At 36.1% G+C, this 57,671-nt stretch carries 59 protein-coding genes, 1 tRNA gene, 3 rRNA genes and 1 other annotated feature (1 of these 64 cut by a window edge); of the genes, 4 read left to right on the top strand and 59 right to left on the bottom strand.

Annotation, left to right across the window (positions count from 1 at the left end; all coding sequences use genetic code 11):
• The 32 genes from A9CBEGH2_RS02640 to A9CBEGH2_RS02490 all read right to left on the bottom strand — a co-directional run.
• On the bottom strand, window positions 1–232 hold the 5' portion of the coding sequence (locus tag A9CBEGH2_RS02640; protein ID WP_163104220.1) for a hypothetical protein. It extends 143 nt beyond the left edge of the window; only the first 232 of its 375 coding nucleotides appear in the window; the start codon lies at window positions 230–232; its stop codon lies beyond the left edge, outside the window.
• On the bottom strand, window positions 225–839 hold the full coding sequence (locus tag A9CBEGH2_RS02635) for a major tail protein (protein ID WP_163104219.1): 615 nt from the start codon (window positions 837–839) through the stop codon (window positions 225–227). The genes A9CBEGH2_RS02640 and A9CBEGH2_RS02635 overlap by 8 nt, the downstream gene beginning before the upstream one ends.
• A gap of 5 nt (window positions 840–844) precedes the next feature.
• Complete coding sequence (locus A9CBEGH2_RS02630) at window positions 845–1,162, bottom strand: hypothetical protein (RefSeq protein ID WP_163104218.1); 318 nt, start codon at window positions 1,160–1,162, stop codon at window positions 845–847.
• Window positions 1,162–1,539 carry an HK97 gp10 family phage protein gene (locus A9CBEGH2_RS02625; RefSeq protein ID WP_163104217.1) on the bottom strand — a complete coding sequence of 126 codons (378 nt, stop codon included), beginning with the start codon at window positions 1,537–1,539 and terminating at the stop codon, window positions 1,162–1,164. The genes A9CBEGH2_RS02630 and A9CBEGH2_RS02625 overlap by 1 nt, the downstream gene beginning before the upstream one ends.
• Window positions 1,523–1,870 carry a phage head closure protein gene (locus tag A9CBEGH2_RS02620; RefSeq protein WP_163104216.1) on the bottom strand — a complete coding sequence of 116 codons (348 nt, stop codon included), beginning with the start codon at window positions 1,868–1,870 and terminating at the stop codon, window positions 1,523–1,525. The genes A9CBEGH2_RS02625 and A9CBEGH2_RS02620 overlap by 17 nt, the downstream gene beginning before the upstream one ends.
• Window positions 1,870–2,142, bottom strand: coding sequence for a head-tail connector protein (locus A9CBEGH2_RS02615; protein WP_163104215.1), 273 nt, complete (start codon window positions 2,140–2,142; stop codon window positions 1,870–1,872). The genes A9CBEGH2_RS02620 and A9CBEGH2_RS02615 overlap by 1 nt, the downstream gene beginning before the upstream one ends.
• Window positions 2,143–2,205: 63 nt before the next feature.
• The gene (locus A9CBEGH2_RS02610; RefSeq protein WP_163104214.1) at window positions 2,206–3,378 is read right to left on the bottom strand and encodes a phage major capsid protein; all 1,173 of its coding nucleotides are present in this window, start codon (window positions 3,376–3,378) and stop codon (window positions 2,206–2,208) included.
• Window positions 3,379–3,391: 13 nt separating this feature from the next.
• The gene (locus tag A9CBEGH2_RS02605) at window positions 3,392–4,183 is read right to left on the bottom strand and encodes a head maturation protease, ClpP-related (RefSeq protein ID WP_163104213.1); all 792 of its coding nucleotides are present in this window, start codon (window positions 4,181–4,183) and stop codon (window positions 3,392–3,394) included.
• Window positions 4,101–5,444, bottom strand: a complete 1,344-nt coding sequence (locus A9CBEGH2_RS02600) for a phage portal protein (protein ID WP_163104212.1) — start codon at window positions 5,442–5,444, stop codon at window positions 4,101–4,103. The genes A9CBEGH2_RS02605 and A9CBEGH2_RS02600 overlap by 83 nt, the downstream gene beginning before the upstream one ends.
• 32 nt (window positions 5,445–5,476) lie before the next feature.
• The gene (locus tag A9CBEGH2_RS02595; protein ID WP_178085852.1) at window positions 5,477–7,078 is read right to left on the bottom strand and encodes a terminase large subunit; all 1,602 of its coding nucleotides are present in this window, start codon (window positions 7,076–7,078) and stop codon (window positions 5,477–5,479) included.
• A gap of 115 nt (window positions 7,079–7,193) precedes the next feature.
• Complete coding sequence (locus A9CBEGH2_RS02590; protein WP_163104211.1) at window positions 7,194–7,436, bottom strand: DUF7678 domain-containing protein; 243 nt, start codon at window positions 7,434–7,436, stop codon at window positions 7,194–7,196.
• 106 nt (window positions 7,437–7,542) lie between these two features.
• Window positions 7,543–7,719 (bottom strand): DUF5049 domain-containing protein, encoded by a 177-nt coding sequence (locus tag A9CBEGH2_RS02585; protein ID WP_163104210.1) that lies wholly within the window; start codon window positions 7,717–7,719, stop codon window positions 7,543–7,545.
• A 4-nt stretch (window positions 7,720–7,723) separates the two neighbouring features.
• Window positions 7,724–7,948, bottom strand: coding sequence for a DUF4314 domain-containing protein (locus tag A9CBEGH2_RS02580; RefSeq protein ID WP_132226156.1), 225 nt, complete (start codon window positions 7,946–7,948; stop codon window positions 7,724–7,726).
• Window positions 7,932–8,627 carry a virulence protein gene (locus A9CBEGH2_RS02575; protein ID WP_163104209.1) on the bottom strand — a complete coding sequence of 232 codons (696 nt, stop codon included), beginning with the start codon at window positions 8,625–8,627 and terminating at the stop codon, window positions 7,932–7,934. The genes A9CBEGH2_RS02580 and A9CBEGH2_RS02575 overlap by 17 nt, the downstream gene beginning before the upstream one ends.
• Window positions 8,628–8,726: 99 nt before the next feature.
• Entirely contained in the window at window positions 8,727–10,229 is a 1,503-nt protein-coding gene (locus tag A9CBEGH2_RS02570; protein WP_163104208.1) for a DNA cytosine methyltransferase, read from the bottom strand.
• Entirely contained in the window at window positions 10,222–11,499 is a 1,278-nt protein-coding gene (locus tag A9CBEGH2_RS02565) for a site-specific DNA-methyltransferase (RefSeq protein ID WP_163104207.1), read from the bottom strand. The genes A9CBEGH2_RS02570 and A9CBEGH2_RS02565 overlap by 8 nt, the downstream gene beginning before the upstream one ends.
• An 11-nt stretch (window positions 11,500–11,510) precedes the next feature.
• Complete coding sequence (locus A9CBEGH2_RS02560) at window positions 11,511–12,293, bottom strand: S-adenosylmethionine synthetase N-terminal domain-containing protein (RefSeq protein WP_163104206.1); 783 nt, start codon at window positions 12,291–12,293, stop codon at window positions 11,511–11,513.
• A gap of 2 nt (window positions 12,294–12,295) precedes the next feature.
• On the bottom strand, window positions 12,296–12,847 hold the full coding sequence (locus A9CBEGH2_RS02555; RefSeq protein ID WP_163104205.1) for a P27 family phage terminase small subunit: 552 nt from the start codon (window positions 12,845–12,847) through the stop codon (window positions 12,296–12,298).
• Window positions 12,848–12,955: 108 nt separating this feature from the next.
• Entirely contained in the window at window positions 12,956–13,342 is a 387-nt protein-coding gene (locus tag A9CBEGH2_RS02550; protein WP_163104204.1) for an HNH endonuclease, read from the bottom strand.
• A gap of 156 nt (window positions 13,343–13,498) precedes the next feature.
• Window positions 13,499–13,933, bottom strand: coding sequence for a hypothetical protein (locus tag A9CBEGH2_RS02545; protein ID WP_163104203.1), 435 nt, complete (start codon window positions 13,931–13,933; stop codon window positions 13,499–13,501).
• Window positions 13,934–13,986: 53 nt separating this feature from the next.
• Window positions 13,987–15,327 carry an SNF2-related protein gene (locus A9CBEGH2_RS02540; RefSeq protein WP_163104202.1) on the bottom strand — a complete coding sequence of 447 codons (1,341 nt, stop codon included), beginning with the start codon at window positions 15,325–15,327 and terminating at the stop codon, window positions 13,987–13,989.
• Window positions 15,308–15,589 (bottom strand): VRR-NUC domain-containing protein, encoded by a 282-nt coding sequence (locus A9CBEGH2_RS02535; RefSeq protein WP_132226147.1) that lies wholly within the window; start codon window positions 15,587–15,589, stop codon window positions 15,308–15,310. The genes A9CBEGH2_RS02540 and A9CBEGH2_RS02535 overlap by 20 nt, the downstream gene beginning before the upstream one ends.
• Window positions 15,590–15,718: 129 nt before the next feature.
• Window positions 15,719–17,959, bottom strand: coding sequence for a phage/plasmid primase, P4 family (locus A9CBEGH2_RS02530; protein WP_163104201.1), 2,241 nt, complete (start codon window positions 17,957–17,959; stop codon window positions 15,719–15,721).
• Window positions 17,959–18,303, bottom strand: coding sequence for a DUF7768 domain-containing protein (locus tag A9CBEGH2_RS02525; protein WP_163104200.1), 345 nt, complete (start codon window positions 18,301–18,303; stop codon window positions 17,959–17,961). Before A9CBEGH2_RS02525 ends, A9CBEGH2_RS02530 begins: the two co-directional genes overlap by 1 nt.
• The gene (locus tag A9CBEGH2_RS02520; protein ID WP_163104199.1) at window positions 18,296–19,105 is read right to left on the bottom strand and encodes a phage antirepressor; all 810 of its coding nucleotides are present in this window, start codon (window positions 19,103–19,105) and stop codon (window positions 18,296–18,298) included. Before A9CBEGH2_RS02520 ends, A9CBEGH2_RS02525 begins: the two co-directional genes overlap by 8 nt.
• Before the next feature lie 91 nt (window positions 19,106–19,196).
• On the bottom strand, window positions 19,197–21,179 hold the full coding sequence (locus tag A9CBEGH2_RS02515; protein ID WP_163104198.1) for a DNA polymerase: 1,983 nt from the start codon (window positions 21,177–21,179) through the stop codon (window positions 19,197–19,199).
• Window positions 21,180–21,237: 58 nt separating this feature from the next.
• Complete coding sequence (locus tag A9CBEGH2_RS12330) at window positions 21,238–21,399, bottom strand: hypothetical protein (RefSeq protein WP_170291295.1); 162 nt, start codon at window positions 21,397–21,399, stop codon at window positions 21,238–21,240.
• Between the two features lie 21 nt (window positions 21,400–21,420).
• Window positions 21,421–21,984, bottom strand: a complete 564-nt coding sequence (locus A9CBEGH2_RS02510; protein WP_163104197.1) for a DUF2815 family protein — start codon at window positions 21,982–21,984, stop codon at window positions 21,421–21,423.
• Between the two features lie 15 nt (window positions 21,985–21,999).
• Window positions 22,000–23,130: a DUF2800 domain-containing protein gene (locus A9CBEGH2_RS02505; RefSeq protein WP_163104196.1), complete on the bottom strand. Its 1,131-nt coding sequence runs from the start codon at window positions 23,128–23,130 to the stop codon at window positions 22,000–22,002.
• Window positions 23,131–23,421 carry a hypothetical protein gene (locus A9CBEGH2_RS02500; RefSeq protein ID WP_163104195.1) on the bottom strand — a complete coding sequence of 97 codons (291 nt, stop codon included), beginning with the start codon at window positions 23,419–23,421 and terminating at the stop codon, window positions 23,131–23,133.
• Complete coding sequence (locus tag A9CBEGH2_RS02495) at window positions 23,421–23,624, bottom strand: hypothetical protein (protein ID WP_163104194.1); 204 nt, start codon at window positions 23,622–23,624, stop codon at window positions 23,421–23,423. The genes A9CBEGH2_RS02500 and A9CBEGH2_RS02495 overlap by 1 nt, the downstream gene beginning before the upstream one ends.
• Before the next feature lie 86 nt (window positions 23,625–23,710).
• A complete protein-coding gene (locus A9CBEGH2_RS02490) occupies window positions 23,711–24,328 on the bottom strand; it encodes an RNA polymerase sigma factor (RefSeq protein ID WP_163104193.1) in 618 nt (205 codons plus the stop codon).
• Between the two features lie 519 nt (window positions 24,329–24,847).
• Between A9CBEGH2_RS02490 and A9CBEGH2_RS02485 the strand changes: the two genes are divergently transcribed.
• From A9CBEGH2_RS02485 to A9CBEGH2_RS12415, 4 genes are read left to right on the top strand one after another with little or no spacing between them, the layout of a single operon-like run.
• A complete protein-coding gene (locus A9CBEGH2_RS02485) occupies window positions 24,848–25,804 on the top strand; it encodes a hypothetical protein (protein ID WP_163104192.1) in 957 nt (318 codons plus the stop codon).
• Window positions 25,805–25,825: 21 nt separating this feature from the next.
• Window positions 25,826–28,621 (top strand): ATP-dependent DNA helicase, encoded by a 2,796-nt coding sequence (locus A9CBEGH2_RS02480; protein ID WP_163104191.1) that lies wholly within the window; start codon window positions 25,826–25,828, stop codon window positions 28,619–28,621.
• Window positions 28,622–28,637: 16 nt separating this feature from the next.
• A complete protein-coding gene (locus tag A9CBEGH2_RS02475; protein ID WP_163104190.1) occupies window positions 28,638–28,841 on the top strand; it encodes a helix-turn-helix domain-containing protein in 204 nt (67 codons plus the stop codon).
• Window positions 28,842–28,859: 18 nt separating this feature from the next.
• Window positions 28,860–29,822, top strand: a complete 963-nt coding sequence (locus A9CBEGH2_RS12415; protein WP_163104189.1) for a hypothetical protein — start codon at window positions 28,860–28,862, stop codon at window positions 29,820–29,822.
• Here the strand turns inward: A9CBEGH2_RS12415 and A9CBEGH2_RS02465 are convergent.
• From A9CBEGH2_RS02465 to A9CBEGH2_RS02335, 27 genes are all read right to left on the bottom strand, one after another.
• A complete protein-coding gene (locus A9CBEGH2_RS02465; RefSeq protein WP_163104188.1) occupies window positions 29,817–31,133 on the bottom strand; it encodes a DNA cytosine methyltransferase in 1,317 nt (438 codons plus the stop codon). The genes A9CBEGH2_RS12415 and A9CBEGH2_RS02465 overlap by 6 nt on opposite strands.
• A 448-nt stretch (window positions 31,134–31,581) precedes the next feature.
• Entirely contained in the window at window positions 31,582–32,595 is a 1,014-nt protein-coding gene (locus A9CBEGH2_RS02460) for a hypothetical protein (RefSeq protein WP_163104187.1), read from the bottom strand.
• Window positions 32,596–32,791: 196 nt separating this feature from the next.
• Window positions 32,792–34,291, bottom strand: a complete 1,500-nt coding sequence (locus tag A9CBEGH2_RS02455; RefSeq protein ID WP_163104186.1) for a hypothetical protein — start codon at window positions 34,289–34,291, stop codon at window positions 32,792–32,794.
• Between the two features lie 10 nt (window positions 34,292–34,301).
• On the bottom strand, window positions 34,302–34,979 hold the full coding sequence (locus A9CBEGH2_RS02450; RefSeq protein ID WP_197739438.1) for a hypothetical protein: 678 nt from the start codon (window positions 34,977–34,979) through the stop codon (window positions 34,302–34,304).
• Window positions 34,980–35,016: 37 nt separating this feature from the next.
• On the bottom strand, window positions 35,017–35,748 hold the full coding sequence (locus A9CBEGH2_RS02440) for a hypothetical protein (RefSeq protein ID WP_163104184.1): 732 nt from the start codon (window positions 35,746–35,748) through the stop codon (window positions 35,017–35,019).
• A complete protein-coding gene (locus A9CBEGH2_RS02435; protein ID WP_163104183.1) occupies window positions 35,739–35,972 on the bottom strand; it encodes a helix-turn-helix domain-containing protein in 234 nt (77 codons plus the stop codon). The genes A9CBEGH2_RS02440 and A9CBEGH2_RS02435 overlap by 10 nt, the downstream gene beginning before the upstream one ends.
• A 127-nt stretch (window positions 35,973–36,099) precedes the next feature.
• Window positions 36,100–36,558, bottom strand: a complete 459-nt coding sequence (locus tag A9CBEGH2_RS02430; protein ID WP_163104182.1) for a SymE family type I addiction module toxin — start codon at window positions 36,556–36,558, stop codon at window positions 36,100–36,102.
• 42 nt (window positions 36,559–36,600) lie between these two features.
• A complete protein-coding gene (locus tag A9CBEGH2_RS02425) occupies window positions 36,601–38,007 on the bottom strand; it encodes a recombinase family protein (RefSeq protein ID WP_163104181.1) in 1,407 nt (468 codons plus the stop codon).
• A gap of 127 nt (window positions 38,008–38,134) precedes the next feature.
• The gene (locus A9CBEGH2_RS02420) at window positions 38,135–39,700 is read right to left on the bottom strand and encodes an MBL fold metallo-hydrolase (RefSeq protein WP_163104180.1); all 1,566 of its coding nucleotides are present in this window, start codon (window positions 39,698–39,700) and stop codon (window positions 38,135–38,137) included.
• 143 nt (window positions 39,701–39,843) lie between these two features.
• The gene (locus A9CBEGH2_RS02415) at window positions 39,844–40,314 is read right to left on the bottom strand and encodes a ComEA family DNA-binding protein (RefSeq protein WP_115714691.1); all 471 of its coding nucleotides are present in this window, start codon (window positions 40,312–40,314) and stop codon (window positions 39,844–39,846) included.
• A gap of 52 nt (window positions 40,315–40,366) precedes the next feature.
• Complete coding sequence (gene greA, locus A9CBEGH2_RS02410; RefSeq protein WP_115714690.1) at window positions 40,367–40,846, bottom strand: transcription elongation factor GreA; 480 nt, start codon at window positions 40,844–40,846, stop codon at window positions 40,367–40,369.
• A gap of 23 nt (window positions 40,847–40,869) precedes the next feature.
• Window positions 40,870–41,502, bottom strand: a complete 633-nt coding sequence (udk, locus tag A9CBEGH2_RS02405; protein ID WP_115714689.1) for a uridine kinase — start codon at window positions 41,500–41,502, stop codon at window positions 40,870–40,872.
• Window positions 41,503–41,511: 9 nt separating this feature from the next.
• Window positions 41,512–42,573 carry an endolytic transglycosylase MltG gene (mltG, locus tag A9CBEGH2_RS02400; protein WP_118277242.1) on the bottom strand — a complete coding sequence of 354 codons (1,062 nt, stop codon included), beginning with the start codon at window positions 42,571–42,573 and terminating at the stop codon, window positions 41,512–41,514.
• Window positions 42,560–42,811, bottom strand: coding sequence for a DUF1292 domain-containing protein (locus A9CBEGH2_RS02395; RefSeq protein ID WP_115714687.1), 252 nt, complete (start codon window positions 42,809–42,811; stop codon window positions 42,560–42,562). The genes mltG and A9CBEGH2_RS02395 overlap by 14 nt, the downstream gene beginning before the upstream one ends.
• A 34-nt stretch (window positions 42,812–42,845) precedes the next feature.
• Window positions 42,846–43,259 carry a Holliday junction resolvase RuvX gene (ruvX, locus tag A9CBEGH2_RS02390; protein ID WP_115714686.1) on the bottom strand — a complete coding sequence of 138 codons (414 nt, stop codon included), beginning with the start codon at window positions 43,257–43,259 and terminating at the stop codon, window positions 42,846–42,848.
• Entirely contained in the window at window positions 43,256–43,516 is a 261-nt protein-coding gene (locus A9CBEGH2_RS02385; RefSeq protein WP_115714685.1) for an IreB family regulatory phosphoprotein, read from the bottom strand. Before A9CBEGH2_RS02385 ends, ruvX begins: the two co-directional genes overlap by 4 nt.
• Window positions 43,517–43,576: 60 nt before the next feature.
• Window positions 43,577–46,201 (bottom strand): alanine--tRNA ligase, encoded by a 2,625-nt coding sequence (gene alaS / locus A9CBEGH2_RS02380; protein ID WP_178085851.1) that lies wholly within the window; start codon window positions 46,199–46,201, stop codon window positions 43,577–43,579.
• A gap of 33 nt (window positions 46,202–46,234) precedes the next feature.
• Window positions 46,235–46,430 (bottom strand) — a binding site (T-box leader).
• Window positions 46,431–46,474: 44 nt separating this feature from the next.
• Complete coding sequence (locus tag A9CBEGH2_RS02375; RefSeq protein ID WP_118277239.1) at window positions 46,475–47,566, bottom strand: AI-2E family transporter; 1,092 nt, start codon at window positions 47,564–47,566, stop codon at window positions 46,475–46,477.
• 21 nt (window positions 47,567–47,587) lie between these two features.
• On the bottom strand, window positions 47,588–47,764 hold the full coding sequence (locus A9CBEGH2_RS12325) for a hypothetical protein (protein ID WP_164503359.1): 177 nt from the start codon (window positions 47,762–47,764) through the stop codon (window positions 47,588–47,590).
• Window positions 47,765–47,811: 47 nt separating this feature from the next.
• Window positions 47,812–49,977 carry an SF1B family DNA helicase RecD2 gene (gene recD2, locus A9CBEGH2_RS02370; protein WP_118277238.1) on the bottom strand — a complete coding sequence of 722 codons (2,166 nt, stop codon included), beginning with the start codon at window positions 49,975–49,977 and terminating at the stop codon, window positions 47,812–47,814.
• A gap of 12 nt (window positions 49,978–49,989) precedes the next feature.
• Window positions 49,990–50,697 (bottom strand): CPBP family intramembrane glutamic endopeptidase, encoded by a 708-nt coding sequence (locus A9CBEGH2_RS02365; RefSeq protein WP_118277237.1) that lies wholly within the window; start codon window positions 50,695–50,697, stop codon window positions 49,990–49,992.
• Complete coding sequence (mnmA, locus tag A9CBEGH2_RS02360) at window positions 50,687–51,847, bottom strand: tRNA 2-thiouridine(34) synthase MnmA (protein WP_118277236.1); 1,161 nt, start codon at window positions 51,845–51,847, stop codon at window positions 50,687–50,689. Before mnmA ends, A9CBEGH2_RS02365 begins: the two co-directional genes overlap by 11 nt.
• Before the next feature lie 90 nt (window positions 51,848–51,937).
• Window positions 51,938–52,051: ribosomal RNA gene (gene rrf / locus A9CBEGH2_RS02355) — 5S ribosomal RNA — on the bottom strand.
• A gap of 43 nt (window positions 52,052–52,094) precedes the next feature.
• Window positions 52,095–54,990, bottom strand: a 23S ribosomal RNA gene (locus A9CBEGH2_RS02350).
• 182 nt (window positions 54,991–55,172) lie between these two features.
• Window positions 55,173–56,713 (bottom strand): 16S ribosomal RNA (locus tag A9CBEGH2_RS02345).
• Together the 16S, 23S and 5S rRNA genes form the textbook arrangement of a ribosomal RNA operon.
• A 301-nt stretch (window positions 56,714–57,014) precedes the next feature.
• The gene (locus A9CBEGH2_RS02340; RefSeq protein WP_118278015.1) at window positions 57,015–57,185 is read right to left on the bottom strand and encodes an ATP synthase delta/epsilon chain alpha-helix domain-containing protein; all 171 of its coding nucleotides are present in this window, start codon (window positions 57,183–57,185) and stop codon (window positions 57,015–57,017) included.
• 250 nt (window positions 57,186–57,435) lie between these two features.
• Window positions 57,436–57,522: transfer RNA gene (locus A9CBEGH2_RS02335), tRNA-Leu, on the bottom strand.
• Window positions 57,523–57,671 lie beyond the last annotated feature (149 nt).

The following is a 57,671-nucleotide window of genomic DNA, read 5'->3' as shown; positions in this document are numbered from 1 at the left end:
GAATTGTATGATCAGCATGATATGCCATGATGTAAGCCACATTTTCAAAAATCTCTAAATCATCAATCGCAAATTCTTCGCCCTCTGCCTGTGCTCCCTCATATGACTTTTCAAGTTTTGCCAAATCCTTAAAAATATCACGTTTGAACTTAGCACGATAAAGCCGAGGAATTGTAGCGGATGAGCGAAATGCTACTTCCTTACCACCAACATTAATTGTTTTCTTAAGCATTCTTAACACCTCCTGCTACTTTCCTACTTAACGCTTGAACGACTTCTTGAGCTTGAGGGATATATACTGATTTATACCACTCAGCGTAAGTAGACTCACTTGTAGAATCGCCTGTTCTACTTTTAACAAGACCATCTTCTCTTGGATCTGCTGTAAGTGATAATGTTTCCGTTCCCGGCTCAATCGTATCTTCCTTTGTTTCAGATTCAATAGATGGACGAGATGCCGTACAGTTATATAAAACATGACGAATGCATCTAACATCCCCATCAAACTCAAATAACAGTGCGAATTTTTCCATTTCCGCTACTGTAGCATTCTCAACAAGCACACCATTCTTATCAAGTTCCTCTTTTAAAATCTCTGTTCTAAACCATTCAGGAATAAGTGCCATTTCAAGATCACCACTGTATCCATTGTTTGATACACTTCTGAAATAAACAATTCCATCGGCATAAAACGGAGAAGTATCTCCTTCAGCATCTAAACTGATACTAACAGCACCCGGAATTGTTTTTGGTGTTTCATAAGTATATGTTCCATCCTCTGCTTTTGTAAGTTTTGCAGCGTGAACATTTTTAAGATTATATTTAATTTTATTACCCATAAATTTTAAGCCTCCATTTCAAATGAATATAGGACTTCAAATAACTTTTCACTATCAATCCATGTTTCGAGTTTATCGTAGTAAATACCAAACTTATCAAGCACAGATTCCACTTTCCTTTCTACCGACAAGTCCTTAAAATCAGTATAAAGTTCAATATTGATTTCATTTACTTTTAAATATGCTATTCCGTCAGCAGCAAAGTTATCTGTACCCGGTGTTAAATAGCATATAAAAGGTGGAGATGGACTTTCTCCCTCTGCAAAGTGATCATAAGCAAAAGGAATGTCTATCTCTTTTAAGATTTTTATAACTTCTTCCATCATCTACCTCCGAGTGCTTTATCGATTTCTTTTTCAAAAACCTCAATTGCTGACTCCTCTGCTTTCGCAATATGTGGTCTTGCAGATACTCTTCCACCACCTCGTTTAGCATGCCCATGCTCCAAAAGATGTGCAAGCTGATACCTATTCTTTGAATGAACTGTTACTTCTAGAGAGTTTGATGTTTCTTTAGTTTTCTTAACAGTCCATGACTTTGCATACTTACCAGTATCCTTAGGAGCTGATTCAGAGATATCTTTTCTCACTGAGTTACCAGCTTTTCTGACTGCTTTCTTTACATCATCCGTTGCTAAATCTGCATACTCTTTTAAACCTTCCATTATTTCTTTGGCTAGGTTATCAATCTTTGTTCCCATGGGCCCTCACTTTCTCGCATTTAAATTTCAGTAATTTCTTTTTAAAGTTCATATGGTTAATTGAAACGATGTTGTATGCCTCATTATCAAAAATGATTCTATTTTTAGTAGTTTCCATGTTTGATAGGATATTACAGTATCGAGTGGTAAAAGAAATATCTGAGTCTTCTACAAGAACTCCTGCAGAAAACTTCTCAGAACCACCCTCACCACTAACAGTTGCATAGCAAGAATAAATATCAGTCCAAACATTTCTGTGATTTCCGATATCATCAACTACTACTTCATTTTTCTGAAAAGTGATACGAACATTAAGTAATGCAATATCCATCAAAACTCACTCCTTCGTATTCCTTCAAGCAGGTTTCGAAGTGACAATGTTAGTGCATGATGGTCAGCATCTTCTCTATGTTCATACAAGTAAGCAACTGCATACATCACCGCAATCTTAGAAGATGGAATATCAGACAGTTCATCTACAGATAATCTTGCTATATCCGCACAGAGGTTTTCTCCTGTAGTAATAAATTCTTCGATTAATAAGTCATCATCATTAAAATCAACTCTTAGATAACCTTTCATTTCTTCTAAATCAACTATCACTATCATCACCTCATTTCAACAAATGTAGGCAGTGCCATCACATAACAACACTGCCTTAAATTATTATTCAGATTTCAACTTCAAAATCTTAACTGCTTCTGGAAGTACAAGCTTTCCATCGACTCTTTCTTTTGCTACATAACCAATCATTCCATTACCAGCAAACAATTCTCTAAGTTCTGCAAACGAACGAGAACCACGATCACCAATGTTGTAGTAACTGTAATCACCAAAAGCAATCGCATTTTCAGGTGCAAAAGAAGAAGTATGAACTGCATAACCAAGCACCCTGTCTGGTTCTCCTTCCCTATATGAAGGTTGCCAAATATATGCTCCATTGTTATCCTTTAACTTTCTAAGTGAAGCAAGAGTAGCATCGTTCATGATGAAAGACGCATTTTTACGATAAGGTCTCTTAAGTCCATATACCAAATCAATCAAATCATCTGACTTAATTGCTGCAGTTAATGTACTAACAACTTGACCACCGCCGGTTTCTGCGAAAATACCTAAAGGCTTTCCTGTACCATCGCCGTTTAAGAATGCATCTTCCTCGGCATTTGCAAGCGCCTTACCAAACTGCGTGATAATATAATTTTCAAGACCGAATGCATTATCATAAAGCAGCTCCTCAGTTACTTTGATTGCAACATGAAGCTTATACGCATCAAGATAAATCTGGTCGAAAGTCGCACCCCCAAAAGTAAGTGCCCCGCCTTCCTCAATCCATGCAGCCGCTGGTTTTGTAGCTGCAATATTAATCTTATGCTGACCGGAAGTAGTAATGGTTGTAGCAAGACCACGCATGATGTTTTCTCCTTCAAGCACCTCAATCAAACGCTTATCGTACTCTTCAGGTACTAAATAACCGCCATCGCCATCTACACCTTCTTGCAAGATATTGCTTACATTACGGAAGTTAGAACGCATAGCAGAAAGCATTGCATTTTTATATTCTTTTGACTTCACACCTGTCATTTTCTTGTCGTCCATTTCAGGCACATAAGGTTTTCCTGTAATTGGAGAATTCATAGGTTTACTAAGTTCATGATCTCTATCTAATGCACGTTGCTGGCGTTCGATAGACATCGTCAAATCTTCAATTTCTTTTTCCATTTTGTTATAGGTCATTGTATCTTCTTCAGATAAAACACCTTCTTTTTCATGGGTTTCAACAAAGTTCTTTGCTGTTTCCCATACCTTTGCTCTTTTCTCAATAAGTTCTTTAATAGTCATGATTTTTTCCTCCTTAAATAAATCGTTTCATGAAATTTAAACGTTCTTTGAGTTCACTAGCAGATGTTCCTTTTACTTCAAGAACTTTGATTTCTGCTTGTTTTGTTACATCTTCTTTTGACACCCCATAGTGTTTTTCTAATTTGTTTTGGAGTGTATTACTGATAGCAGTGCGTGAAAAAAGCATTGAATCTGTCATATTGTTTAGACCTTCAATGCTTTCTTTTTCTTGTTCAGTTTTTGTAATCATGTCATCAGCAAATCCAAGTTCAATGGCCATGTTTGCATCCATCCAAGTTTCTGCATCCATCAAATGACTTAACTTTGACCTAGATAAACCCGTTTTAATAACATAGGCATTGATAATTGATTCTTTAACTTCATCTAACATTGCCATCGCTTTTTGCATTTCAGCGTGATCACCAAATGCAAATGTAGCAGGATTGTGAATCATCATCATGGATACTGGTGACATAAGCACTTTATTCCCTGCCATCGCAATTACCGATGCTGCACTAGCTGCAATACCATCAATTTTTACTGTTACATTTCCTTTATAATCAGTAAGCATATTGTAGATTTGAGCAGCGGCTACACAATCTCCACCAGGTGAATTAATCCAAACGGTGATATCTCCACTTCCGGAATTTAACTCTTCCTTGAAAAGTTTGGGAGTAACATCATCATCGAACCATGACTCTTCAGCTATCGTGCCGTAAAGTTCAAGAATTCTCTCTGTTACTTCTTCGTTTTCTTGGTTTTGAATCTTTCGATTCTTGAAGTTCCAAAATTTCTTGTTCTTCATTTTCTTCCTCCTCTTCATTTAATGTTTTAGGATTATTTGCAAATATGCCGGCATCTTGAAGCTTGGTCATGTTGCCATTAATGAGATACAAATCACCGCCAAGTTCTGCTGGGATTCTATCGAGATTTTCTAGTTCTCTTATATCATTTGCTGACATCCATCCATTCTGTCTGGCTGTAGCATATCCGTTCATACGGCTTTGATAATCGCCGCGAAGTAATCCATCTACATTAAATTTAATAAAATATTCTTTCTTCTCATTATCGTTTAGTAAAGAACGACACATATTTTGCTCCCACCTTGAAACCCAAGGATCGAGTGTGTATTTAACAAACTCAAGAGATTGTTGCTCAATATTAGAAAAGCTCGACTTTTCAAGGTCACCGACCATATGAGGCGGGACTCTGAAAATTCGAGCAATCTCATCTATTTGAAATTTTCTTGTTTCTAAAAACTGTGCCTCATTTGGAGAAATAGAAATCGGTGTATACTTCATTCCTTCTTCAAGCACAGCAACCTTATGGGAGTTTGAACTTCCTCCAAAAGTCTGCGACCAACTATCTCTTACTTTCGATGGGTCTTTTAAAGTCCCCGGATGTTCAAGAACACCGGAGGGTGCTGCACCATTTGCATAGAACTTAGATCCATACTCTTCTGCAGCAATGGCAAGACCAATCGCATTTTTAGCCATTGCAATCGGAGAATAACCTACTAATCCATCAAATCCAAGTCCTGGAATATGCATTACTTCATCAGGTGATAGCTTAACTGATGAACCTTTATTTGTTGGCGCATCATCTTGACTTACCATATACTCATAATATAAAGCGCCATGTTCATCTCTATCGACTTTCATTCGATTTGGCATTAAGGGGTAGAGTGCAATAATCTCACCCTTACCATTTCTGATAATTTGAGCATAAGCATTGCCCCACAAAAGCAAGTGTGTCATGAGTGTTTCTCGAAACACAAAGCTTGTCATTTCCGGGTTTGGTTCATCATGAATAATTTTATATAAATTATGGTTGATTGCTTTCTCCTTTCCTCCACCATCGTTATATCTATAAAGATGAAGAGGTAAACCTGCTATCGCCTCTGAAAGAATCCTTACACACGCATAAACTGCAGTCATCTGCATAGCACTTCTTTCATTTACATTTTTCCCAGCGGTACTCGCTCCCATAAAAAACGAGTATGCACTACCACTAGTTCTGTTCTTAGGTGCATCTCTAGTTTTAAATAATCCAGAAAATATATTCATATAATTCCTCCATAAAAATTAGAAACTTGTAGTTAAAACACAAGTAAACCTCTTGTATCATAAACTGATTCAGATATTTCATTTCCACAGCGAATGGCTCTATCAAGTGCCATAATGGTTGCAATTGCACCATCAATTTTCTCTGTGGATTTTTCTTTATCGGCTTTAATGTTCCCTGCCGGATCTGTTCGAATATAAATGTTATCCATATTCCATCGAAGAACAGGATGACCATCATGAGCAACTTTTCTCTCAAGGATTAGTTTCATCAATTCTTTAGTAGGTGGGGACATATCTTTAAACCCTTGTCCGAATGGAACAACAGTAAATCCCATACCTTCTAGGTTTTGAACCATCTGAACAGCACCCCATCTATCGAATGCAATCTCACGAATGTTGTATTTATCTCCTAGCTCTTCAATAAACTTTTCAATGAAGCCATAATGTACAACATTTCCTTCCGTTGTTTGCAGATAACCTTTTTTCTCCCATAAATCATAAGGAACATGGTCTTTTCTAACACGGAGTTCTAGGGTATCTTCCGGAACCCAAAAATATGGAAGAATGATATATTTATCATCTTCGTCAGTTGGAGGGAAAACTAAAACAAAAGCAGTAATATCTGTTGTCGATGATAAGTCGAGTCCACCATAACAAACACGCCCAAGTAAATCATCATCTCTGATTTCTTCCTTGCACATATCCCATTTTTCCATTGGCATCCAGCGAATCGACTGTTTTACCCATTGATTAAGTCTTAACTGCCTGAAAGAATTCTCTTCTCCTGGATTCTGTTTTGCACTGTCACAAGCTGCCTTTACTTTTTCCATTGCTACTGTAATACCAAGTGATGGATTTGCTTTCTTCCACACTTTTGGATCTGTCCAATCCTCAGTTTCGTCAGCACCATAAATTACTGAATAGAATGTAGGGTCAACTTTTCTTCCTGCTGCGATATCAAGTGCTTTTTGATGTATCTCATAACAGATAGAATTTGTATCGTTTCCAGCTGTTGTAATAAGAAAATAAAGTGGCTGCATTCTTGCATCACCACTGCCTTGAGTCATTACATCGTAAAGTTTTCGATTTGGTTGAGTATGAAGTTCATCAAAGATAACCCCATGAGTATTAAAGCCATGCTTGTTTGCCACATCTGCAGAAAGCACTTGATAAGAACTGTTGGTTGGCTTATATATAATCTTCTTCTGTGATTCGAGAATTTTTACTCTCTTCATCAGTGCGGGAGAAAATTTCACCATATCAACCGCTACATCAAATACAATTTTTGCCTGATTTCTGTCTGCTGCACATCCGTATACTTCTGCTCGTTCTTCTCCATCACCACATAAAAGAAGAAGCGCTACGGCAGCTGCAAGTTCTGATTTTCCTTGTTTCTTAGGAATCTCAATATACGCAGTATTAAACTGCCTATATCCATTAGGTTTCAAAACTCCAAAGAGGTCTCTTATAATTTGTTCTTGCCAATCTATAAGTTCAAATTTCTTTCCTGCCCATGTTCCTTTTGTATGACATAATTCCTCGATAAAACTGACTGCAAAATCAGCCATGTTTTCATCATAATGTGAGGTATCAGCCATAAACTTGGTAGGAATATACTTTTTAAGTTTTCTCAAGTTATGAAACACCTCCTTCTAACAATAAAAAAAGCCACTCATCGGTGACATCCATTCATAACGAGATACAGAGCCTTTTGGCTCCATACTCGGCAATTTTCAATTGCTTTCGTTTTTAGTTGTATTCCTTCATTAAAATCGCAAGTGCAAATTCTGCTTCTTCACAAGTTGGTTTGATATCCCAACCCCTATCGTAATTGGCAATTTCTTCTCCATCCATTCGAAGAGTTAACTTTGAAATCTTGCCTCCATCAATTCCATAATCTTCGCTAGGTTCTTCATAATGTTTCACCCAATATCTAACGCTTTTGTATTTTCCATTTTCAGTTGGAATTCCGATTGTTCCTTCACTCCACATAATTTTGTACCTCCTATTCTTTCCTTTTGGTACTACTATATATCACTCTAAAAGTACATAATAGCAAGTCATTTCTCGAAAGAAAGTGTGTGTTTTTTGATAACTTTTAGTCATCTCCATAAAGGATAAAATGCACATATTCTTCTTTGTTTTCCTCGATGAAGTTTACTAACTCATAGAAGTCATTTTCATACGCCAGTCTTTGAACCATGTAAATATCAAACATATTTGTAAGACCCGTATCTCTTATGTGAAGTATCTGCTCCTTTATCTTTTGATCCATAGTTCTAACCCTCAATCTTTCTACAGGAGTCTTCACCATAAACAACATTCAAACCACATCCGTTATCCCAGGTAACCATAATGCTTGCCGTATCATCAACACCAATAACTGTACCTTTTGTTCCAATCGGTGGTGCTTGGATGTCATCCATCTTGGTAAGTTCAACCCTCGTTCCTATTGGATACTGTTTTCTTACCATCTCAACAATTTCTTTACTTGGAAATCTCATCTGTATTGCCCTCCTTTTTTGCACCGTCTTTAAACGCTGAAGAACCACTTAAGTTTTTAAGTAAAACTTTTCTGTCTGCTTTATATTCATCTCCAATGAATCCTAATCGCAAAAGGAAACATCTAAATGCATACTTTTCATTGATTACTGCTTTTTCTGTGGCATTGATGCGTTTTTGTTTCATCGTCATTTTACATAATGCCTCGATGAATTTGGTGTAGGAGATTGCCTCATCCGGATTGATTTTTTCAAACCAAGGAAATCTCACTTCATATGCACCTATCTCATATTCAAAATGCTCCAGTCCTAAAGCTTTCTGAATTAAACCTCCCTTTGCATCAAGCAAGGCATCTAACTTATCGATGTTCACTTCATTCTTAGGAACTGCAACTGTAAGCCCCACATTTTCGCTGTGTGGGTCTTTTTCTGTTTCTACGATTTCTTCATTGGGCTCTGGGATAAAGCCTCTTTTTGCAAGTTCCTCAAGCAAATGTTTAATCTCTTCAGAATCAGCTCTGCCATCAAATTCTAAGTTACCAACTTTGTCGATTGTAAAGTAATCAACTTCATAACTCATACTCGGCATACCCTTGTATTTTGGTTTTACACCAAGGATTTCACCAATTGCTGTAACGAATTCTTTTCGTTCACTTCCTGTTTTATCAAATTTGATGTTCATCATGTGTACCTCCTTTTCTTGGTACTACATATATCACTCTAAAAAGAATAAATAGCAAGTTAATTCACACAATAATGTGTACAAATAATAAAGGAAAAATCACTCTTCTAATTGTGTAGCCCATACGATTCCGGATAAGACAAATACTACATTTGGAAGAGCCACACCATTGCCCCACATCTTATATTCTGCAGAATCACTATGAGGATTTTTAAGCCATTTTATAATTTGATTATCTGATTTTGGTTTTGTACTTTTACCAATCACTAATCGATGTGTTTCAAATACTTCTCTCCAAAAACGAATATCTTCATCCGTTGGATTTTCAGTTTCAAGTTCACTGCACCACCAATCAGGGAAGCCTTGCAGTCTTGCACATTCTGTAGGAGTAAGTCTTCTAACGATATATTGAGGTTCATTGACAATTGGAGGATCTTTATAGTCGGTAGCTACTAGTGTATTTGCTTTTTCTTTCTCTGCTGAAGTAAAAAAAGATGCCTTAGAAGAACTATATACAGGATGAGCAACACCACTAGCACCGGCTGCCACAATGGTAGGTTCAACTTCTTCTTCAACTTGGAAACTGAACTTTGCATTATATCCTTGATTCATAGCAGGTCTGCCAATACCATAGGAAACTACTGCAACACCACCTTGATTTCTATCAGGAGTAGTTCCTCCGGTATCAAGAGTTCGAGATACATCCGTTTCATATACATTAGCACGAGCATTCTTTGTTCCTTCCGAAGTTAATCTCACATCAAAGCTTTTCACATTCGAAACAACGAAAGGCTGATTATTTCCGCCTGTACCATAAGTTGAAAGTACAGTTGGTGCTATTTCTTCTAATTCTTTGAACCTAGTATCTTGGCCATGATTTTCAAACACTACGCTATTGCTTGCATCTTCAATGCTTGTTCTAGTACCACAGGTAGTGTCTTTCCACGAAGAGATGCTCTTCGAAGAATACCCAGACAAGCCTTCTGACTCAAATAATATTTTTCCTGCACTGAAACCTCCAAAATCTGCGACAAGGTAGATACGTCTTCTTCTTTGGGGTACTCCCCAAAATTGAGCATCAAACACTCGCCAAGCGACTGAGAAATCATCTCCCATGATTTTTCCTGCATTGCTCCACTTTGTAGGTTTAGGCACTGACAATAATCCATCTTTGATTTTGCAGATTTCTTCAATGACTGCTTTGAAGTCATCTCCTTTGTTGGAACTAAATGCTCCTGGCACGTTTTCCCAAACGATAAATCTTGGATATTTTCCATTTGTTTTACACCTCATTTCTTTAATGATTCGTATTGCCTCATAGAAAAGGCTAGAGCGAGAACCTCCTAAGCCATCTCTTTTTCCTGCAATACTCATATCCTGGCAAGGACTACCAAATGTGATAATATCAACCGGTTCTATTTCTCCACCATTCATTTTAGAAATGTCACCATAGTGTTTTACAAACGGCATTCTTTTTGTTGTGACTCGAATAGGAAAAGGCTCAATCTCCGATGCCCACAATGGGGTAATTCCGGAAATCAAGCCTCCTAATGGAAATCCACCTGAACCATCAAATAAACTTCCTAGTGTTAATTTATTCATTTTTCTCATCACCATCCTCAACTTCTTTTACTAAAGCAGAGTATGGAATCTTCTCACCATTTCTAATAACAAAGACATCATCACTATTACCTGTATCTTCCACATATCTTCTAAGGATGACTGATGCATATTTCTCATCAAGTTCCATCGTATAGCAAATACGATTTGTTTTTTCACAGGTCATCAAAGTAGAACCACTGCCACCGAATGTATCAATAACGATTGCATTTTCCTGACTTGAATTTCCAATAGGATAAGCAAGCAAATCTAACGGCTTAGAAGTTGGATGATTTTGATTTTTCTTTGGCTTATCAAAATTCCATATTGTAGTTTGACTTCTTCCTGCGTTCTTGCTCCAGTAGTGTTTTCCATTTTGAAGAAAGCCATAAAGCACCGGTTCGTGCTGCCACTGATAATCAGAACGTCCTAAGACAAGTGAGTTTTTTACCCAAATGCAACATCCGGACAAATGAAATCCGGCATCAATGAATGCTTTTCTAAAATTAAGTCCTTCAGTATCTGCATGGAACACATATGCAGCACCGCCTTTTTCCAAATGGTTTGCCATATTTTTAAATGCAGAAAGCAAAAATTCATAAAAGTTATCACTTTTCATTTTGTCATTTTTAATCGAAAGACCATCTGAACTTTCAAATGCTACATTGTATGGTGGATCGGTTAAAACAAGATTTGCTTTCTTTCCATCCATTAGAGTAGATACATCTTCTTCGCTTGTAGCATCACCACACATAAGTCTGTGTCTTCCAACAGTCCAAACATCTCCTCGTTTGACAAATGCTGCTTTTTCCAATGCCTCAGATAAATCATAATCATCATCCTCCACATCAGTAGTATCATCATTTCCAAATAACTCAGCTAAGTCATTTTCATCAAATCCGGTTAAGGCAATATTAAAATCCTCACCTTGTAAAGATTCAATCTCAATACGAAGTAATTCTTCATCCCAACCTGCATCCATCGCCATTCGGTTATCTGCCAAGATGTATGCTTTCTTTTGTGCTTCAGTTAAATAATCAACAAACACACATGGTACTTCTTTGATTCCTTCCTCTTTTGCAGCGATGATTCTTCCATGACCTGCAATAACATTTAATTCTCTATCAATGATAACCGGATTGATAAAACCAAACTCACGAAGAGAAGAACGAAGTTTCATTACTTGTTCGGCAGAGTGGGTTCTTGCATTATTGACATAAGGAATAAGCTTTGAAACTTCAACAAGTTTCATTTCTGTTGTTGTTTTACCCATATAGCCACCTCCTAAAAAAGACCCCATTCTGCAAATTTCTCAAACCCTCCAACAGAGTGAATATACTCTCTTGCGATTTCAACGATTTCACTATACGGTTTTCCATCAATCGTATCATCACCAATTGCACAAACAAGATTCACAGTTTTTCCTGTTTCTTGTGCTTTTAAGAATGCATATATATTTACAGATACATCTGCTTTTGATAAATCCTTACCATGAAGTCCTCCACCTGTAACTGAATCTCCCATATCAGAACCAAGTTTTCTATTGGTAGCACCTGTATCAACATCAGTTCCACCAGTCCAATCACCAAGAGGATTGATTTGAGCATTTGGATATGTAGATTTTAAATCTGTAGTTTTTGCATTACTTTGACAAATAATAAGTCTATCGCCATTAAGAATGTACTTTCCATCATATGGATATGCATCGTAGATTTCATTTGCAATAACGGATAGCATTTTTTGTTCAGATGTTAAAGGTACACCTTTGAAGATTCCATTATCTCCACACTTGATTTTCTCTTCTTGATTCTTAGCAAGATGTGTATCTTGAGGAACAATCACAATATCGGGAGTAACATTCCCAGCAATACGAGTGATTACATCTTCAATATCTTTTTCATCAAGAACAGCTGATGTTTCAATAATCGCATGGCACATACCATGTCCGATTAACACTTCAACTGCAATCTTTGGATTATCTTCTTTTGCATAAGCTAAATCGACAATTGCTCCTGCAATTCTATCTGCGATTTTATCTGGATGTTTTGGATTTACTTTTTCAATCATATTTATCTTCCTTCCCTTGCTCTTAATAAGCGTTCCATCAAATCATTTTGTGGTGCAGCATCATCATAATCGGTGCTGCAGTTTTCTTTTACAATCTGAAATATTTCATTCCATAACCTTACAGCTTGGTTCATATAGTTAATGCCAATGTTAATAAATGGAGATGGTATAGGTTTGCCTGTTGTTGGATGCTTGGAAAGAAAACCTAATTTATTAGTCATCTCTTCGCACTGGATCCAACGAGCAGAACACATCGCATATCTCTCTAATAACTGAGGGGATACTTTTGATGCACATCCTATCTTTTTAAGCCACTGCCACGTTTCTTCATAAATATCTGATGCTTGAAGTTCTTCTCCGTCTCTTTGTTTTGCAGACAAGAAATCATGTGGCTTTGGCATCTCCACGCCTTCAACATCTGGTATATCTAAAATTTCTAATTTTCTACCTCCGGGATTTCCACTGTTCGCTTTATCTTTTACAGCCGATTTCTTGCGACCTGCACCCGGTCTTGCACCACCACGGCCGCCTATATTATTTGATTTTGTAGGCACGTCTCGTCATCCTCCTTTAATTACCCTTTTGAATACGCTTTTTTTACACAGAAGATCCCACGCCGTTCCACGGTGATCTCATTTGTAGAGATTTTAACCGCCCCTGGATCATTCATCATATTTGTAAATTCTATTTTTTTTACCGTTTTGATAATCTCCACGTTCTCCGTGTATTTTTGCGTGGCATGATTTACAAAGAGAAATGAGATTACTTCTATCATGTGTTCCACCTTCAGCAAGTGGTAACTTATGATGAACTTCATCTACCGGAACAATGATTCCATTCTTAAAACACAATTCACAAAACGGATGCTCTTTAACATAGCTGTCACGGATTCGTTTCCATGCTCTTCCATACCTACGGCGTACAGCTTTATCTCTGCCATACTTCTCGTAAGAATGGTTCATTTCTTTTTCATGCTCCGTGCAGTATCTTCCTTCGGTTAAATTAGGACAACCGGGATAGCCGCATGGTTTCTTCGGTTTTCTTGGCAAGTTCGCACCTCCTTTTTTAGTTGTTTTCATTGTGTAGTTGTGTACTACTAAAACAACTACACAATAAGAAAAGCCCTTGAAGGATTGCTCCAACAAAGGCTCTTTGCTTTTTTATATATTTTTCTACAATACCATTTTACTACTTTCGTTTAGGAACTAACAGTGGTCTGAGGGTGAACTAGGGTGGCTTCTTTCAAAATGTTCTAAAGCTCTGGCATGAACACGCTTAATCCATCTATGTGAGTAGTTCATTTCTCTTGCAATGTCCCCAATTTTCATAAGTTTAGAATATCGATACCTAAGTACTAATTCTTCGATTGGATCTTCCATACCATCAATTGCTACATCTACTTCATGTTTTAAATACTCTAGCTTTGCGTAATCATTTATGAGTTCTTCTTCTAGAACATTTATTTTTTCAAGATACCTTTCAAAGGGTGCTTTAGTATTTCTTGTAGCTGCATAATGAGGTTCAAAACTTGGTGATGCCGGACAACTTGCAAGTTCTCGATAGCACTGTATTCTCTTCTCTTTTATTTTAATTAGCCTTTGTAGTTCGAATGGTTGATTTAAAAATTCTTTTGTCGTCATATGTGACACCTCCGATTTTTCTTTCCCTCGGATTGTCAATTTTTGTCTTTGATTTACAATTTTGCTTTTACTGCATCAATTAAACTACTTTGAGTTTTATCTTTTCGTTTTAATGCTTTCACTATATCTTCATCAATCGTTCCTTTAGTAATGATATGATGAATAACAACTGTATTCTTTTGACCTTGTCTATAAAGTCTTGCATTGGTTTGCTGATAAAGTTCTAAGCTCCAAGTAAGACCAAACCAAACAAGTGTAGAACCTCCACTTTGAAGATTAAGTCCATGACCTGCACTTGCCGGATGAATAACTGCTACAAGAATTTTTCCATCATTCCAATCCTTTATATCATCAGAAGTTTTAATTTCACGAACATCAAACCTTTCTTTTATTCGCTCAAGATCATGTTTAAACCAATAAGCAACAAGTAGAGGTTTACCATTTGCACTTTCAATCAAATCCTCAAGTGCATCTAATTTCCTATCATGGATTGTTACAAATTCATTATCTTCAAAATAAATTGCACCATTTGCCATTTGTGACAGCTTATTTGAAAGTGATGCTGCATTGGCTACAGTTATTTCACCATCAGGGATAGAAAGTACAAGTTCCTTTTTCAAGGTTGTATAGTTTTTCTTTTCCTTTTCTGACATTTTCACCACTGTTTCACATTCAATTAGTTCAGGCATTTTTAAATGGTCAGTAGCTTTCATTGAAATTGTTATGTCAGATATTTTTTCATAAATAATCTTTTCTGCAGAAGGAAGAGGCTTATAGCTATAAACAATAGGACCATTCATTTTATCAGGTGTAAAGTATGCATTTCGATACTGTCCTATAAATCTTCCAAGTCTTACTCCCATATCTAAGATTTTGAATTCTGCAAACAGATCCATAAGTCCATTACTTGATGGCGTACCCGTAAGTCCCACGATTCTTTTTACTTTTGGTCTGACTTTCATCAACGCTTTAAATCTTTTAGCTTGATGATTCTTAAAGGAACTCAGTTCATCGATCACCACCATGTCATACTCAAAGGATTGTCCACTCTTTTCTATCAGCCACTGCAGATTTTCACGGTTGATCATTGTGATATCCGCTTTTTGTCCCAATGCTGCAATTCTTTCTTTTTCTGTTCCAACTGCAATCGCAAAGGTAAGATTAGAAAGATGATCCCACTTTTCAATTTCATCCGACCATGTTGTCCTTGCTACTCGAAGAGGTGCGACTACTAAGATGCGATGAACATCAAAGTAATCAAACAGCAGATTGTTAAGTGCAGTCAGCGTGATGCTTGTTTTTCCAAGTCCCATATCAAGTAGTAATGCTGCTATTGAATTTCTTTCGATAAAGTTGGTTGCATATTTCTGATAACTATGTGGCTCGTATTTCATCAATAATACCTCCAATTTGCTCTATCCCATCAATGACATAAACTCGAAAGCCAAGCCCCATCAATAATTTATGCCTAGCTACTTGCAAAGGTCTCGGTTTTTTATTTGGTGCTTTAAGTTCCACAAAAGCAAACTTGCCTTTTGGTAGAAGAACAATTCTATCCGGCATTCCTGAAAAACCAGGAGATACGAATTTAGGACAAATACCACCATGCTTTTTTACAGTATCAACAAGTTTTTGTTCTATTTCTTTTTCTCGCATAAATACCTCCAAAATCTATAATGGTGGAGGTCGATGAAGTCGTTTCTAAAACTTTATATAGAGTGATTTTTTACTAAAAATTCTGCCCTAAAGGGGTTTTATATAATAGACCTCCACGACCTCCACCTTCTAATCTAAAAAGTCCGATTTCAAACGAATTCCAAGCACAAAATTGCATCCTTTCGTTTTCTTTCTTTTAAATCCTGCATTTTCAATTCCTGTATAAAAATCAGTGGTACTTCTTGTATACTCTCCGGTTCTTGCACAATAAGAACGATACTCTTGATAGAACTCTCCCGATTTTTGCTGATAAGAATCATCTACTTCACAACATTCTTCAATAAAACTAGAAAGCCAGTCATTGTTTTCACGGTATTTATTGATGGCATCCTCAACAACCTTAGGATTTTTAATCTTGAAGTTATTTTTGATAGCCTTTTGTGCTCCATCAATAATCCATGAAAGAACTGCACCACCTGCGTTTTCATAAAGATAATCAGCATAATTTTTCTTATCTCCACTACCAGTAATTTTTGCATTAAAAGGAATGACAATCAGTCTACGCCAAGTACCATCATCATTTGCACCTACCTTTGGAAGATGGTTTGTATATAAAACTAGCGTGTGAGTTGGCACATATTTAAATGGATCCTTATATTTCTTTTCTGCAGATACCTCATCTGTAGAACATAGCTGTTTAACGATTGATGTATTAAGACGCATTCCTTCTTCAAGCTCAGCTGCCACAACTAATCGCTTACCTTTAAGTTCTGCCATTTCCGGTCTGACATTTCTTTTACAACCAACAGTCAATGCATCTGCTGAAATTGCACCGCTGTATGTTCCAAGAACTCGTGCGATGGTATTCCAAAACGTACTTTTACCATTACTTCCTTCTCCATAAGCAATTACAAGAGCCTCAACATAAACTTTTCCAATTGCAGAAAGACCTACGATTTGTTGTACATAATCAATAAGTTCCTTATCTTTACAGAAAAAATTTTCTAAAGCATTAAGCCATAAATTCATGCCTAAATCATTTGGAGAAATTGCTGTCACTTTCGTGATAAAATCTTCCGCTTGATGTTCTTTACTACTTCCATTTCTTAAATCATAAGTACCATCAGGAGTATTTAGCAGAAACTCCTGAACATCAAAATCTGTAATTTCCTTAAGTAGCATGGGCTTAGCGGCTTGCAATGCAGAAGTTACGTATTTCATATCTCTTCTTTTCATAACGAACGCATTATATTTCAATGCCATCATAAATTCCTTGAATGCTTTTTCACTATTTTCATCAATTGCTTTTTCAAGCGTTTTTCCTCCTGCCATAATGATTTCCTTATCTATGCCGGCATCAAGAAGTGATTTCTTAGCTTTTTCTACCGCTGCCAATGACTCGTTTAATTGTTTATCCAAAAACTCCTCGCAAGCACCAACAGCAAGTTGCTTTGATTCAGACCAATGCGTACCATCATATCTTAAATAATCAGTCGAGTCTGTATAAGCAAGTTCGCCTTTATATTCACGAGCGAGTACCTTAGCTTGTCCAATATCTGAATAATCATCTGGTTTTAAGCTGTATCCTTTTTCAAAATCTTCTGGAGCAATATATCCTTCTTGTGCTTGCACCTTTTTACCAAATTTAATTGCACTGCTCCAAATCAAAGAGAGTTCATTATATTCTAAAGGTGGATTACATAGTTTAGCTTTTTCAAGATAGATTTCATGTGCTTTATCCGTATTCCCATACCTTTTAATCAAGCGTCCGGCAATATGGCTCATAGTGCTGTTACGAGAACCCTCGCCGATACTTTGAGTAGCATTATCAAACTCTTCAAAATCCAACTCATCTAAAAAATCCACAATCGACCTAGTTCCTTCATGCCAAATAATATCTGTTGGCGTATGACCAAAAATAAACCTTGCGGCATCAAGTGCATTATCATCAAAGAAAGTCATAACTTCCTGTAATCTCTCTTTGATACCTGCACATTCTTCAGCTACAGTAATTGGCTCATGTGGAAAGTAGATATGATGTCTTGGTCTTGCTGATTTATTACCTTTATCCTTACCATCGTTCCTACTTGGAACTACGATATAACTGACATTAGGAAATAAATCTTCATACATTTCTGGATAAATCCAATCTTTAGAATCATCACTATGGTCGTTATCACAATCCATAACCTCTATATCAGAGGAAATGAAATCATCAACACTTCGATGGCAATTCTTAAACTCAGCACATACATGATCTCTAGCAATGGCGGCAAGCATATCGTCCTTATTACTGATTTCAGATTTGTTAGGATAAAGAGAATTCGCTGGATTACCGACACAATTTGCTGTATAAATAGTAAATTTCATTATGCTTGCTCCTCCATTTCTTCAGAAAAATATCTAATTTTCATTTTTCTTCTTTTAGCAATATCAATTTCTCTTTGCATTCCATCAGAGAATTCTTTGCCAAATACCCATAGTTCTCTGCATTTACCTAAAAGTACATAGTTAATCGTATGAACGGCTAAGTATCTCTCATTTGGATCATCATCATTCATAAACTGTGGGTATAAAAGGTGGGGAGCAATAGGAATTGTCATGTTATCAAGTGCAAATCTGCAGTACTTACGAGCATTTTCTACATTTGTTTTTATATCCCCACGATACTTACTACAGATGTAAACAAGCGGTCTATATTCCTTATTAGTCATTCTCCTGCACCTCTTTTTCTATCATCGGTAAGATGCCATCCTTTTTAAGTAAGTCGTAGATAAACAAACGACCTTTTTGTGTCCAATAGGTATGTGGTTTGGAATGAGTGCTTCCGTCTGAACCTCCATAAGTATGTGTTTTCGTTGATGTAAGTCCCATTTCTGCATACTCTTTGTACAAAAGCCAAATTTTCTTACCTTGTTTAAACTGAATCCCTTTTTCGTGAAGATATTGATTCATATAATTGGCAGTCCAACCATAGTCTTTAGCAATTACAGAAATAGCAACTAAATCCTTACAGTTCAAAACTACATCATAGTAACTAGCCTTAGGCTTCATTTCTACAATTTGCTGATTCTGAATAGCAATTGTTTCTTGAAGCAGCCTTGCATTTTCTCTTTCTTCTTTTAGCTGAGTAAGAGCAGCAATAAGCATATCGGGATTATTAAGTAATTTGTCTACTGCATAAGTTCCGTATTTACGAATACTAGGCAATACTTCCGATGTTACCCATCTCTTAAACTTTTTTGCACTTGGCATCTTGCTTGAAAGAATTAAACTGTAAAGACCACTTTCGTTTATAACCGTCAATCCTCTATTTGGAATTTCTAAGGTCGCGTTTTCCGACCTTTGGATTACAGTTCTGTCTTTCTCATCTACATGAGTCGCAATTGCATCTTTGGTATTGCTGTAACCAAGAATCTCTGCTACGTCCTTTCCTACAAAATATGGCTCTCCATTTATTGTTACTGCGCGGATAGAACCAAACTCCGCATTTGTAAATTTTCGCAATTCGTTCATTAGAATTACCTCCTGTTATTTTTTCGAGGACTATTCCTCTAAATAACAGGCAAAGAAAAATGGCAGGATTTTACCCCTGCCAGTCATTTATTTAATCTTTTTTATAAAATTCTGTTTCATATCCATCTGCACGAAGTAAAATACCGGAAATCCAAGGTGGGGTTCTTCCCATTTGCTTACAAATAGCATCAAGAGAGACATTCTTACTACATTCAATAATTAATTCATCATGGACATGACCTACGATAAAACAATGAGATAAAGTTCTGATGGCATACATTAATATATCTCTGCTAATTGCTTGTACGATATTTTCTACAAACTTCGGCCCGTAACTTTCGATTCTTTCCCATTTCTTAGTTCCACCTACACCTTCATAAGTGACAGATTCACTCCCGAACTGATTTACTCCCATCTTAGGTTTTACATAGGAAAGTCTTCTGTCACTTGGAAGTTCAATAAAAAGCATTCCGCTTTTATAGAAAAAACTGATATTTCCAATTTTCGATGGTGTTCTTTCAATTACTGCTTTCTTTACAGCACGATCGACATCCCACCAAAATTTAACAATATTAGGATTTGCCTCTCGCCACATATTCACAAGTGGTTGTAATTCTTCTTCAGAAAGTCCCATATCAAGAGCACCCATAGCTTTTAAGGCTCCTACTGAACCACCATAGCCAAGTGCTAATTCTGCGATTTTACCTTTTTGTCTTAAATGAGCATTTTGACCATGCTTTTCTACCGTAACGCCAAACATCTGACTTGCCGATGCGCAGTAGATGTCACCACCATTTGCAAAGACCTCTGCTCGCCATTTTTCTCCTGCAAGGTGTGATAACACTCTAGCTTCAATAGCAGAAAAATCAGATACAATAAATTTCATACCTTTTCTTGGTACGAAGGCGGTGCGAATAAGTTGCGATAAAGTATCCGGTATATCATCGTAAAGCATATTCATAGCATCATAATTTCCATCCTTTACAAGCCTTCGTGCCTCTGCTAAATCTGACATATGATTTTGAGGAAGATTCTGTAATTGAATAAGTCTACCAGCCCATCTTCCACTTCGATTTGCACCATAAAACATGAACATTCCTCTTGCTCTTCCATCTCTGCATACAGCATTTTCCATTGCCCTATATTTCTTAACTGAGGATTTTGAAAGTTTCTGTCTTAACTCAAGCACAGTCTTAAGTGGTTCTTTCGCTGTTTTTAATACTGCTGCAACTTCCTTTTTACCAAGACTATCCATCTCTAATCCGTTATTTGAAAGCCACTCTTTCATTTGCATAACTGAGTTAGGATTTTCTAGAGCTGTTAGTTCTTGCATTTTATGTGACAGTACCGCTTTAGACTTTTCATCAAAAGCAATAGCATTCTTTACCATATCTAAATCAAGAGCAATTCCTCTATCATTGATTTCCTGATCAAGATGATATTCTTCCCAAATGAAATCCGGTACTGGGAATTTAGAAAGTTTTTCTTGTATAGCCATTTCTACCTCAACATCTCTTTTGTTATATTTCTTAAATAACTCCCACTTTGCTTTATCGTGAATTGGTAGATTTCTAGTTCTACCACCATTCACTTTCGTAGCTTTACAAGGAACACAGAAATATCGGATGAGCTCCTTCCCTTCTGTCATCTTTTGTTCTGATAATCCTAATACTGCACCAGCTCCTGCAAGTGATAAAGGAAGTCCCATATATGCAGACCAAATCATAGAACATTTCCAAGATACAGGACTAAGATAATCACCAACTGTATCTTCCAAAATGCTATATGATGTAAATTCATTCTCATAAAATCTTCGTAAATATTTGGATAAACAAACTCTTTCAAAATTGGCATTGAAAGCCCATTTAGTAACATCTTCATCAGTTAATGCTTTTATAATCTCTAGAGGTATTTCTTCTCCTTGAGCCAAATCAACCACTATTACTTCACCACCATCAGCCGAATATGCAAATAATAAAATCTCAAAGTTTTCTGACTCCACATACTTATAGACACCGCATTTCTGCAAATCAACATCTGAGTATGTTTCGATATCGATACTGATATTTTTCATTTCTTGCCACCTTCCTAAAAAGTAAGACGATAAGATTTCTCCTACCGCCAAACCTACATTATTTCAAACTTTTCATACGTTCTTCATGATACTCAATTTCTCTTTTTTCTCGTCTTCTATCAAAGATAAAACTTTGAATGCTATCGATTAACAAAGTAACACTTAAACTAGTCCAAGCTAAAATACATACAAATAAAATGATTGTCTCTAAAAATTCCATATTTTTCACCTAAACCCTTTCTTAAGATAAGAAATCATCATCTACGTCTGTCGCAAAATCATCCTCAGCACGTGATTTACCACCAAGTGGTTCTCCATCTCTAATCTTTTGTAAGTTATTAAGACCACAAGCAATACCTTTATTCCCGTTAGAATTAAATGCGTAAAGGCTGATTGATGCACGTCCATAAACACCACTATAGACTTCACTGCGGTCAATGATTGTATTTCTATCAACATCTACAATGCCAGGTGCTGATGGAGAGTTAGCATTGATGAAATAGCTATTTGCATATGCTTCATCGTCTGGTCTTTCAAGGTCTCCGTCACGAAGAGGAGTCTTAATTGCAGAAAGTGCAGGAACACTTCTACCATTGCCTTTAAGTTTTGATTGACCTTCTTCATAAGCTGCCTTAATTGCAGCATTGATTTTATCCACTGTTGTCTTATCTGATTTTGGAATGATAAGGCTGACACTATACTTTGGAGCACCACCATTGATTGATTTTGGCTCCCAGACATTTGCATAGCTCCATCTTGTGTTAGGTCCTGTAATTACTTTCATTGGGTTATTAAATTTTGACATATTCTTTTCCTCCTATTAGTCATTAAAATCTTCTTTTGCTGTTTTGATTTCCGGACGTTTATCACTTTCCGGAACAAGTGTTGGTTTGCCTTCTGGCTTGTAAACCAAATCACCTAGTAATTCATTAAATTTCTTCTTACCAAGAAGTGTAGTCATAGCTGTTATTCCTAGTAACTTCTTCTCATATGGGTCTTTTCCTATACTCGTTACAGTTTCTGCCACTTTATCTTCATCGGTATACTTGCGAACACTGCGACCTTCAACTACTTTAAATCCGTCATAGTGAACACCACTCATTGCCCTTTGAAGTGCATACTCTTTAACATCAGTTGCCCATGACACAAGTTCATCTACTTTTGAAAGAACAATTGAAATCTCGGCATCTTCTAATGTTACAGGCATCTCAAAATCATACTTTGCAAGTTCCATGTTTTGTTCCATGCGTTTCCTACAAGTTGCTTTGACCTTACAAAATCTACAATGATCTCCTGCCATAAATTCACCTTCGCCATCAAAGGCTAATTTTGCTCTTGGTACTAGAACTGTATCTGCCCAAGTGTAGAGATTATCTTTTTTCATAACGAATGTACTGATGTTTTCTCTTCTTGGTTGGAAGATAGTCATTGAAACATTATCAATGTCATAAATTCCATCGTACAAATTCAATGCACCTAATGCGTAACACATCATTTGAGGGTTATGGTCAGCTAATACTTCTACACCTTGACCATGCTTATAATCAATTACATGAAGAGTTCCATCTCCAATAATTACGCAGTCGCCAGTTCCAAATCCGTTAGGAACATAATTTGAAAAATCAAGTTTCTCTTCAATAAGAATAACTGGGTCTTTACAAGTTTTCTGTGTTTCTTGATTTACAGATAAGCAAAAGTTTTTGTACTCTTCTGCACATCGTTCCATTTCTTCGTCATAGAAACTAAGGTTCTCTGTAGGGTCAGTGCTTTCCATACCAATTGCAATCTTTAATTTGTATTCGCAAAGAGCATGGGCTTCAGTACCTTGCTTTGCATATTCACTATTTGTTTCACAATTTACTTTTTCTGCCTCTGCATTAAGTTTTGCTGATGGCGGACAGTTAATCCAACGGTGGCTAGATGATGCAGACAATAATGCATGTGCTGCCATTTACATCACCTCCACTTTTTGCAAGAGTTCTTCATACTTTAATGGATCCACATCTGAAAGTTTTTCTACACCAAATTCGGTAAGAATTGCTTTAATTTCAGCTGTATGACCTTCTCTTGATTTAGCAGCAAGAACTCCTCGCACTTCTTCAAATGTAAAATCCTTTTTTGTTGTTTGTTTTTCTTCATCTGAAGAAAATAGCTGTGAAAGACTATCTGCAATACCAATAAGCATTTTGCCACATTGTTTTAACTGTTTAACCTGTGATGCTAACTCACTTGATTTACTCATCAGATATTTCCTCCTTCCTTTAGTTCTTTGACATCAACGGACTCAACCGTCTGTCCCGGAGCAAGCAAATACACTTGTGTAAAGTCACCAAATAAGAATCGTGCAATTCTTGAGGGTAAACGCATATCTGCCGCTCGTAGGACTTTGGCTTTCTTTCCGTTTGGGTCTGAAACATTGATTGTGATTTTGTGTTTCATTGCCATTTTCCTTACCTCACTTTCTGTAAGGTGTTGTTCCTTACGAATAACAGGCAAAGATAATAGATCAATTTTTACCCTTTCTATAAAAATTATTTAGAAAAGTTTTCTTTGATATATTTCATGGCATTGTCACGATGTTTTTTGACATTCTTAACACTGATTCCAATCTGCTTTGAAACATCAGTTAAGCTCCATCCATCAAATTCTGTAAGTTTAAGAACTACTCTTTGCTTTTCAGTAAGTTCTTCAATAAGTTCACGGACTCTTTCTGTATTATCATTGACAACACAGTTTTGACTCATTGCCAACTGATATAAAAGACGGCTCTTATCAAAATCAGAATCTGCCCCATCTGTACTAAAGTCATATTCAAGGGAAAGGTTGTAATTTCTCGGAAATCTCTCATTAACAGCACAATTGATTTCGTCCTTTGTTGGAGCATAGCCATTCTTAGCTGTTTCTTCCTCAACAAATTTTGTGATCCATTCTTTGATTTCTGCTTTTTCTTCTGAGGTTCTTTCAGGCCTTAAGTTTTTGTTGTTGTAATAGACCTCACTATCATCCAGAGCATGTAGCATTTTGATATCAGCCTCGGTAACTCCGTTCTCTCCAGGTCGAATAACGATTCTTTCTTCTTTACCATCAGCACTTGTAAATGTGTAAGTGTAAGTATCTCTTTTCTTGTAATTTGTCTTTCTAATTTTCATACTTTGTCCTTTCTGCCTAGTTCTTGCAGAAGGGCAAAGGAAACAAATAAAGGTCGATGCCTATAGAAGTACCGACCTATCAAGCCTGAAAAAAGACATAAGGAAAGTAGGGTACTTCTTCGCACCACTCACAGGAAGTCCTGTGATTAGTGTCGATATCTGTATCCAATGCCCTTATAGCTAATCAGGCCTTGTGATATTTATTTTTAAGTGCTTCTGGCACTTAGTTGAATCCACTAAATGGACTCAACTAAAAGTCAGAATAAGACTAAAAATGAAGTGTTTGTATAATTTGTGTCTGCGAACGCATCTTTGTGCTCTGTAAAGTATAGATTCCACTGTATTTATCTGATATAATTTAGGTTAAGCCTATATCTAAATAAAGAATTACTAATTACAAACACTTGCTGTTTGCTTTTTACAATACCCATTATAGATAATTAAATGGATAGAACTTGGTAGCGATGGGTAGGCTTGGGTAGGCTTGAGTGTAAATAAAAACACAGAAAGAGGTGGATTATGGAATTCACAGAATTTGCACAAAAAATAAAACCCATCATCGGTGGTTCATACAGCACTCACGTTTTTACAAAAACACTGTTTGAATCCATCATTATCGAAGAGGGTTTATTACAAATTGAAGATATAAGCGAAAGCACTTTTAAAGCTTATTTTAACGGGAAAACAACAATTACTAGGTTTTCCAAACGTATTTTGCCCTATATTGAACCTGCACAATTCATTGTATACTTAGATAATTTTTCTGAAGCAACAACTCAAAGGCTGTGCGATGCTTTTCATCCTTACATAAATGACATTGATCTATATAATGCTTCAGAAAAAATTGCATATTATTTTGAAGAGATTCTTACAATGGCTGCCGCACAAAAACGAAAAAGCACTCCTAAGAGTGCTAAAAAAGACAGTGATAAAACATCACATGATATTCTTACTGAAAAGATCTTGGCTTCTGGACAGGCAGTAGCCGATGCGTGGGGAAACGCAGTAAGCAACCTGGTAGATGGATTAAATAAAAGCAGCATTACCGGAGCAACAAGTGTTCAGCTTCCTGAAGAACAGGCAGACGAATCCCCCTATTCTGCCGAAGACAATTTACTGCTTGAAGAGTTCACAGCAGATTATGACGAAATCATGGCTGCTCTCATCGGAGAAAACTATGCTGTATCATTAATCGATATGACTCTGCCTTGTAAAATAAAAGACTTGTATGAAACTAAGTGGATGTCAAAAGCAGATGTGTTTGCTGATCCAACCTTAAAGTCATATGTTTTTGGTTTACTTGGAGAACTAAACAATATAAGTAACAGCTTTTTATTCGATGGCTCCGTCACTCCTTTTTTAGGAAATGCCAGAACCAAAATACGCAATTTGTATGTAAAGCTTCATCCAGATCAATTTGCATGCTCATTTCCCTACGATGCCTTTATCGATGACTGGGATGACGGAGAATACTAATAAACGAAAGGAGGAATGTTAATGCCAACAATCGATGAGTCTATCAAAAAGATAGATAATGTAATATGTAGGCATTTAGATGAAATAGAAAATAATTCTCGTGGTGCTATTTCTCAAGATATTTTAGAGCAACTGACGAAGTTCGTGAACCACGTCATGCTCAAGTTTTATGCCGATGGCAGAGAAATATCTATAACTGCCGAAAACATAGCAAAAGCCACTGAGTTTGCGCAGATAAACAGCGACTTGTACACTTTATACAAATTTCATAATTACCTAGAAATTGTCACCACGCAATACACTCTAGATGAAGATGGCTCTGAACGATTAATGCTTAAGTATTACCAATACTTATTAGAAGCAAAGAATCTTCTCAGACACTACTATGGTATCGAAGTATTACATAACATAGATAAGTTTCCTCTGCATCTGGATGATACCTTGCAGGAATACTACAAAAAGATTTCTGAAATAATAGAACGGCATCCTGTGGAATTACATACCGACAGTAAAGATAAATACTATATTCAGAAAATCAAACCGCTGTTTGTAAATAGAAAAATATATTATGAAGTCACATTCACACCTATAGACGATAGGAAAAACAAATCCAAATCTAACAGAGTAATTGCTTTTACCAAACTTCCAATCAAAAGCAATTACGCATCAAAGTTTCATCTTATATATGAGACTATCGAGATATTAGGAAAAACAATGCCTATCATCATTATAGATGGCTGGGAAGTTTCCATCCGTGACTGTGAATTTCAAAATTTCATTTCACTGATAAAAGGCAAGAAAATAAGAGTACCTTATCCAGAGCAACGATTAATCTGTGAGTTCCTCACTAAAACAAAATACACTTTGACTGCTCTAATGGACTTCCCGGACGAGGCATATGATAAAACTACTCTCCAATGGAAAAACAACCTTAAGTCCATGGTGTTTATTCCAATTTTAGATGAATGTAGAAAGCTTATACGAGAAGGTCGTAAAGGACAAAATATGTTGCGATACCTTCTTTATAACATGAACAACGTTATAATTAAAAGCCAATATTCCTCTGGCTACTATAGAAAATATTATGAAGAGTGGATAACTGCCGGAAACAGTCAGCTTTCTGGTTTGTATTTGTCAAATGGTTGCAGGCAATTTGATTCTTTACCATTCAACAGATCTCCTGTTGGTCATAATCCAAAATTAGGAGCTGTTTTCGAATGTATTCCTTGTAAGGATAAACGTCCGGAATTATTCGCAAGATTTATAAGAAATAACACGGAAGGCAAAGGTCAGCTTTTCACTGATGTTGATGAATTGATTTATTTTCCTGATTATCCAAGTCTCATCGAAAAGTATAACAGTAGCCTTTACTCAGGTCACAGACCTGCAAGTGATTTAATGCTTGAACATAACCAAGTATTTATAAACGATTACAAACTTGATACTTGCAAGGTGATTGAAAAATTACAGGGGTTGGCAGAGTCAGGTATTGAGAATTACAGTACAGATGTTGAATTTTGGCTATTATTTGATGATTACGAAATTGATTGTATTGAAAAAAGAGACATCATCACTCGTATATTTTCAGAATCAAAAGTTGGTGTAATATATGGCTCCGCAGGTGTAGGGAAATCTACGCTTATAAACCATGTTTCTCATTACTTAAATGATGAAGCAAAATTGTATCTAACGCAAACAAATCCTGCGAAAGAGAACTTGATGAGAAAGATTGATGCTGATAATGCAAGCTTCTCTACAATTGCCAGTTTCTTAAATCAGAATTCTAGTGAAAAATATGAATTATTAGTTATTGATGAATGTAGTACAGTTAGCAATAAAGATATGGTAAAGGTGTTGCAAAAAGCAAACTTTGAGATGCTTTTATTGGTTGGAGATACTTATCAAATTGACGCAATTCAATTCGGAAATTGGTTCTCGGTACTAAAATCATTCTTGCCAGAAAGTGCTGTATTTGAACTGACCCAGCCTCATCGAACAAAAAACGAACGATTGCTTGAACTATGGGATAAGGTTAGAAAGATGGATGACACAGCGAAAGAGGTCATTGAGAGAGAAAGTTACTCCTTAAAAGTAGATGAAACCCTACTCTCTTCGCTTGAACCAGGCGAGGCTATCCTCTGTCTAAATTATGATGGCTTATATGGAATTAACAATATCAATAGGTTTCTACAAGAAAGCAATCCTAACCTCGCTGTTCAATGGGATGTTCAGCAGTATAAAGTTGGAGATCCAATTCTCTTCTTAGATTCGGACAGATTCCATCCCGTCATACACAACAATATGAAAGGACTTATCAAGGGAATAGAAATTCTAGACCTAGGAACTCATGATGAACGCATTCAGTTTGATGTTGAGATACCAAAGGTAATAGATGAAAGTGATATTAGATTCATCGATCTCCAGCTACTTGAATGTTCGGAAGATGAAAATAAATCAGTAGTCAGATTTTATGTACACAAATTAAAGAGTGCTGATGAAGATGGAGATGATAGAAGTTCATACAATGTTGTTCCATTCCAGATTGCTTACGCAGTATCCATTCATAAAGCACAAGGACTGGAATATGACTCTGTAAAGATAGTTATTACAGACGAGGTTGAAGAACTTGTAACACACAATATCTTCTACACTGCTATCACAAGAGCCAGAGAAAAATTGAAAATCTACTGGACTCCAGAGGTTGAAGAAAAGGTAATCAACAGAATCAAGCCACGTGATATTAGTAAAGATGTAGAACTTTTAAAAAATTATCTTACAGATGAACAACAATATGATTTCAGTGATTTTATTTTTTGAAACGAGGAGGTAGATTATGCGAATCAGTTATAACAAATTATGGAAAATGTTAATAGATAAAGGAATGAATAAAAATGATCTTAAAGATGCTTCTGGTATAAGTGCAGCATCCATTGCCAAATTAGGAAAAGGAGCAAACATCACCACTGATGTTCTTCTTAAAATCTGTAAAGCAATGGATTGTAAATTAGAAGACATCATGGAAACTATAAAGGATTAAACTAAGGAGGAATTTCAAATGAGTCAAAATATTATAGAATATGCCAGAGAACTATCCGTAAGCAAGCTTTTTGAGACCAACGGTTTTTCATCAGTTTGGAATACTTGGAAAGCGAAAATTAACACCGATATTTTCAATTCATCTACTCCAACCGAACATCAAATTTATTCCATTGGAGACAACTTAAGAGATATTTTCAAAACTACTGGTCAAGCAGGAAGAAGCCAGAGTGATGTTGCTGGAGGCGGAGCAAATTGGGAAGCTTTAGTTTGCTGGTATTTAAATCTTTGTTTAATTGGGAGAAGAACATTTGTTATTAAACATAATCGAGAATTAATACCCGAGCCTATAAATAAGGCCATCACCGTAAATTATGGTAATTTCAGATCTAATACCGAATCTGATTTAATTGCAATTACCTTTCCTGATAAAATTGAATACAACATGGATAAAGATAACATCAACATTAATGATGTCAATGGTAATCCCGTGGCAACATACTCCGGAAGAACATATCAATTCCTACCAATTTTAAATGCATTAGTTTCTAGAGACTTCGATGATATTGAAATTCATATTATTCAATGTAAAACAAATTGGAATGATAACGCACAAATCCCTATGCTTTGGGATGCTGTATACTCAGCTAATACTTTTAGAAATGGAATCTCTGTTGGCACTGATGGTTATTCAATTCACGATGCCAAAAGATTTACATATTCTTTTGTTACCGTTCCTTCAAATCAACTTGTAAAAAATGGACGTCAACAATACAAAAATACTTCAACAGCGGTTTTGAGAGTTATTAATCTCTCTGGGGGCAACTATTGGGGTTTACCATCCTCTGCTGGTGTTGCAAGTTCTATAAAGGAATTAGTTGAACGCAATTTAAAAACCGGGCATACCAATGGAATCATATCTACAATTCGCACTGCTTTGCCCGATTTAGGTACAACATATAGCTATTTTAATTTATTATAAAACCTTTAAGATTTCCTCCGCTATTGCTTTTGCTAATAGTGGAGGAACTGCATTTCCTACCTGAGTGTACTGTGGAACTTCAACTCTTCTTCTTAGTCCACCTGTGGTTCTTTTGCCTAAAAATTCAAACGAATCATCAAATGACTGACATCTAGCCATTTCACGAACGCTAAATGTTCTATCTTCCCATGGACTAATATAGTCATCAGCAATGGTGACCACCGTTGAAGATGGTTGATTAGAGGCGAATCGTTGTCTTATATTTTTCTTTGTTAATAACACCTCAACTTGTTCTTTTGTTGCCTTTGCATCCTTAAAAAGAGCCACAACGTCCTCGGACTTCATTTTGAATTTTTCACTGCACAGTTCAATCAAAGCAGGCTTGTCAGAAATATCTATACCTTCTTCTATTACACGTTTTTTAAGGTTAGATCCACTTTCGCCTTGCTTGAATAATCCGAATCTTTCTCCAACAACCGCTGTTTGCTTTGATAGTTCCATATTCATCTCTTGTTCGCAAGAAATCGGTGTCCCTGAAATAGTTGGTGTTCTTCCTTTGATACTTGCTAATTGATAAGGAGTCTTTTTAGGACACACTTTCTGTCTCACACTATCATCAACAATCAAGTCTCCAATTGCATCAAGTAGAGTAAGATAATTGTCAGGAGTAACAGTCGGTTTAGGGTATTCAGGTGGAGTTAATCCGCTCTTATAACCTATAAAAATTATTCTATTTCTTCTTTGTGGAACACCATAATCAGCCGCATTTAATATTCGCGGCTCTAAGGTATCATAACCTATCTCATGTAGTTCGCTTCTCAGAATGTCAGGGGTTACACTTCCATCTGGATATTCGATACCAGTAATTCCTTTATATCCCAAGAACTGCATATCAACAAAACCTTCAACATTTTCAAGTACAATATATTTAGGCCTTACTTCACTTATCACTCTTACATATTCACCAAAAAGCATATTACGAGGGTCGGATTTATCTCGCCTACCAGCTCTTGAAAATCCTTGGCAGCTAGGACCGCCAATCATTAAATCTATTTCCGGTATTTCACGCTCATTAAATATTTCAAGAGATGAAATACTCTTTTTAATTATATTGCCTGTAAGATTTCTAATATCCGCTCTTTCAAACCATGTGTTTTTTCCTTGAATCAACCCAAGCTGCTCATGTCTATGCTTGTATGTCACTTCAACCATATCACTGATATCTGAACTAAATAATATATGAAATCCGGCTTGAATCAATCCTTCGGAACAACCTCCTGCTCCGCAGAATAAATCAATTGCATAAGCCATATTATTCCTCCAATCTTATATGATAAATTATACTCGATGGCCTTGTAAAAGTCCAGGAGTTTATGCTATATTGGCATCATTTTTTTTAAATATCAACATACCAATTGAAAATAATCTGATTTATTTATTTGTTACCGGTTGAATAACGTATGACCAAGTTCAACATTTTTGTATAGTCGACCTACTGCAATATTTCTGTATGCTCAACTATCCAAATTCATAAATTTATATCAGTTTTTTTACATTTTTTCTCCACCAAATGGTCTAGCTAAAAACACGGAAAAGCCTTATTTAAAACCGTTTTCACACTTTTACTTATGTACTTTAGTCAACAATACTACGCTCTCAACATGAATAATCATTGGAAAAACATCTAATTTCACAGTTTAAACAATACAATTAAACAAAATTCTTGACACTACCTTTAGTGATTTTTTTGCAGTCATCTTTAAGTCCAACTCTTTGTCATCAATACTTGTGCTAATTCTTCAGTATCCGGAATATCCTCTGTTCCAAGAACCTGTGTTAAATCAAAGATTCTTGTCCCCCACGGTGCTCTTGGGGTAACTTTTTTGAAATCTGTCTCATAGAATCTTTCAACAAAGAAATATCGATGTTTAACTGTTCTAAGATCATAACCATGAGAATCACCATCAGCCATCGCTCTCTCGATAGTGGCTTTTCTCTCATCTGTAAGTTCTCCTAATTCAGTGTCAAATTTTATACCATTTTCTGTTTCAACAGCAGTAATTTTAGCAATAACCTTACCAATTGCTCGAACACTTTTATTTTTATAGAGTCCAAGTATATCATGAGCTCTAAATCCACGCTCAGCATTGTCATAATAAACGTTTTCGCTAATATTGAAATCCAAAGTTGTTCCAGCTAGCTGCATTCTCATATACTTCCATGCATCTGATACAGGAATCAAACCATCGGTATAACAATAGTTCAAGTAATCATCTAAAACGTCATTGATTTCATAATCTCTATCATCAAGAACATCGCTTATCGCATTAGCCATTTCTTCAAAAGTTGTATTTATATGAATAATTGGATGATTTTGAGTTTTGTTATACTCTATAAGTTTCTCCTCAAAAGCTACTTTCTTTTTCTTTTCCATCAGTTCTGGAGCAAGGGTAATCATAACCTTATACTTTTCATCATTGAATGAGTTTAAATGACGAAGGAGCTGATCTTCATAAAACCAATCTGACATTTTTGTTTCAACCACAATTTTAAAACTCTCCTGAGTAATTGTTGCATCTGGAATACTATCAACACTCTTCTCTTGAAGAGTGAATATAATTTCTGGATCAAAAGAATCAGAAAAATACTCTGACTTTAAAAATCTAAAAAACTTGTCCGATGAGTAAGAGTAAAGGCGTGATAATAATAGCATTGTATTTGCTGTAGCCACATTCTCCTTCTCATGGTATCTTTGAAAATAATGTATTTTCATAAACTATTCCTCCTCTTCTTCATCATTATCATAATATGTAGCAGATCCATATGATTTATAAAATGAACCACTTCCATCGGAATTCTTACAACTTTAGCTACTATCTGTGCCTTCAGATTCAGGTAATCCCATCCTTCATCTTTTTTTCTTACTCATACACAATCTCTTTTACACAAATATTTAACTGATGTGAGATTTAATAGACATAACCTATTTTATTAATACCGATAACCCCACGTTTAAGTACTTTTATATCAATCGTTTCATATTTAGAACGATTAACTAACTCTTGAGTAGAAGCTGTACTAATATTAGTTCTTCTTACATCTACTCTTGAAATTGGAGCAATATCAATTCCCATATCTTTTAATACTTCTTCTGGTAGTTCATAGTTTTGGTCAACAAGACCAAAACAAGTAAATCCAGTATCAATACAAAAAGAAATTAATTTATTTTTCCCTATGTTATAAACTACGGCTACAGAACATCCAAGCAAACTCCCTATTGCATATCCAACAACTGGAAGCTCTGGACATAATGCTTGAGCAATAGTTCCACCAATCTTCATACTCGCCAAATATCCAGATGAAACCACAACAGAATCAACAAATCTCATTCCCATTTGTTTAGCTGTCATATTACCTGCTGCAACCATGATGCTATCCTTAACAGTACCCATGATTACTGCAACAGCAACACCTACAACAGATGGGTTAACTGTTCTCATACTCTCGCCAAGAAAACCATTCTGTAGTGCTAGTTCTACTCCATATGCAATAGATCCACGCAAGAAAGCCTCTCCACTTGTAGATATAACTTTCTTTCCTGATTTCTTTAACGCATCTAAATCAATCTCTCCGTGCTTAATCAAATAATCAATTGTTTTATATAATTCTGGAACAAGCTGTGTAATTGCCGTAATAGTTGCAGCAGTTAAACCTGCCTTCATTGCTCTATTCACATAATCAATTCTTACTTTATCCAAAAGTGAATTTTTTGTATAACCATGTTCTTCTGGATTAAACCCATCCGTTTTTGCTTCTTTAGCAATTTGTTTTGATTCCTTAATGGATAACTCTTTAGATTCTATACCTTCTCTATCAGAAATCTTACCAACAAGATGTTCCTCAGTATCTAGATGAGAATGAGAAACATCAGGTCTGTTTTCAATATCTTTCAATCCTCTGCGATGTGCCCAAGCTTTAGCATCATCCACCTGCTCTGCAGCTATTAATCTTTCTTGCCCTTCATATTTAGGAGCACCTGTATCTCTATTTAAAACAGCTTGATAATTCTCTGCATCTTTTGCAACATTAGCATATTTAAGGCTATATTGCTTACCAAAATTGGTATCAATATCAACACTGCCATATCCAGTTTCTTGAAGTGTCCTTGCTCTATGCTCTGATCCTTTTCTAATAGCATCTATATTAAAAGTTCCAGCGTGCCATTCTTCTGCAATAAACCCTTTTAGTTGTTCTGAATCCAAATTAAGACTTGGATGATTATTAATACTATCAGCAAGTTGATCAATTGCTGCGTTTATTTCTTGTATTCTGATATTTTGTTTTGCAATAGATTCATTCTGAAGAGTATTTTGAACATAATCAGAAAAAGCTATTTTACTTCCCGCATCTGCTCCAAGTAAATCAGCCATAAAATTCCAACCATATTTGACTTCCTCTAAATTAGTCATTTCAAGTCACCTACGCATTCATAAAATTATCTAAGTCATTGTTGTATAAATTAACAACTCCATAGAACAACTGTTGTCTTGTAACTTTCTTTTTATCTCTTAACAAGTCTTCAGTTTTACTCGCTACATTCACACGTACCTTATCAAGAGCTTTTACACCTTTATCCAAGGTGTTTTTAGCATTACCAAGGAATTTATTTATTTTCTTTCTAGAGTTTTTATTTTCATCATCCTCTGTTTCATTAGGAGTAGATTCCTGTTCTCCATTAGCATATCTTGTATTAATAGGTTCCTTAATCATGTCAGGAACAGAAAGTTTTGATAGCTGTTCAATAAAATCAAGATAGATATCCTTATCATGCATTTCTTTAGAATCAACAAAAAGTACTGCTTGATTCCCTGCCCATCCATATTGAACACCAAACTGATTAAATTTAATATCAAGAACAGGAATAAGCTTATCCGTCCCACTGATATCTCCCAAAAACAAAACTTTATCTGTTATATTCCCTGCTTTCTTATTATTGAGCCAAACCTTTTCAGTCCAAGCAACAACATTAACAGAGTCATCACGAGTACCAATTATACCTTCTTCTTTATCATCGTGAGTTTCTACCATCTTTTTAAGTTGATTTACAACCATTTCATCTTTATATACAACAATCAATGTTTTAGACATTCCAAACATAATGATTTATCCCTCTCTTCTTTTCATATATGAAATATTATAATTCCAAAATACCATCTTGAATTTCTGAATCTATATAGTCCATTTTGAGGTATTTTCTTAATTCGTTATATTCAATCACAATACATTTAACAATTTCTTTAATTAGTCTTATTTCTTCATCATTAGCCACATCACGGTCAGCACTATCAACGTTTGATTTAGCAGAACTATGATCAAATGCAAATCTATACGAAATAGCTAATTTCAACAATTTTTGTGATGCAAACTCGCCTTTCTTAATAATATAATCAGTCATTTTATCTTTTCTAAATTCAGATATGGGTGTTTCAATATCTTCAACAGTTTCTTCGAATGATACTGGTTCTCCCACTTTGAAATCCAATTTTTGAGTGACTTTATGTGTAGCTGAAACCTCCAGAAAAGGAATTTCCTCAAAAGAGTATTCATTTCCATCTGTTAATTTAATAAAGTGTCTTACATATTCAGATTGTATGATTATTGCATATAATTTACAGTATAATTCTGAATATCGTTTATAATAGAATTCATATTTAAAATTAAGATCGGAAGAAAACTCTTCAAAGCCTTCACGAAACTCTTTTTGAACACTTTCTGTCATTCTAGTAATTTCTTGTATATCTTCTTTTGTAGCCAAATTCTTCCCTTTCTCTTTCATGTATGATGGGAAGGAAAATTTCATAAATAACACAAAACCAATAATCCCCAATATTAGTATGCTATCCAATATTATTCGTACTATTTCCATTTTTCTTTTCCTCCTGCTTTATTTTTTGTATAAGTTATCTCAATATCATAACCAAGTTGTTCCATGATTCGAATAAAAGTCTTATTAATAATTCCATCCTGTTTTTTTATAACTCGATTCACATAAGATTTTGTTGTGCCAATTGCTTCAGCAATTTCCACTTGAGTCATATCCGCTTCATTACATTTTTCTTTTACATCAGTTTCTATATTGTTCTTTAACATTCTCTTACATCCTTTACTAAGTTTCACAAATAAGATAACTACATACATTTTATCATTTATACCAAGGTTGCTCAATAAAAAAAATACACTCGTCGATAATACTGAGTGTAAATTTAAAGAAATCATATTAAATCACTTTATGTATTATTAGCTCACCTAAACAATCACATCTCACTTTGATGTCTTCTCCTATATCAAATCCATATTTTCTTAACCATTCCCCTTTAAGAATGATGGTAGGTGTCGATTTATATTTATACCCACTCCCTTCATACACCTTAAGGTTTCTACTCTCTTTGCAAGTGGTATTTTTCTTTTCTTGTCGTTCTAAAAATTGCTTATCAAACTCTTTTATGTGACTTATTGCTTCAACAACAGAATCACATTTGCTATATTCGTGATATTTCGTTTCTTGTGCTCTTTTCTTATGATAAACAGTTATTCTATTAACCTCATCAAATTGGTTGCTGAAAACGCTCCAAAAGTGCCCTGTGGCATTTGATTTCAACTCAACAAAGTTTATTTCCTTTCTGACAATCGTAAAATAAGAATCATCAAATAGTTTATAGTCTCTTTTCTTTAGCATAAAACATTCTCCCTTCAATCATCTAATAACTGTACCAGTTCCCTATATCTCATCTTGAGTGTAAATAAAATCTTTCGCCTGTTTTAACCTCTCGTCACATTCATAATCAGCATAATTTACAACATCTATCTTCCCATCATAATAATTTATCCGAAGTTTTGTATCGGGTAAGACAATAATCCTATCTATCAACCTATGTATAAGTAGTAAAGATATCTCTATTTTCTCTTCTGTTCTTACTTGGATGTATTTATTTTCGAATATTGGTTTCCGAGATTTCGTTTCTTCCTTCTTTATCCCGTGATATTCTAAAATTGAATCATATATTATTAAAATCAGGATTTTTTCTTTTATTTTTAGCGAAGTACCCTTTTGTTCACAAGTAGTTTTAACATAACTACAAGTTTCATAATTAGTTCCTGAATGTTCAACTTTTGTATACATCATTTTTGAACATCTTCTATCACATATAGAACAGTACAACATTCCCATAAAAAAATTCCTTTTTAGTAAAGCACTAGCATGAGTTTTGTTGGCAGCCTTGGTTAATCTAAACTGTACTTTTTCCCATGTGTCATTATCTATTATTGCCTTATGATGATTTATCACATAAATCTGATCGATTTCGCCATTATTTTTCAACAATTTCTTAGTAATCGGATCAAGTACATAATACTTTTGCAACAGACAGTCACCTTTATATTTTTCATTCTGAAGAATAGATGAAATTGTGGATGTACCCCATTTATCTTTTCCTTTAACCGTCTTAATATCATCTTTCTCCAATAGCAGTGTAATATCCTTTAATGTGTATCCATTCAAAAAATCGTTGTATATTCTTTTGACAATTTCTGCTTGTTTTTCATTAATTAGATAACCTCCATCTTCTCCACGATCATATCCCCAAAAATTAGAGAAAGGTACACATCCTATGCCTTTAGACATTTTTCTTCTCATTCCCCATTTAGTATTTTCTGAAATAGAACGAGATTCTTCTTGAGCAACAGCTGCTATTACTGTGAGAATAAACTCTCCATCGCCTGACAATGTCCATAGATTGTCTTTTTCAAAGTAAACTCCTACATTTAAAGATTTCAATAACCTTGTGTATTTGATTGTATCTAATGTATTTCTTGCAAACCTAGAAATTGATTTAGTAAGGATTAAATCAAACTCTCCTTTCTTTGCGTCTTCTATCATTTGAAGAAATTGGCTACGATTCTTCGTGCTTGTTCCGGTCGTTCCTTCATCAGCATAGATGTTAACTAGTCTCCAATCTTCTCTTTTATCAATTTTTTTACGGAAATAATCTATTTGATTATTGAATGAGCGAACTTGCTCTTTTTTACTCGTGGAAACTCTCACATAGATTACAACACGCACTTCTTTCTTTTCATTTTTTTCTTCTACTTTGTTTGCTGGGATTATATTTATGATTTGTTCTAACATTTTCTTTCACCTCGATTTTTGTCTATGTTTGCTCTATCAAGATGAAAAATCAAGTTATAAATTAAAATCTCAAAGTTTTTTTGTACTAATTTGCCGATACGCTTTGATACCATAGTGCAAACTCGTATCAATTTAAAATCGAAGGGTTCAGTATATCAGCTTGTAACTTAGGATATTGCTTTAGTAATTCTTTTTCTCCTTTGATTCCTAAATCCCCCATAAATAAGATGGATGTATCATAAAACTGCATATAGGTAACAATACTGTTTTCATTTGCATCTTCTCCTTTATAATCAAGAAGTAAAAATTTCATCCAATCCTCTTCATATATTTTGGCTTTTTCTTTTACATTTACGACATTATCAACAGATATTAATTTTTCTAATTGTTTTTTACCTCCACTATGATCCAAATCATCATGCGTTACAACTAAAGTATCAATCTTTCGTATTCCTTTCGCATGAAGGAAAGGCACGATAATATCTTCTGGTATATTTTTTGTTAAATGTCCCATTACATCTATCATAATGACTTTTGAACGATATGGAAGAATTACAACACTGCAATCTCCTTGTCCTACATCAAGCATATACACTTGTGCAAAGGGATTTAAATACGGCATTGCAAAAAAGAAAGCCAAAAGAAATCCCTGTCTTATCAAATCTTTTTTCTTTTTATAGCTAATAATGCGTAAAAAAATATAAAACCATAAAACTATCCACCACATAGATGCGGTACCAAAAATTGTAAATCCGATTTTTTCTATAGAAGACAATGTATTTAAAATATCTTGATATATAGAAAAATAAGGCACAAACGGCAATAAAGTAAGAAGTGCCAGAAAATAAAATACAGCATATACGATTCTTAAAAATCGAAATAAAAATATTTGTATTGGATTTACCTCATGATAATAGAATAGTTGCAAAGGAAACAGTACAGATATGCTTACATATGATTTTGGCATCTTCTTCACATTGAACATATAAGCTAGGCGAAATATACATGGAAGAATAAAGGAAATTTCAAACACCATGTAAGGTGCAAGAAACATAATAAAAAACATACCTAACCCTAATTGATCTTTTCTATTTTCTTTGAATAAAAACAAATTCGCTGTATAAAAGCACAATAAGCGAAGAACAGAATTGCTTAATGTAAAACATGCAGCTAAAACTAACAGCTGTAACAATATTAATAGTTGTCCTGTTTCTTCTTTCATAAACCTTTTTAAGAATTTTCTTTCCAGCATCAATAAGAAACCAATATGCATACCACTTGATAACAAAAGAAAAGAAGCATCTTCTTTATTTACACCAAACAACATAGCTTTAAGAAATGTTGTTTCTTCTTCACTTCGATTAGAAATCATTTCGTAGATCATATGTCGAACAGAGTTCCCCTGCTTTACCAATTTTGAATTATCAAGTTGTGTTTCATAAAAGATATGTTTTCTTTTTAACCAGTTTTCAAAGGAGAAACCGTAAAAATTATGAATCGTATCAATTTCACGAAATTCTTTTTTTACAAGATACACATTATCAAAATTGGGATTCTCCAACCCATAGAGAATAACTTTATGCTTTCCATCTGAAGCTACAACATAACTAGATTTGATTTCTAATATCTTAAAGTAACCTGGATTAGGCTTATCTTTTGGTATAGGAATATAACAGCGACATAATAAAAGCAAAACAATAACAATACCTTTTTTGCAACCTCTTATTTTTTTATGAAAAGTCAAAAAAATAAGAAATAATATACAAATTTGATAAAAGGGGGTATCGCCCCACAAAAGCAAAATGCTTAAACAAGCATAGAAGAGCCAGCATCCCTTCATAACATAATCCTATCTTTTATTTTTTGAAACAACTTATCTCCGATACCCTTTACTTCTTTCAGATCTTCCAACGTTTGAAAAGAATGGTGGTTTCTATATTCTACAATTCTTTGAGCAATTGAAGGCCCTATACCAGGCAATTCATCTAATTCTTCAACGGTGGCACTGTTTATGGAAATTTTCTTTTCTTCTTGTTTTTTATCTACTACAATAACTGCTTCATTTTCTATATTTCTGCTTAAATTAATAGAAGATATATCTGCGTTTTCTAAACTTCCTCCTGCCTCTTTTAAAACATCTGCCACAGTTGCATTCCAATCAACTTCATAAACTCCTGGAGATCTTACTTCTCCCTTTATCTCTACTTTTTTTGTATCTGTTTGAAACTGTGTCATGTCTATAGCATTATTTCTTGCATAAAACAAAACCATAAGTGCTATAACACAAAAAAAACCTGCAAACTTCATAAAATCCCTCCTACATAAAGAAATACGAAGTCACAGGTCAAAAATACAAATTTTATTTTAAAGAAATAATTTTTACTGAATATGGCTCTTCCACACCCTGAATTTCTACAGTATCTCCAACTTTATGATCCATCAAAGATACAGCAAGTGGGGTAATATTAGAAAGTTTCCCATTTAAAGGATCGGCCTCAATAGAACCTACAATAGAATATGTTTCTTCTTCATTTGTAGAAAGGTCTAAAATAGTAACAGTAGAACCTAATCCTACACTTTTTGCAGTAGATTTTGATTTGTCTTCTTCAATGATTTCCGCATTGGCGATCATAGCCTCCAGTTCACGAATACGTGCTTCTACACGAGCCTGACGATCTCTAGCAGCATCATAATCCGCATTTTCACTAAGGTCCCCCTGTGCACGAGCTTCCTGAAGTTCACGAATAACTTCGTCACGAACAACATGAAGCAGATTATCTTGTTCTTTTAAAAGTTCATCTAAACCTTCCTTGGTTACAAAAAATTTTTCATCCGCCATAATTTCACTCCTAACGACTGGTATTATACCATGTTTTCTTTAATAATACTACTGATTTTCGTTATCAGTAAATCCAGTGCAACACTATTTTTTCCGCCTTCCGGTATGATAACATCCGCATAACGCTTACTTGGCTCTACAAACAGATTGTGCATTACACGTACGGTTGTCTGATATTGTTCTACAACAGAATCAAGTGTCCTGCCTCGCTCTTTAACATCACGTATGAGTCTTCTAATAAAGCGAACATCTGCATCTGTATCTACAAATAGTTTCATATCACAAAGACTTCTTAATTTTTCTTCTTCTAAAATGAATAAACCTTCTAAAACAATAACATCACTTGGTTTAACTACTTCTGTTTTAGAAGAACGTGTGTGATTAACAAAATCATAAATAGGTTTTTTGATTTCTTCACCCTTTAATAAGCTTTGTAAATTCTCTACTAATAAATCATTATCAAACGCAAATGGATGATCGTAATTTGTTTTCACTCGTTCTTCCATCGTTTTTTCACTTTGATCTTTATAGTAGTCATCCTGTCGAATGATAACAACCGAACCACTTTGTTCATAACGTTCTTTTAATTGTGCAGAGATAGACGATTTACCAGAAGCACTTCCACCGGCAATTCCTATAATCAATGGTTTCTTCATATTCACTACCTACTTATTTAAATTAAATTTTTCCTGATTCTTTAACTGTTCGTCATATGTTTTCGCATAATAAACTTTTCCATCACCATAGATATCTGCAACAAAATACAAATAATCACTCTTTTCAGGATGTAAAACAGCCGCAATAGCATCTTCTCCTGGGTTTAAAATAGGACCAACAGGAAGACCTTCATTCTTATATGTATTGTATGGAGAATCGATATTATATTGAATTTCACAATCTTCTCCACTTGTTAAATCATCATATAAAGCATAACAAACTGTAACACTTGACTCCAGTTTCATACCTTTTTTCAAACGATTATAAAATACACCTGCAACTAATTCCATATCCTTTTTCGTACTAGCCTCATACTGAACCATACTTGCTAGTTTTATAATATCATGTATGCTTTGACCACTTTCTTTGATATCCTTCTCATATTTTTGATAAATTGTTAAAAAATGATCAAGGAATGTTTCTGTAATCTGTTCAGTAGTAGCCTTTTTACTAAAAACATAAGTTTCAGGGAACAAGTAACCTTCTAATTTTACACGAACATTTTCATTCAAAATATCCTTTGTCAAAAATGGATATTTCTGAATCAAAGTATTCAGATACGCATCATCATTCCATAAAGATATTAATTCTTTTGATGAAACGCCTAATTCTTTTTCCAATGTAAGTGCAACATCTTTTGCCCACATGCCTTCTTTAAAAGTAATCATTGTTTCATTTTGCTTCGCTTTTGTAGCATCATTTAGCGTTTCCAAAATTTGTTTTGTATCCCATGAGCGATCCAGCTTAAAAATACCATATTTCATATCACTCAATCCATTCAATTTCAAACAGATCTTTGCCATATCAGCATTTTTTATAAGATTTTCTTTTTCTAAAGATTTTAAAATTTCAGGTTGTGGTTCTCCTTGCTTGATTTCGAATATAACTTCATCTTTCTGTTTAGAAACTGCTTTTAATTGAGAATTATAGTATAAAATTCCGCCTATTATAATTACAAGTACAATCGCTATTGCACCAGCAATGATCCATAGCTTTTTATTCCTCTTCATCATCCTGGAAAGCCCCGATTACTTCTTCAATCATCTGCCATTCTTCCTCTGTCTCTACAGGAAGCAGATGTCCATCATCATCATAAGCAGAAGCAAACACCTCATCACTCTCTACTTCCGGATCTGCAAAAACAACATATCGCTTATTACGACTTTCATCATCAAACGTAAACAAAATTTCCATTCGTTTCTCATTTCCATTTTCATCTGTTACATAAAGACTATTTGAATCCAGCATATTTTACCTCCTATAAGCAAGGGGCATATAGCCCCTAATTTTTACTATCCAGATAACTTTGCAAAATTTGTACAGCAGCCATCTGATCTATTATCTTTTTTCTTTTTTTTCTAGATACATCTGCACTGATTAATATTTTCTGTGCAGCTACTGTGGTTAATCTCTCATCCCATAAGACAACTTCTAATCCTAATGTTTCCAGTTTTTCTTTGAACATAATCGAAATTTCTCCACGTTCCCCTATATCTCCATTCATATGTTTTGGTAATCCTAAGACAACGGTCTTTACTTGAAATTCTTTTATGTATTTTTTTACCTGTTCAAAAGCAGAATCATAATCATCATCTGCAAATCGAATCGTTTCTACTGGACGAGCTATCATCCCTAAAACATCACTTACACTAACACCCAACGTACGACTTCCTAAATCTAATCCTAATGTTTTCATTCGCCCTCTTCTTCCAAATAACTTCGAACAAGTTCTTCAATAATCTCATAACGTTCAACCGTTTGAATAATCGTACGAGCATTATTATGAGAAGATATATATGCAGGATCATTACTAATCAAATAACCTGCCAATTGATTTACAGAATTATATCCTCTTTCGTCAAGTGCTCTTTTTACTTCTTGTAATACATGTTTGATATTATCACGTTTTAAATCTTCGGATTTAAATGCCATAGTCTCTGTAACATCTTTCATCGTATTACCTCCTTCGTTTATCTTCTTATATTTTATCGTACTTTATGTTAAATGAAAACCCTAAGAAAGTTTATTTTTAATCATTTCCAATGCTTCATCAATACGAGTAATATCTTTTCCTCCTGATTGAGCAAGGTCTGGTCTTCCTCCACCTTTTCCATCACAGACTGCAGCAGCTTCTTTTACCAAGTCTCCACATTTAATACCAGTACTAATTGCCAATTTATCTGCACCAGCAACAAATACTACTTTATCATTCACAACACTGCCAAAGAACACTACAATATTTTCTGTTTCTGCTTTCAAAGAAGAAACAATATCCTTCAATGCATTTGCATCTGCACCATCAAGACGTTTTACTAATATGTTTTTTCCATTGCATTCTTTAATTTCTTCTTTTAATTCTTTAGCTTTCAGTGTAAACATTTCATTTTGCAAAGCAGCAAGTTCTTTTTTCAATGTTGCCATTTCATTCAGCACCTGAGCTACTTTTTCTTCGACTTTTGAAATTCCTTTTAATTTTAAATCTGAAGCAATGTTTTTTAACATAGTTTCTTCTTCAGCGAATTCTCTATATGCTTCATATCCTGTTTTTGCAGTAATACGACGAACTCCTGAACCTATACTTTCTTCACTGATGATTTTACAAAGACCTATTTCCTGCGTGTTGTTTACATGGCAGCCTCCACAAAACTCTTTTGATACATCTCCCATCGTTACTACACGAACGATATCTCCATATTTTTCATCAAACAATGCAGTAGCTCCACTTTTTTTCGCTTCTTCAATTGGCATTTCTACTTTTGTAACAGCATAGTGTCCTGCAATATACTGATTTACAAGCTCTTCAATCTGTTTTAACTGCTCTTCACCAACTTTTTCAAAATGTGTAAAATCAAAACGTAAATATTCATGATTTACATAGCTTCCTGCCTGCTGAATATGGGAACCTACGATATTTTTTAATGCACTCTGCAGCAAATGTGTACATGAGTGATTTCTTGTGATAACATCACGTTTTGCATTATCTACGGACAATGTAACCTGACTTCCTATATGAAGACTTCCGTTTTCAATTACAACATGGTGTAAATGTTGTTTATGAGGTGCTTTGATTGTATTAACTACCTTAGCAGTTACTCCTCCTTCGATAAGTCCACAATCTCCAACCTGTCCTCCACTTTCTGCATAGAAAACAGTCGTATCAAAAATTACGTCTCCCTCATCATTTAATTCTTCCACTTTATGCCCATCTTTAAACAAGCCAATAACATGAGCTTTGCACATTCTTTCATCATATCCAACAAATGTACTTTCTTCTGTAAAGTTCATCAAATCAGCTGATTGACTGCTCATAGATTCTGCATCTTCACGTGCATTTCTTGCACGTTCTCTTTGTTTGTTCATTTCTTCATCAAAACCAGCTTTATCAACAGTATACCCACTTTCCTGTGCAATTTCCATTGTCAGCTCCATTGGGAATCCATATGTATCATAAAGTTTGAAAGCTGTTTTTCCATCAATCATTTTTGATTCTTTATTAGCTTCCATCACATCCATTAACAGTTTTTCACCGTCTGCTAAAGTTGTATGAAAACGTTCTTCTTCCACTTTTACAAGTTTTGCGATATAATCCAGTTTTTCTTCCAAATAAGGATAGAAATCTTTCATGATTTCATAAACTACAGGAACCAGTTTATACATAAAAGAATCTTCAATTTTTAATTTTTTACCAAAACGAACAGCTCTACGCAGTACACGACGAAGTACATAACCTCTTCCCTCATTTGAGAATAAAGCACCATCCGCTAAAGCAAATGTAACTGTACGGATATGATCCGCAATTACACGATATGCCATTTTATTTTTTGGATCACTATATTTCAAATTTGTGTAAGCTTCTGTTGCATGAATCAAAGGCAAAAATAAATCTGTATCAAAGTTTGTTTCTCCATCCTGAATAAGACAAGTCAAGCGTTCCAATCCCATTCCAGTATCTATATTTTTCTGTGGAAGTTCTTTATAATCTTTGCGATCGACTCCTTCTTTTCCATCAAACTGTGAAAATACAACATTCCATACTTCAATATAACGATCATTTTCTAATTCTTCAAAGAAAGCTCTTTCTCCTAACCCTTCTGGATCATATTTTTCTCCACGATCGTAAAAAATTTCTGTATCTGGTCCACATGGTCCTTCACCAATCTGCCAGAAATTTCCTTCAGTACGCAGCAAGTGTGATGGATCAACACCACATTCTTTTGTCCAAATATCATAAGCTTCCTGATCATCTTTATAAACCGTAATATACAGTCTATCTTTTTCAAATCCAATATACTCTGGACTTGTTAAAAATTCCCATGCAAAATGAATTGCTTCAGGTTTAAAATAATCCCCAATAGAGAAATTTCCAAGCATTTCAAAGAATGTATGATGACGTGCCGTTTTTCCTACATTTTCAATATCATTTGTACGTATTGATTTTTGCGCATTCGCAATGCGTGGACTATCTGGTTTTACAGAACCATCAAAATATTTTTTTAAAGCAGCTACCCCTGCATTGATCCATAACAAAGTAGGATCGTTATGTGGAACAAGGCTTGCGCCTGGTTCAATCATATGTCCGTTCTTTTTAAAATAATCTAAGAACATCTGTCGAATTTCATTACCAGTTAATTGTTTCATAACTTCCTCCTTAAACATAAAAAAACGTCCCTTTCCAGGAACGTAATAGATTACGCGGTACCATCCTAGTTCACTTTCTGCAAAGCACACCTCTGTTACAAATCGTTAACGCCGACGATACGTGAAGACTCCAAAGCAGCCTTCCACATAGCTTCATGCAAAGACTTTCACCAACCGTCTTCTCTCTAAGCCAGAATCTACATGTACTCCTCTTTTTCATTATCTTCTTATTGACTTGCATATTATAACAAATTCTTTTTCTACATGCAACTATCATCTACTTTTTTCACTTGCGACAGCCTCATCAAAATCAATCCAGATATCTTCCCATTTTCCAATTGAATCATTTGTTTTAGAATGCATCCAGCTTCGAATTGCAATTTGTGTCATAGCAGCAGCAATAGGAGATAATAAAGCACCAAATATTCCAAATATTGCCTCCATTATGAAAAGAAACACAAATGTTAATAAAGGTCGAACATGCATTGTCTTATGAAAAATCATTGGCTGCACTAAATTACCTTCTATCTGTTGTAAAATAAAAATAACAATAAATAACACCCATGGAAAACTACTATATTCAAGTAAAGCAATAATCCCAATTAAAACAATTCCTATAGTAGCTCCTATATACGGAAATAAATTTAAAAATGCTAATAACACAGAATATAAAAATGCATTTGGAAAATGAAATAAGAATAAAACAATAAACGATGATATCGCAATAAATAGCATATCAACGATGGTTCCTGTTAAATACTGAAAGACAACACTGCTAAAAGTATGATAAAAAGTATAATATCGTTTATGGACAGGTATTGTTTTATGAATTACCTTTTTCCAAAAAGAAAGATCTATAGAAATAAAAAAAGCACTTACATAAGCTATAGAGAAAAAAACAGTTGTTGAAACCATGCCCTGTATCTGAGAAAAAATACCATCATAAAGTTTTTTTATATCCTGTTTATCTATAAAAGACTGTACATCAACACTACTTAGATATTGTTCAAAAAAAGAACGAATGTTCGTAAATAGTTTAGGTAATAAGTATAATAATTCACTAATTTGTTGATACAAAAGAGGTAAAAGGATAATTAAAAAAATACATAAGAGCACAAATACCCCCATATAGACAAGCATGACCGCTCTATTTACCTTCATATATTTTGATAGTTTGTCAATGAATGGCTGTAATAAAAATGATATTACAATTCCAGTAACTATAGGCAAAATCGCTTTATATAAAGAGAGTAGAGATTCTGATATATGTAATTGTTTGCATAAAAGCACTATTACCAGCAAAAACAGAACCATAGGAAGAAGACTCTTACAAAAATCAGATACAATATTTAGTTTATTTTTCATAAAGAAAAAACCCGTTAGGGTTTAATCTAATTCCATGTAATTCATTAGGTTATCCATAGTTTTATGGTAAGTCTTCTTCATTTTTCTCTTAGCTCTTTTAGACTGACGACAAAAATCTTCAATTTCATCATCTTTTGTATAACCTAAATACATTCCAACAATAAGTCCGGTCATTGCCGCAAACATACATTTATTCATCTAAATTACCTCCTGTTGTACTACTAGTGTGAGTAATTAAGAATAAATTATTCAAATTTTTCTAAGATATGCTTTTTTAAAGTTGTCTTACGAATATGTCTTTCCTGTAAATGAATATATTTTAAGAACACTTCTTTAGACCCAAGCAATACCAGACTTTTTTTTGCACGTGTTACACCAGTATAAAGCAAACGTTTACTTAACATAAATGCATAATCTTTTACAACAGGCATAATCACAATAGGATACTCGCTTCCCTGAGCTTTGTGGATAGATATACAATATGCATGTGTAATATTAGAAATTTGTTCTCCACTGTATTCTACAAAATTGCCATCAAAATCTGCCAGAATTACATTTTTAGATAATGCATTTTCATCTGCATATTCTATAGCAATTATTTCTCCAATATCACCATTATATACATTTTCATCTGGCTGATTTTTTAATTGTAAGATTTTATCCCCAACACGAAAAACGCGATATCCAACTTTTATTTCATCTTTATAACCATCTTGAGGATTCAGTACTTTTTGCAAAGTATTATTTAATGCATCAATACCTGCAACACCACCATACATAGGCGCCAAAACTTGAATGTCTTTTATAGAATAACCCTTTTCCAATGCATTTGACACTATAGGAATCAAGATATCTTTTACTTCATAGTTTTCACAGGAAAAAAATGCTATATCATTACCCTGTTCCAACACAGTAACATTCTCTTCATTTATTTCATGAGCAAGTGTGATTACATCACTGCCTTCTTTTTGGCGAAATATTTTTTCTAAACGTGTCAAAGGGAATAAGGAGGATGTAATCAAGTCTTTTAAAACACTGCCACATCCAACACTGGCTAACTGATTTTCATCTCCAATTAATAAAATCTTTTTAACAAGTTTTGCTGATTTCAATAGTGCTTGAAAAAGTTGCTGATCAACCATACTAAACTCATCAATAACTAAAAGATCACAATCCAATAATTCTTTTTCATTTTTCAAAAATGTATTTGATTCTAAATCCCAATGTAATAAAGAATGTATAGTAGAAACTTTTACATTTTGACAAATTTCACTTAATCGTTTTGATGCACGACCAGTTGGAGCACATAAAGCTATCGTATCTAAAGGATAGTATTTTTTATAGAGCGAAATAAGTCCTTGTACAATTGTTGTTTTTCCTGTCCCAGGTCCACCTGTAATGATAGAAAAAGGATGTAGAAAAAAATTATGAAATGCTTGTTTCTGAATTTTCTCATATTCGATATGCAATTCATCTTCTATATTTTCAATATCATCACCCAAAGTTTCTATATACGAAAATGGCTGTTCGACATAAGGAAAATCAAATAAAAATGAAGATATATATTTTTCTGCTTCAAATTGTTTATGATAATAAATGTTTTTATCTTCTTTTATTAAGATTCCTTCATCTAAAATCTCCTGTAAGTAAGCTTCAACATCTAAATCATGAAATTCTTTTTGAATTTTTTTATAAAGCTTTTCTATTTCTATATATGTATCACCAGTAGAATTACACCATTGCTGGACTAATTGAACAATAATAGCTTTTATACGACGTGGATCATCCAAAGAAACAGATAAATCTCTTGCTAATTTATCAGCAGTCTTAAAACCCACACCATCAACTTCTTCAAGCAATTGATAAGGATTTTGTTTTATGACTTCTATTGTATTATTCCCATAAATATTTTCAATTTTTTTGGCTGTTTGAACACCTATCCCGAATTTTGAAAAAAAGTACGAAATGTCATCTTCCTTTTCTTCTAAAATACCTTCTTCAATAATTTTTACTTTTTTCAAAGGAAAATCCGGAATACTTAATAATACAGCTGGGTCTTTTTGTATTTTTTCTATACAGTCATGACCTAATGTATCAACAATCTTTTTAGCACTTTGTTTTCCAATTCCTGGAAATCTAGAGCTAGAAAAAAACTGTATTAAACTTGTAATATCATTTTTCAGAACTCTTTCATAACTAGTAATATTAAACTGTAAACCATAGCGCGGATGTTCTTTATAAGACCCATGAAGATCCCATACGCTATCGATTTCTGTACTATGAAAAAAACCTGTTGCAGTAAATGTACTTTTTGTTTCATTACATAATTGAAAACGACCAACAAAATAGCCAGTTTCAGCATTATAAAATACAACATGCAGTAATCTTGCCTGCAATATCATATCTTCCATTTATATCTCCTTTCAGACCCCCAAAAGCATAAAAGAAATCAAATTATTTAAAGCATGTACTCCTGCAGAAGAAACAATACTATTTTTCTTTTCATAACAATAACAGAAAAAGAATCCTAACCCACCATAAACCACAAGATAAACTAAATCTGTAAATTGAAATGTTATAAAAGAACCCATCACATGAATACATCCAAAGAAGAATCCGCTAATAATTGCCGAAGGAACAAATCCCATATATTTTCTACAGTATGAAAAAATTCCTCCACGAAAAACACTTTCTTCTACGATAGGTGCAAAAATCACAGAAGAGAATAACATAAATATTGGAGCTATTGTAGTATTTACCTTTATATTTTCTTGGTTTACACTTTCTGGCGTTCCAGAAATAAGAGAAACAATCATACTTAAAGCAAAATTAAGTGCCAGTACAAAGAAAGTCATTGTTATAATTTCAAAAAGATTCCTAACTATGTTTTGTTTAAAACTATCCCATGCTTCTTGCCACAAAGGCCTCGTTATTAAAACTGATAAAACTAAAATAATTGCATATAGAATAGTAAGAATTGGTATACTCATGACAATAGCATTCGGATTTAAGAATAAAGTCAAATTTCTTGCAAGAACTGGAACTAAAAACATATATCCAAAAAAATAAACAACTATCAAAAACAACAAAGAGAACTTATTCGCACATTTCCATTGAAATCTATTTTCCATATGATGTTCTCCGTTTTATGCGATTCTGTAAACTTTCTCCCTGGATAAACACCTCTTCAATGACGCCTCCTCCAAGACACTCCTCTCCATCATAGAATACTGCTTCCTGCCCACAGGTAACACTGGATACGCTTTGTGGATAAGAAACAAGAACGGTTTTTTCATCAATAAAACGTATAATTACATCATTATCTTTTTGACGATATCGAAATTTAGCAGTACAGTGATATTCTTCACTAAGCTTTTCTGGACGAAGCCAGTTTACACCAGATACAATGCAACTTGTTGTGTGTAGCCAATTGCTTTCATCACCATTAGCAACATAAAGAATATTTTTCTCAACGTCTTTACCTACAACAAACCAAGGACCTTTATTTCCGCCAATTCCTAAGCCTTTTCTTTGTCCAATCGTATAATATAAAACACCGATATGATCACCAACAACATCTAATGTTTCTATATCAACAATTTTTCCATCTTTACTTGGAAGATAATTTTGTAAAAATTCTTTAAAATTTCTTTCGCCAATAAAGCAAATTCCTGTAGAATCTTTCTTTTTCATAACACTTTCAAGTTCTAATTCTTCAGCTATGCGTCGTACCTCTTTTTTTTCTAAATCCCCTATAGGAAATAATGTGTTTGATAATGCATCAGAAGATATCTGACATAAAAAATAAGTTTGATCTTTGTTTGAATCTACACCTCTTAACATTTTTGTATAGGCGCCACCTTTATCAACGCGAGCATAATGTCCTGTCGCAACAGTGTCAAACCCTAACTTATTTGCATATTTCATAAATGCATCAAATTTAATATATTTATTACATAAAATGTCTGGATTAGGCGTTCGACCCTTTTTATACTCCTCTAAAAAGTAGGTAAACACATTATCCCAATATTCTTTCACAAAATCCACGCGCAATAAAGGTAATCCTAATTTATCTGCAACAGCTTTTGCATCCGCATAGTCCTGCTCTTGTGGACATACATCATCCTGTATAGTTGGATTTCCCAAAATATCGTTATTAGCAAAAGAATCCCAATTTCGCATAAACGCACATGTCACATCATAACCTTGTTCCTTTAAAATGTGTGCAGCAACAGCAGAATCAACTCCACCTGATAAACCTACTAAAACTTTTTTCTTCATGTTACCACCTCTTAGCTTTACTTATTATACATTACTATCAAAAAAAATAGAATCAAAACCTAAAAAAAAGAGCCGCAAGGCTCAAAAAGGAACTGGCGACGTGCTATCTTCACCAGAGCACGTCTGGATATTGTCGCCGCTGAAGTGCTTAACTTCTGTGTTCGGGATGAGAACAGGTGTGTCCACTTCGCCATCATCACCAGATCCCTGAAGGTTCGAACCTTCAAAACTGAACAACAGTCAACATTTGATTAAGTCCTCGACCTATTAGTATCAGTCAACTCCACGCATCGCTGCGCTTCCATCCCTGACCTATCTACCTCGTCGTCTTCAAGGGGTCTTACTACTTGCGTATGGGAGATCTCATCTTGGAGTAGGCTTCGCGCTTAGATGCTTTCAGCGCTTATCCCTTCCCTACTTAGCTACCCGGCTATGCTGTTGGCACAACAACCGGTGCACCAGCGGTAGGTCCATCCCGGTCCTCTCGTACTAAGGACAGCTCTCCTCAAATCTCCTACGCCCACAACAGATAGGGACCGAACTGTCTCACGACGTTCTGAACCCAGCTCGCGTACCGCTTTAATGGGCGGACAGCCCAACCCTTGGAACCGAATTCAGCTCCAGGATGCGATGAGCCGACATCGAGGTGCCAAACCTCGCCGTCGATGTGAACTCTTGGGCGAGATCAGCCTGTTATCCCCAGGGTAGCTTTTATCCGTTGAGCGACGGCCCTTCCATTCGGCACCGCCGGATCACTAATCCCGACTTTCGTCCCTGTTCGACCTGTCTGTCTCACAGTCAAGCACGCTTCTGCATTTGCACTCGCCGATTGATTTCCGTCCAATCTGAGCGTACCTTTGGGCGCCTCCGTTACTCTTTGGGAGGCGACCGCCCCAGTCAAACTGCCTGCCTGACACGGTCCCCCGTCCAGCTTCATGGACGCAGGTTAGAACTCCAATCAGACAAGAGTGGTATCCCAACGTCGACTCCAGATACACTGGCGTGCATCCTTCTTCGTCTCCCACCTATCCTGTACATCTCTGATCAAAATCCAATATCAGGCTGCAGTAAAGCTCCATGGGGTCTTTCCGTCTAGTTGCGGGTAACCTGCATTTTCACAGGTACTAAGATTTCACCGAGTCTGCTGCCGAGACAGCGCCCAAATCGTTACGCCTTTCGTGCGGGTCAGAACTTACCTGACAAGGAATTTCGCTACCTTAGGACCGTTATAGTTACGGCCGCCGTTCACTGGGGCTTCAATTCATTGCTTCGTCGAAACTGACAAATCCTCTTAACCTTCCAGCACCGGGCAGGCGTCACCCCCTATACTTCGTCTTGCGACTTCGCAGAGAGCTGTGTTTTAGTTAAACAGTCGCTTGGGCCTCTTCACTGCGGCTTACTTTCATAAGCACTCCTTCTCGCTAACTTACGGAGTCATTTTGCCGAGTTCCTTGGCAACAGTTCTCTCGCTCACCTCAGGATACTCTCCTTGCCCACCTGTGTCGGTTTTGGTACGGGCCGCTATGGAATCAGCACTAGAAACTTTTCCTGGAAGCTGGCCTCGCATGCTTCGCTACTCCCCAGGGGTTTCGCTTACCTGTCACGTTTTACATTCCGTGCACGCATTTGACTATGCACCTGCTATTCGCTTCGACCACAATCCAATAAGTGGCTCATGCTAGCCTTCTCCGTCATTCCTTCATTTCCATCGCGGGTACAGGAATATCTGCCTGTTTTCCATCGACTACGCCTTTCGGCCTCGCCTTAGGTCCCGACTTACCCAGGGCGGACGAACCTTCCCCTGGAATCCTTGGGCTATCGGTGTGCAGGATTCTCACCTGCATCTCGCTACTCACACCGGCATTCTCACTTCCATGCTCTCCACCACTCCTTTCGGTATGGCTTCCACGTGCATGGAACGCTCCCCTACCACTTGTATTACTACAAATCCGCAGCTTCGGTAGTATGCTTAGCCCCGGTACATTTTCGGCGCAGGGTCACTCGACTAGTGAGCTGTTACGCACTCTTTGAAGGATGGCTGCTTCTGAGCCAACCTCCTAGTTGTCTGTGCATCCCCACATCCTTTTCCACTTAGCATACATTTTGGGACCTTAACTGGCGGTCTGGGCTGTTTCCCTTTTGACCATGGACCTTATCACCCACGGTCTGACTGCCGGGAATATCTCATGGCATTCGGAGTTTGATTATACTCAGTACCCCGGGATGGGGCCATCGTACATTCAGTGCTCTACCTCCACAAGACTCATCCTCGACGCTAGCCCTAAAGCTATTTCGGGGAGAACCAGCTATATCCGTGTTCGATTGGAATTTCTCCCCTAGCCACAACTCATCCGCCAACTTTTCAACGGGGGTCGGTTCGGTCCTCCATTCAGTTTCACCTGAACTTCAACCTGGTCATGGCTAGATCACACGGTTTCGGGTCTATGTCATCGTACTGCCGCCCTATTAAGACTCGCTTTCGCTTCGGCTCCGCATCTCCTGCTTAACCTCGCACGATAACATAACTCGCCGGTTCATTCTACAAAAGGCACGCCATCACACCTTAACGTGCTCTGACTTCTTGTAAGCATACGGTTTCAGGTTCTATTTCACTCCGCTCCCGCGGTTCTTTTCACCTTTCCCTCACGGTACTGGTTCACTATCGGTCACTTGCTTATATTTAGCCTTGACGGATGGTCCCGCCTGCTTCCGACAAGATTTCTCGTGTCTCGCCGTACTCAGGATCCCGCTGGGCTTCCTCACGGTTTCGGATACGGGACTTGCACCCTCTCCGGTCGGCCTTTCAATGCCGTTCTCCTACCATGATTCTTGCCGTATCGCGGTCCTTCAACCCCAGACCTCGGTCTGGTTTGGGCTCCTCCCCTTTCGCTCGCCGCTACTCAGGGAATCACTGTTGTTTTCTTTTCCTCCGGGTACTTAGATGTTTCAGTTCCCCGGGTACCTCTCTCGCAGACTATTTGTTCATCTGCGGATGACATGCTATTACGCATGCCGGGTTCCCCCATTCGGATACCGGCGGATCTTTGCTTACGTACAGCTCCCCGCCGCGTTTCGCCGTTTGTTGCGTCCTTCTTCAGTTTCAAGTGCCTAGGCATCCACCGTACGCCCTTTCTTACTTAATCACCATTAGCTTAGCTTTGAGTTTTCTGTTTGTTTAACTTCAACTCGTGAATTTCTTACAACTTTTCGTTATAGACCTTCTGTTATGTCTTCTGTTATTCAGTTTTCAAAGATCGATTCGGAATGCTTCTCAGCCTTCCAAAACCAAACAGGAAATATCTTTCTCTACACTCTTTCTCCTTAGAAAGGAGGTGATCCATCCCCACGTTCCCGTAGGGATACCTTGTTACGACTTAACCCCAGTCATCGGTCCTACCTTCGACGGCTCACTCCTCACGGTTATGCCACCGGCTTCGGGTATTACCAACTCCCATGGTTTGACGGGCGGTGTGTACAAGGCCCGAGAACGTATTCACCGCAGCATGCTGATCTGCGATTACTAGCGATTCCGACTTCATGGAGTCGAGTTGCAGACTCCAATCCGAACTGAGACGGCCTTTATGAGTTCCGCTCCCCCTCGCAGGTTCGCTTCTCTTTGTAGCCGCCATTGTAGTACGTGTGTAGCCCAGGCCATAAGGGGCATGATGATTTGACGTCATCCCCACCTTCCTCCGGTTTGTCACCGGCAGTCTCGCATGAGTCCCTAACTCAATACTGGTAACATGCGACAAGGGTTGCGCTCGTTGCGGGACTTAACCCAACATCTCACGACACGAGCTGACGACAACCATGCACCACCTGTGTGATGTATAGCTATCTCCCTATCTCTAGGGCATTTACATCCATGTCAAGGCCTGGTAAGGTTCTTCGCGTTGCTTCGAATTAAACCACATACTCCACCGCTTGTGCGGGCCCCCGTCAATTCCTTTGAGTTTCACACTTGCGTGCATACTCCCCAGGCGGAGAACTTATTGCGTTAACTGCAGCACTGAGTCTCCCCAACACTTAGTTCTCATCGTTTACGGCGTGGACTACTAGGGTATCTAATCCTATTTGCTCCCCACGCTTTCGTGCCTCAGTGTCAGTTGCAGGCCAGGCGACCGCCTTCGCCACTGGTGTTCCTCCATATATCTACGCATTTTACCGCTACACATGGAATTCCATCGCCCTCTCCTGCACTCCAGTTCACCAGTTTCCAAAGCCAACAGCAGTTGAGCTGCTGCCTTTTACTTCGGACTTAATGTACCACCTGCGCACCCTTTACGCCCAATGATTCCGGATAACGCTCGCCACCTACGTATTACCGCGGCTGCTGGCACGTAGTTAGCCGTGGCTTTCTGGTAAGCTACCGTCACTTCAGTATCATTTCCTCTACTGACCGTTCTTCACTTACAACAGAGCTTTACGATCCGAAGACCTTCTTCACTCACGCGGCATTGCTCGTTCAGGGTTCCCCCCATTGACGAAAATTCCCTACTGCTGCCTCCCGTAGGAGTTTGGGCCGTGTCTCAGTCCCAATGTGGCCGTTCGCCCTCTCAGGTCGGCTACGCATCGTCGCCTTGGTGTGCCGTTACCACTCCAACCAGCTAATGCGCCGCAGGTCCATCCATGTTCGCACCTTTGCAGGTCCTTTAATGAATACGAGATGCCTCCTATTCACCTATCCGGTTTTAGCTACCGTTTCCAGCAGTTATCCCGGGCACATGGGCAGGTTACCTACGTGTTACTCACCCGTTCGCCACTGAGCTCTTACAGAAGCAAGCTTCCATATTCGCTCCGTTCGACTTGCATGTATTAGGCATGCCGCCAGCGTTCATCCTGAGCCAGGATCAAACTCTCCATTTGATTTTAGCTCAAAACGTTTTCTGCTAACGTTTTTTCTTTTGTTTTGTTATCTTTTTCATTGTTTGAAATTGACGTTTCCTGTTTAGTTTTCAAAGACCGAGCCAAGCTCTCTCGCTTGGTGCTCGTATATATTACCACCCGCTCTTCCCTATGTCAACATTTTTTTACTCTTTTTTTTAATTTTTTTCGAGATTTTTTTCTTTTCTCTTTTCCTGCAGCGCTCTAAACTGCCTTCTTATGAATTTATCTTTCATACAAAAACTCCGCATTTGGACATTCATCCAATGGCGGAGTTTTTCTTTTAGTGATGTTCATACACTTTGATTCGGTTTACTGCTTTTGTAAGAGCTACTTCTGCACGATTGATGTTTGTTTTGTCATCTTGTTTCGCCAGACGTCTTTCTGCTCTTTCTTTTATGGTGATTTCAAAACCATACACAATAAATGCTATTATCAAAATATTAATCCACATCACATCATACCTTCTGCCATGCCATTTTACATTCTCAACACCTGACTTTAAAAATAGAATTAATAACAGGTTTGACTCATCATCAAAAAGTAAACAGGGCTTCTTTTTCTAAAATGTTAAATAATGTTTATGGACATTGATTTAATGAATCGCAGCAAAACATGGTAGATAAATTAAACTCATTATAAATTATTGCCAAACCAAAATACAGGCACAAAAAAAGCCTTTATTCAAGGCTTTCATTATCACATGGTGCCCGAGGCCGGACTCGAACCGGCACGGTATCGCTACCGACGGATTTTGAGTCCGTTGCGTCTACCAGTTTCACCACTCGGGCATTGCTCAGTTATTATATATCAACGCAAAATAAAATGCAATACTTTTTTTATTTTTTTAATACTTTTTTTCGTGCCAAAGGTTGTAAAATAAAACTGGAATTAAGTTAGGGATATAAAAGCTAACATTTATACCTAACCACTGCGCTCC

Origin of the sequence: Amedibacterium intestinale, from assembly GCF_010537335.1 — a bacterium.
GTDB lineage: Bacteria > Bacillota_I > Bacilli_A > Erysipelotrichales > Erysipelotrichaceae > Amedibacterium > Amedibacterium intestinale.
Note: the sequence above shows the minus strand (reverse complement) of the source record. Positions and strands in the feature narration are given on the sequence as shown.

Bases quoted from the DNA above. Each gene is read 5' to 3' on its own strand.
- A9CBEGH2_RS02635 (WP_163104219.1), bottom strand. From the start codon at position 839: ATGGGTAATAAAATTAAATATAATCTTAAAAATGTTCACGCTGCAAAA.
- A9CBEGH2_RS02630 (WP_163104218.1), bottom strand. From the start codon at position 1,162: ATGGAAGAAGTTATAAAAATCTTAAAAGAGATAGACATTCCTTTTGCT.
- A9CBEGH2_RS02625 (WP_163104217.1), bottom strand. From the start codon at position 1,539: ATGGGAACAAAGATTGATAACCTAGCCAAAGAAATAATGGAAGGTTTA.
- A9CBEGH2_RS02620 (WP_163104216.1), bottom strand. From the start codon at position 1,870: ATGGATATTGCATTACTTAATGTTCGTATCACTTTTCAGAAAAATGAA.
- A9CBEGH2_RS02610 (WP_163104214.1), bottom strand. From the start codon at position 3,378: ATGACTATTAAAGAACTTATTGAGAAAAGAGCAAAGGTATGGGAAACA.
- A9CBEGH2_RS02605 (WP_163104213.1), bottom strand. From the start codon at position 4,183: ATGAAGAACAAGAAATTTTGGAACTTCAAGAATCGAAAGATTCAAAAC.
- A9CBEGH2_RS02600 (WP_163104212.1), bottom strand. From the start codon at position 5,444: ATGAATATATTTTCTGGATTATTTAAAACTAGAGATGCACCTAAGAAC.
- A9CBEGH2_RS02590 (WP_163104211.1), bottom strand. From the start codon at position 7,436: ATGTGGAGTGAAGGAACAATCGGAATTCCAACTGAAAATGGAAAATAC.
- A9CBEGH2_RS02585 (WP_163104210.1), bottom strand. From the start codon at position 7,719: ATGGATCAAAAGATAAAGGAGCAGATACTTCACATAAGAGATACGGGT.
- A9CBEGH2_RS02580 (WP_132226156.1), bottom strand. From the start codon at position 7,948: ATGAGATTTCCAAGTAAAGAAATTGTTGAGATGGTAAGAAAACAGTAT.
- A9CBEGH2_RS02575 (WP_163104209.1), bottom strand. From the start codon at position 8,627: ATGAACATCAAATTTGATAAAACAGGAAGTGAACGAAAAGAATTCGTT.
- A9CBEGH2_RS02570 (WP_163104208.1), bottom strand. From the start codon at position 10,229: ATGAATAAATTAACACTAGGAAGTTTATTTGATGGTTCAGGTGGATTT.
- A9CBEGH2_RS02565 (WP_163104207.1), bottom strand. From the start codon at position 11,499: ATGGGTAAAACAACAACAGAAATGAAACTTGTTGAAGTTTCAAAGCTT.
- A9CBEGH2_RS02560 (WP_163104206.1), bottom strand. From the start codon at position 12,293: ATGATTGAAAAAGTAAATCCAAAACATCCAGATAAAATCGCAGATAGA.
- A9CBEGH2_RS02545 (WP_163104203.1), bottom strand. From the start codon at position 13,933: ATGACGACAAAAGAATTTTTAAATCAACCATTCGAACTACAAAGGCTA.
- A9CBEGH2_RS02540 (WP_163104202.1), bottom strand. From the start codon at position 15,327: ATGAAATACGAGCCACATAGTTATCAGAAATATGCAACCAACTTTATC.
- A9CBEGH2_RS02535 (WP_132226147.1), bottom strand. From the start codon at position 15,589: ATGCGAGAAAAAGAAATAGAACAAAAACTTGTTGATACTGTAAAAAAG.
- A9CBEGH2_RS02530 (WP_163104201.1), bottom strand. From the start codon at position 17,959: ATGAAATTTACTATTTATACAGCAAATTGTGTCGGTAATCCAGCGAAT.
- A9CBEGH2_RS02525 (WP_163104200.1), bottom strand. From the start codon at position 18,303: ATGACTAATAAGGAATATAGACCGCTTGTTTACATCTGTAGTAAGTAT.
- A9CBEGH2_RS02520 (WP_163104199.1), bottom strand. From the start codon at position 19,105: ATGAACGAATTGCGAAAATTTACAAATGCGGAGTTTGGTTCTATCCGC.
- A9CBEGH2_RS02515 (WP_163104198.1), bottom strand. From the start codon at position 21,179: ATGAAAAATATCAGTATCGATATCGAAACATACTCAGATGTTGATTTG.
- A9CBEGH2_RS12330 (WP_170291295.1), bottom strand. From the start codon at position 21,399: ATGGAATTTTTAGAGACAATCATTTTATTTGTATGTATTTTAGCTTGG.
- A9CBEGH2_RS02510 (WP_163104197.1), bottom strand. From the start codon at position 21,984: ATGTCAAAATTTAATAACCCAATGAAAGTAATTACAGGACCTAACACA.
- A9CBEGH2_RS02505 (WP_163104196.1), bottom strand. From the start codon at position 23,130: ATGGCAGCACATGCATTATTGTCTGCATCATCTAGCCACCGTTGGATT.
- A9CBEGH2_RS02500 (WP_163104195.1), bottom strand. From the start codon at position 23,421: ATGAGTAAATCAAGTGAGTTAGCATCACAGGTTAAACAGTTAAAACAA.
- A9CBEGH2_RS02495 (WP_163104194.1), bottom strand. From the start codon at position 23,624: ATGGCAATGAAACACAAAATCACAATCAATGTTTCAGACCCAAACGGA.
- A9CBEGH2_RS02490 (WP_163104193.1), bottom strand. From the start codon at position 24,328: ATGAAAATTAGAAAGACAAATTACAAGAAAAGAGATACTTACACTTAC.
- A9CBEGH2_RS02485 (WP_163104192.1), top strand. From the start codon at position 24,848: ATGGAATTCACAGAATTTGCACAAAAAATAAAACCCATCATCGGTGGT.
- A9CBEGH2_RS02480 (WP_163104191.1), top strand. From the start codon at position 25,826: ATGCCAACAATCGATGAGTCTATCAAAAAGATAGATAATGTAATATGT.
- A9CBEGH2_RS02475 (WP_163104190.1), top strand. From the start codon at position 28,638: ATGCGAATCAGTTATAACAAATTATGGAAAATGTTAATAGATAAAGGA.
- A9CBEGH2_RS12415 (WP_163104189.1), top strand. From the start codon at position 28,860: ATGAGTCAAAATATTATAGAATATGCCAGAGAACTATCCGTAAGCAAG.
- A9CBEGH2_RS02465 (WP_163104188.1), bottom strand. From the start codon at position 31,133: ATGGCTTATGCAATTGATTTATTCTGCGGAGCAGGAGGTTGTTCCGAA.
- A9CBEGH2_RS02460 (WP_163104187.1), bottom strand. From the start codon at position 32,595: ATGAAAATACATTATTTTCAAAGATACCATGAGAAGGAGAATGTGGCT.
- A9CBEGH2_RS02455 (WP_163104186.1), bottom strand. From the start codon at position 34,291: ATGACTAATTTAGAGGAAGTCAAATATGGTTGGAATTTTATGGCTGAT.
- A9CBEGH2_RS02450 (WP_197739438.1), bottom strand. From the start codon at position 34,979: ATGTTTGGAATGTCTAAAACATTGATTGTTGTATATAAAGATGAAATG.
- A9CBEGH2_RS02440 (WP_163104184.1), bottom strand. From the start codon at position 35,748: ATGGAAATAGTACGAATAATATTGGATAGCATACTAATATTGGGGATT.
- A9CBEGH2_RS02435 (WP_163104183.1), bottom strand. From the start codon at position 35,972: ATGTTAAAGAACAATATAGAAACTGATGTAAAAGAAAAATGTAATGAA.
- A9CBEGH2_RS02430 (WP_163104182.1), bottom strand. From the start codon at position 36,558: ATGCTAAAGAAAAGAGACTATAAACTATTTGATGATTCTTATTTTACG.
- A9CBEGH2_RS02425 (WP_163104181.1), bottom strand. From the start codon at position 38,007: ATGTTAGAACAAATCATAAATATAATCCCAGCAAACAAAGTAGAAGAA.
- A9CBEGH2_RS02415 (WP_115714691.1), bottom strand. From the start codon at position 40,314: ATGAAGTTTGCAGGTTTTTTTTGTGTTATAGCACTTATGGTTTTGTTT.
- greA (WP_115714690.1), bottom strand. From the start codon at position 40,846: ATGGCGGATGAAAAATTTTTTGTAACCAAGGAAGGTTTAGATGAACTT.
- udk (WP_115714689.1), bottom strand. From the start codon at position 41,502: ATGAAGAAACCATTGATTATAGGAATTGCCGGTGGAAGTGCTTCTGGT.
- mltG (WP_118277242.1), bottom strand. From the start codon at position 42,573: ATGAAGAGGAATAAAAAGCTATGGATCATTGCTGGTGCAATAGCGATT.
- A9CBEGH2_RS02395 (WP_115714687.1), bottom strand. From the start codon at position 42,811: ATGCTGGATTCAAATAGTCTTTATGTAACAGATGAAAATGGAAATGAG.
- ruvX (WP_115714686.1), bottom strand. From the start codon at position 43,259: ATGAAAACATTAGGATTAGATTTAGGAAGTCGTACGTTGGGTGTTAGT.
- A9CBEGH2_RS02385 (WP_115714685.1), bottom strand. From the start codon at position 43,516: ATGAAAGATGTTACAGAGACTATGGCATTTAAATCCGAAGATTTAAAA.
- alaS (WP_178085851.1), bottom strand. From the start codon at position 46,201: ATGAAACAATTAACTGGTAATGAAATTCGACAGATGTTCTTAGATTAT.
- A9CBEGH2_RS02375 (WP_118277239.1), bottom strand. From the start codon at position 47,566: ATGAAAAATAAACTAAATATTGTATCTGATTTTTGTAAGAGTCTTCTT.
- A9CBEGH2_RS12325 (WP_164503359.1), bottom strand. From the start codon at position 47,764: ATGAATAAATGTATGTTTGCGGCAATGACCGGACTTATTGTTGGAATG.
- recD2 (WP_118277238.1), bottom strand. From the start codon at position 49,977: ATGGAAGATATGATATTGCAGGCAAGATTACTGCATGTTGTATTTTAT.
- A9CBEGH2_RS02365 (WP_118277237.1), bottom strand. From the start codon at position 50,697: ATGGAAAATAGATTTCAATGGAAATGTGCGAATAAGTTCTCTTTGTTG.
- mnmA (WP_118277236.1), bottom strand. From the start codon at position 51,847: ATGAAGAAAAAAGTTTTAGTAGGTTTATCAGGTGGAGTTGATTCTGCT.
- A9CBEGH2_RS02340 (WP_118278015.1), bottom strand. From the start codon at position 57,185: ATGTGGATTAATATTTTGATAATAGCATTTATTGTGTATGGTTTTGAA.